Genomic DNA, 57671 nt, shown 5'->3' on the forward strand with positions numbered 1-57671 from the left:
CCGCCGACAGGGCGACCCGCTCGGGGCCGCCGAGGTTCAGTTCCTCACCGTCACGGGTGTTCAGGGCGGTGAGCTCGGCGCCGTCCGCACCGCGGACCTGGTAGCCGGTGGCGCCCTCGGGGGCGAGCGCCATCGCGGTGGCGACCGGCTCGTGGTGGTCGGGGCCCTCGGTGTGGAAGTCCAGTTCCCGCCAAGGGCCGAGGCCGTCGGGGCCTTCGAAGCGTACGGCGGTCTCGGAGGAGACGGCCTCGGGAGGCCGTGCGACGGCGATGAGGTCGAAGCGCCGTTCGGGGCGGACGAGTTCTCCTGTGGCGGTGGCCCGCTCCGCGAGCACCCGGGGTGCCTTCAGTCCGTCGGTGGTCTCCGCCGAGGCCGCCGAGGTGAACAGCGAGGGGGCGAGGGAACTCAGGCCCGCCACCGCCGTGGCGCTGGTCAGGAAGGTACGCCTGCGCATGCGTGTCCGATCTGTTCTAGGGGATGAGAGTGCCCCATGAGAGGGGCGTGAAGCGCGTGCTGTGGATAGACGCGGCTCGGCACCGGAACAGCCTGCCACAGGCATGTGACTTGCGACACGATAACCCCGGGTGTCGGACCCACTGCGACGCGTGTTCGGCCCGACCGAAAAGCCTCGAAGAACGGGAGACCGCTGACTGAGAGGTGTTCGAAGAGGGGCGCGGGCCGCCGATATCACGGTCGGGTCGTGCCCCCTCCGGCCTTATCGGTCCTCGGTACCAGGGGGTATGCGGAACCCCGAAGGCCACCACGTACGGGGGTGGTCTCTGGCAGAGTTGGTGATGACCTGAGGCCCCTGCGCTCTGCGGGGGCAGGCTGCCCAGGGTCGGGGGACCTGTGCGAACGGTGCGGACACCGGGGACGACGTCGGTCCGAACCCCTACCGGACCGGATGAGACCGGGCAGCCCACGGACTTCTGCTGCGGGGAGCGATATGACCGACCACGACCGCGAGGACGCGCGTCACCGGGAGTACGAGGGGCCGAAATGGATGGGCGGACGCACCGCCCCCGGCCTCGGCCCGGCTCTGGGCGGCCTGTTCGAGGGTCTCCCTGGAACCGGTCAGGGGCCCCGGGGACGGGACGCGATGGGAGACCCCTCCCATCGGGTCCTCCAGGAACCCCAGGGGGCGCCCATGAACCCCGTCCGCCCCGAACGGCACACGATGTACGAGGAGAGCCGCCCGGAACAGCACGTCTCCAGGCACCCGGAACACGACCACGGTGAAACGGCCGGCCACCCGTCGGGCACGACGACCCCCCGGACCGAACCGGCATCGCGTCCGTCGATGGAGGGGCGCCGCGTTCCGGCCGCCGAGGAGCGGGCCGAGGAGCTGCGGCCCAACGTCATCCCCTTCCGGGGCGGCGCCCAGCCTCCCCGTTCCACACCTCCCCGCCCGCAGTGGGACACGGGGGCGAGCACGGACCACGGTCAGGTGGACGAACCGCCGATGTCGGTCCGGCCGACGGTCCGGGACGGTGTCGAGCGCGCGCACGAGACGCTCGACCCTCTTCCGGAACCGCCGCACCAGGGGAGCCCCCGAAGTGACGAGGCCGTCGAAGCGGACCGCCCCCGACCGAGCCCCGAGACGCCCCGGAGCCCCTCCGACGACGTTCCGCGCGCCTCCGAAAGGGACTTCGACGAGACCGAACGCGCCGCCGTCTACCGCGCCATACGCGAACGCCGTGACGTCCACGCGGGCTTTCGCCCCGACCCCGTCCCGGCCGACGTGCTCACCCGTGTCCTGGAGGCCGCCCACCAGGCGCCCGGGGTCGGCCACACCCAGCCCTGGGACTTCCTGGTCATCGACGACCCGGAGCTGCGCGCCCGGGTGCGCGACCTCGCCGAGCGCGAGCGCGCCACCTACGACGACGCCCACCCCGACACCCGGGCCCACGCCCTCTCCGGCCTCAAGGTCGAGGCCATCGCCCAGAGTCCGACCAACATCGCGGTGACGGTCGACCCCACCCGGGGCGGTCGTACACCGGGGCGGCACTCCAAACCCGCCTCCTACTCCGCTGCGCTCGCGGTCGAGAACCTGTGGCTGGCGGCCCGCACCGAGGGGCTCGGCGTCGGTTGGGTCTCGCTCGTCGACGAACGAGAGGTCGCCGACGCCCTCGACCTCCCCTCCCACCTGGAGGTCGTCGCCTACCTCTGCGTCGGCTACGTTGAGGAATCACCGACGACCGACACCGAGGACGACGGACGGACCCGGGGACGCCCCTTGGCGTGGGTGGTGCACCGTGACCGTTACGGTCGTCGAGGTCTGCCCGGTCAGGAGCCCACGACCCTCCTGGAGGAGACCATCACCGCCATCGGAGCGCTCGACCACCGCGCCGTGGAGGAGGCCCGCGACCGGCAGGCCCGTATGACCAAGCCCCCGGGCTCCCTGGGGGTCCTGGAGGAGGTGTCGATCCGGCTCGCCGGGCTGGCCGGACAGTCCCCTCCGCCGATCCCCGAACCCGCGGCCGTCGCCGTCTTCGCCGGTGACCACGGCGTGCACGCCCAAGGTGTGACGCCTTGGCCGCAGGAGGTCACCGCGCAGATGGTCCGTAACTTCCTCGACGGGGGAGCCGTGGTCAACGCCTTCGCCGCCCAGGTGGGGGCCGAGGTGACAGTGGTGGACGTCGGCGTCATCGAGGACCTCGCCCCTCGACCGGGCCTGCTGTCCCGCAAGGTGGCGCGGGGCACCGCCGACCTCGCCCGCGGACCGGCCATGTCCCGGGAACAGGCGCTCCACGCTCTGGAGACCGGTATCGAGGTCGCCCGCGACCTGGTCTCGTCGGGCGCGCGCTGCCTGCTCACCGGTGACATGGGCATCGCCAACACCACCCCGTCCGCCGCGCTGATCTGTGCCTTCACCGGGGCCGACCCGGCTCTGGTCACCGGTCGCGGAACGGGGGTGGACGACGCCACCTACGGACGCAAGGTCGAGGTGGTCCGCCAGGCGTTGACGGTCGACCCGCCGGACCTCGACGACCCGATCGGCGTCCTGGCCTCCCTCGGTGGTCTGGAGCACGCGGCCCTGACCGGCTTCATCCTGGGCGGCGCCGCCCTGCGCGTCCCGGTGTTGCTGGACGGGGTGATCGCCGGCTCCGCCGCGGCCGCTGCGGCGGCGATCTCCCCGGAGTCCATGGCCGCCTGCTTCGCCGGGCACCGTTCCACAGAGCCCGGGCACGACGCCGTGCTCGAACACCTGGGGTTGCGTCCTCTGATCGACCTGGAGATGCGTCTGGGCGAGGGCTCGGGCGCCCTGCTGGCGTTGCCGCTGTTGCAGGCGGCCGCACGCGCCCTGCGCGACGTCGCCACCTTCGACACCGCCGGGGTCTCCACCGCCCCGTGAGGCCGAAGGGCCGCCGGAACCCGACCCCGACGGGAACGGCCTCCGGCGGCCCGGACCGGGCGCGTGAGACGCCCGGACGTGAGGACGGGCACGGTGTGAATCACCTCTCCCGTGCCCGCTCCTTGACCTCCACGTGACACCGTTTCGGCAAGGTAATTTGAACCAATCGCCGAACATCGCCGGCGGCGCGCCGAGGCAGGGCCCCGCGCGCGCACCCCGCCGCCGACGTCGGGGGCCGGCACGGACGACCATGAGGGGTGCGATCCGTGACCTATCTCCTGGGCCTGCGCATGCGGGACCGTGACGTGCTTGTCGTCGGCGGGGGCAGGGTCGCCCAGCGCCGTGTCCCCGTCCTCCTGGAGGCGGGGGCCCGGATCACCCTCATATCCCCCGAGGTCTCCCCGGCCCTGGAGGATCTGGCCGCCGCCGGGCGGATCACCTGGCTCCGCCGTGCCTGGCGGGCGGGGGACGTCTCGGGGCCCGAGGCTCCCGCCTTCTGGCTGGTGCACGCCGCCACCGACGACCCGGAGATCAACGCCGAGGTGTCCGAGGAGGCCGAAGGCGCCCGGGTCTGGTGCGTGCGCGCCGACGATCGGCACACCTCCTCCGCGTGGACACCGGCGGGAGGCTCCGCCAACGGCATCACCGTCGGTGTCCTGGCCTCGGGCGACCCGCGGCGCGCGGCGGGCCTGCGCGACGCCATCACCGAGGGCCTCGCCGACGGCACCCTGGACGCCCGCCGCGGCCGAGAGCGCCTGCGCGGGGTCGCGCTGGTCGGCGGCGGCCCCGGCGACCCGGGCCTCATCACCGTCAGGGGGCGGCAGTTGCTCGCCCAGGCCGACGTGGTGGTGGTCGACCGTCTGGCGCCCACCTCGCTCCTGGACGGACTGCCCTCCGATGTGGAGATCGTGGACGCCGCCAAGATCCCCTACGGCCGTTCCATGCCGCAGGAGGCCATCAACGAGGTGCTCGTCGAACGTGCGGGCCGGGGCCTCTTCGTCGTCCGTCTCAAGGGCGGGGACTCCTTCCTCTTCGGACGAGGGGGAGAGGAGGCCGCCGCCTGCGCCGCTGCGGGGATCCCGGTCACCGTGGTGCCCGGGGTGACCAGCGCCCTGGCCGCCCCCGCCGCCGCCGGGGTGCCCGCCACCCACAGGGGCGTCGCCCAGGACATCCACATCGTCTCCGCGCACGTGGCCCCCGACGACCCGCGTTCCACCGTCGACTGGGCCGGGCTGGCCCGGGCCCACGGTACGGTCGTCGCCCTCATGGGGGTGGAACGGATCGAGGCCGTCACCGAGGCGCTGATCGCGCACGGTCGGTCGGAGGACACCCCCGTCGCGGTGGTCCAGGAGGCGACCCTGCCGGGACAGCGAACGGTGACGGGTACGCTGGCGGACATCGCCGCAACGGTCCGATCGGCCGGCGTGCGGCCCCCCGCCGTGGTGATCATCGGAGAAGTGGTCAAAACGGCTCGGGATCTTGACATACTGCACACGGGTGCCCAGTACGAGCCGGAGCGACTGGCGACCGGGCGCGATCTTCCGTGACACCTTCGATCCAGGCGCGCGTTCGCCGCGCCGACGAGGGGATCTCAGCACCGATGAGGAGGGCATACCGATCATGACCCGGCCGTCGGCAGCATCGGACACCTCGGAATCCGATGCCCCGGACCGGTTCGAAGCCGGACCGGACGCCACCTCAGACCAGACCGGCCCGGGCCTCGGCCCCGCGGCCGACGACCTCGACGGAGAACGTCGAGGACCCACCGTCCCTCTACCCTCCGGGCAGGCCAAACACCGTGCCCCCACCGGCGAGGACAGCCGTTTCGAACAGGTTCTGGAGACTCTGCGCAAGCAGGTCCTGGACCTGGAGTTCGCCGACGGTCTGGACGGGGCCGAAGAGGGACGGGCCCTGAAGGCGGACGTCCTGGCCCAGCTCTCCGACTACGTCCTGCCCCGGGTACGACGCCCCGACATCCCCCTGCTCATCGCCGTGGCCGGTTCCACCGGTGCCGGCAAGTCCACGCTGGTCAACAGCCTGGTCGGTGAGCAGGTGACCACCACAGGCGTGCGCCGCCCCACCACCAACAGCCCCGTGCTGGCCTGTAACCCGGCCGACGTGGACTGGTTCAGCGAGGCCTCCTTCATCCCCTCCCTGCCTCGTGTGCGCCAGCAGGGTCTGGCCATGCCCGGCAAGGACGGCATGCTGGTCCTGGCCGCGACCGAGGCGATGCCTCAGGGCGTGGCCCTGCTGGACACCCCCGACGTCGACTCCGCCGTCTCCGCCCACCACGAGTTCGCGGCCAAGTTCCTGGACGCCGCCGACCTGTGGGTGTTCGTCACCACCAGCGGCCGTTACGCCGACGCCCGGGTGTGGGAGTTCCTCCAGGTGGCCCGGGACCGGGACACCTCCATGGCCGTGGTGCTCTCCCGGGTGCCGCGCAGGGGGCGTCGTCGTCTCCTCGACCACTTCGGCGCGATGCTGGAGGCCAACGGTCTCGGCCACGCCGCCAGGTTCGCGATCCCCGAGACCGACCAGATCCGGGGAGAGCGCTTCACCTCCAACGTCGCCGACCACATTCGCGAGTACCTCGCGGACGTGGCGGGCGAGGCCGAACAGCGCGACCGGGTGTCCCGTCGCACCTTCATCGGTGTCATCGACAGCTTCCGCACCCGTGTCCCCGAACTGGCCCGCCAGGTGGAACGGCAGATCGAGACGGGCCACGCCCTGGGGGCCGTCGTCGACGACGCCTACTCCGACGCCCAGGACCGTATCGACACCTCCCTGGGCGACGGGTCGCTCCTGCGCGGCTCCCTGCTGGCCCGCTGGCAGGAGGTCACCGCCGGAGGCGACCTCGCCAAGAGCATGCGTCCTCGGGGCAAGCGCTCTCGCAAGGGCCGTTCCGAACAGGCCGAACGCGGTCGTCGGGTCGGTGCCCTGGAGGACGCCGTGCGCGACTCCCTGGAGGCCCTTGTGGTCTCCGCCGCGGAACGCGCCGCCGAGCGGGTCGAACAGCGGTGGCGCAAGGTGCCCGGGGGCGACGCCCTGGTCGAGAAGGCCCTGGCCAACCCCGGCGGGATGGACCTCGCCCGCCAGATGCGCCAGGAGATCGGCGAGTGGCAGCGCGAGATCGCCGAGCTGACCGCCGCGGACGGCGCCACCAAACGCTCGGTGGCCCGTTTCGTCTCCTTCGACCACGACGTCGTCGCCCTGGTCATGATCATCGACCTGCTCGGCTACGAACAGACCCGTTCCGGAGGCGGAGCCCACGCGGCCGAGTCCTCCGGCCCCTCCCCACAACGCCTGCTCAAGGGCTTGTTCGGCGCGCAGTCACTGCGCAGTATCGGCGGATCGGCGCGGGAGAACCTGCGTCGACGTGTCCTCGGCCTGCTCGCGTACGAGCGGGTCCCCTTCGACACCGCCCTGTCCGGCGCGGACATCCCGTCCGACGACAGCGCCGTCCAGCTCTACCAGGCCACGTACAACCTTGAGATTGCACGATGACGACTCAATGGAACCCCGCGCAGGCGGGGGACACCGGTGGCGGGGAACCTCGCCCCACCGGTGAGGACACCGAACGCGAGAGTACGGCGGGTCCCGGGCCGTGGGTCGACGACCCCGCGCCCGAACCCACCGCGCCCCGCGTGCGTGAGCAGCAGAGCGGCCCCTGGCGTGGCTACACCATGCCGGTCCCCGAACATCCCGAGCACGCCGAGGAGCGGATCAGGGGCGTCGACGACCAGCCCGCGTACGACGGGATCACCGGATACCCGGACCCCTCCGGAGCCGGCGCGGCGCACGGAGCCCTCCAGAGCGGCACGGAGACGCGTCGTGGACCCGCCGCCTCGAAGGCCGAGCCCGAGGAGACGAGAGGCGAGGGCCGGCGTCGTTCCGGGCGGCACGCCCGCCTGACCGGAGAGGCGCGGCGCGCCCCGGTCGAGGGCGACCACGACGACCCCGAGAACCTCGCGGGCTGGGTCGGCAGCCTCACCGAGGCCGCCGACGACGCGCGTATCGCGGGCCGTCACACGGGGGCCTTCCCGGCGATCCGGCCCGAGTCCGAGATCGCCCCGGAAACCGAACCCTCCGAGGCCGAGGCCGAACCCGAAGAGACCGCGGCCGATCAGGGCCCCGATCGTCGAGGCGCTCGTCCCGCGCCCGGAGCGGGCGACCCCCGTTCCCAGGCCACCTGGGTCCCCGACCCGCAGAACGACGAGGACGACGGGGACGAGAGCGAGAAGGAGGAGGGCGAGGACACCGAGGGGTCGTCCGAAGAGGACCGCGTCCCGGAGGAGACCGAGGCGGTGGAGGGGTCGGACAAGCCCGAGCCCCTGCCCCGCAGGGTCCCCGGCCCCTCCGCGGTCTCGGGCGCCTTCCGCGCCATCGGACCCGACACCACGGTCCCCGAGCGCCCCGCCGAGGAGGAGGCGACCGAGAGGACCGAGGCGGTCGAGGAGGAGTACCGCTTCACCGACCACGACCGTCCCAGCACGGCCGGGGCCACCACCCGCTCGGAGCTCATCGGGCGGCTGGAGGCCCTGAGCACCCTCGTCGAACTGGGCGGGGACGACCTGCCCGAGGAGGCGACGGGCCGGGCCGGACAGCTCCTCGACCACGCGGGGGCGCGTCTGCGCCTGTCCGCCGAACACACGGTCGTGGCCCTGGCCGGTGGCACCGGGAGCGGTAAGTCCTCCCTGTTCAACGCGTTGTGCGGACTGGAGCTCTCCCAGATCGGGGTCACCCGACCCACCACCTCCAAGGCGCACGCCTGTGTGTGGGGACACGAGGGCGCCGACGCCCTGCTGAGCTGGTTGGGCGTGCCCACCCGCTACCGACACTCGCGCACCAGCGTCCTGGACACGGGCGACTCGGCGCTGACCGGCCTGGTCCTGCTCGACCTGCCCGACCACGACTCGGTGCGCAGCGTGCACACGGCCGAGGCCGATCGGCTGATCGGTTCGGTGGACCTGCTCGTGTGGGTGTTGGACCCGCAGAAGTACGCCGACGCGGCCGTCCACCACCGTTACCTGGCCAAGATGGCCGGGCACGGCGCGGTCACCGTCGCGGTCCTCAACCAGGTGGACAAGGTCGAACCCGAGGAGCTGGAGGAGCTGCTCACGGACCTGCGCCGTCTCCTGGAGACGGAGTCGGGGGTGCACCCTCGGGTGATCACCACCTCGACCCTCACCGGTCAGGGCATCGACGAACTGCGCGGGTTCCTGGGGGAGACGGTCGGAGAGCGACGCGCCCTCGTGGACCGTCTGGTCGCCGACCTGGACCAGGTCGTCGAGCCGTTCGAGGAGTTCCGGGGGACGGGGGAGATCCCCCGGACCGTCTCCGAGCGGGTGCGTTCCCGGGTCCAGGAGGGGCTCGCCGACGCCGCGGGTGTGGCGGCGGTGGCCGACGTGGTCGAGACCAACGAGGTCCGTCGTGGCAAACGTCGGGTCGGTTGGCCGGTGGCGCGGCGGGCCTCCAGCCTGCGCAAGGACCCGCTGGCCGCCGTCCAGCTGGACTTCCTGCGTCGGGCCGAGCCCGGCGTCGGCGGCCCGGTCGACGCCCACGAGGCCGAATTGGAGACGGCCCTGGGCGAGGCGGCGGACGAGATCTCGCGGGAGATGCCCTCGCTCTGGCGTCGGAGGATGCGCGCGGCGGCCCGTTCGGGGCTGTCCGAGCTGTCGGCGGAGCTGGGCGAGGCGGTCTCCGGCGCGGTCGGCGACCCGGATCGCAGCCCCTCATGGTGGCGTCCGGCCCGGGCGGTGCAGTACGCGCTGCTGACGGTGGCCGGTATCGGCCTTCTCTGGGCCCTGGTGTCGTCGGTGAGTCTGATCGGCGGTGGCATCACCGGACTGCGGATGTTCGACGATCCGCTCTTCATCGCCTACTCGGGCGCCGTGGTGGCGGCCGGCCTGGTGGTGGGATGGCTGACCGGCGTGGGCTGCGGGAACCTCGTCGAGGTGGCCGCGGTCCAGCGCCGTGAGGAGGTCGAACGGACCGCTTTGGAGCGGGTCCGGGAGATCGCCGCGCAGCGGGTCGTGGCCCCGATGGAGGAGGAACTGGAGCGCTATCGCGCCTTCCGGGAGGCCTACGAGGCGGCGGTGCCTCGGGATCGGCGGGCCGGCCGACGGCACGGGGCGCACGAGGAGTGAGGATCGAAACCGTCGTCCGAGGGTGATGTTTCGGGGACGACGGGTGATCGGGGGCGGATCGTCTAAGGGCGATTCGTCCCCGTTCGTATGTATTGGAGCGAATTCAGGCTGGTAGAAGGCAAATCGTGACTCTTGTCAACTCCCTTGGGACACAGGGTGAGGGCTACCGTGTCCCCAACCCACGAGTCACATACAATCGGCGATTAAGTTATTACCCAAAGTAATGTAAAGTGGGGAGGGTGTGCTTGCCGAGGCGCCGACCAGGGGGGTTGTTCGCCGGTTCCGGTGACCGAACGGTATCGCGGGGGAACGTGGGGCGAATCCGGTTCGTCGAAGGGAGAACCGTGAGAGGCGGTGGGCACATCAGAGTCCCAGAGGCCGAAGGGCAGAGGGCGGAACGAGGGGGGAGGACGGAACGGTGAGTATCTCGGAGAAGCCGATGGCGCCCGAGGGGAGCCCGCCGGGGGTCTGGCGGTCCTGGCCGGTCTTCCGACAGCCTCCGGGGCTGGTCGTCTACCTGGTCCTACTGGTGTTCGTCGCGTTGTTCCTGTTCGGGGTGGCCGCCGCGCAGACGGTGTTCACCGCCTACGACCTCACGCTCTTCGTCGCCCTCACACTGTGCGCCGTGGTGTGCGTGGAGGCGATCCGGCGCATCGGGATCCCCGAAGGCGTGAGCCGCGACCTGCTGGGCGCCTGGTGGCTACCGGCGATGCTCCTGCTGCCGCCGCTGTACTCGCTCCTGATCCCCGCGCCCGTCTTCCTCATCCTGCAACGCAGGAGCAGGCGGGCGCTCCTGCACCGCAGGGTCTTCAACGCCGCCTCGGTCGGCGTCTCCGGGTTCCTGGCCTCGGTGCTCTGGAACAGCGGGCAGAACGGACCGATCGCCGGGATCGGCGGCACCTCCTCCGCGCACGAGACCCTGACCACCGTCAACGGCGTCTTCCTGGCCCTGGCCTGCTGCGCCGTCTTCACGCTGCTCAACACCCTCCTGGTCTTCTTCGCGGCCCGGCTCAGCACCGGGGCCGGCAGTACGCCGAGCATGTGGGACCGTGAGGCGCTCCTGGTGGACTCCGTCGAATTATGTGTCGGCGTCACCGTCGCCATCCTCGCGCAGCTCTCCCTGTTCCTGCTGGTGATCGCCGTTCCCCCGGTGCTCCTGCTCCAGCGCAGCCTCGTCTACCAGCAGTTGCAGACCGCCGCCCGTACCGACCCCAAGACCGGGCTCCTCAACGCCCCCACCTGGGAACAGGAGGCGGCGGCGCAGATCGCTCGCGCGCGTTCCTCGTCCGGTCAGGCCGCCGTGCTCATCGTCGACATCGACCACTTCAAACGGGTCAACGACAACTACGGGCACCTCTTCGGCGACCAGGTCCTGCTGGGGGTGGCCACCACCATCTCCCAGCAGTTGCGCCAGTCCGACCTGCTCGGTCGCTTCGGGGGCGAGGAGTTCGTGGTCCTGCTGCCGGGCGCGGACACCACCGAGGCATGGCAGGCGGCGGAACGACTGCGCTCCCAGGTCGGCCGGATGGAGATCGCGGTGGACGACGTCCCCGTGTCGATCACCATCTCGATCGGTTTGGCGGTGGTCGGCGACCACGGCGACGATCTCGTCGAGCTGCTCACCGCGGCCGACCTCGCGCTCTACCGGGCCAAGGAGACCGGCCGCGACCGGGTCTGCCTGCCCGCGGGGCGGCCCGAGGTGAGCGGGAAGATCCCCGGCCCCCGGGAGGGGGAGACCCACCGGGCCGGCGGTTCGGCCGATCAACTCTGAGCGGTGGGTCGGGGAGGCGCGCGGGTTGTCCACAGGCTCCGACACCCGTGCTTGCGCCGTCACCGCCCGGTGACCGAACGTGAGTACATGCCTCGTGATCGGTACGAACCCTCCCCGGACCCCGACGACCTTCTCCGACCCACCGACGGCCCCGCCGCCTTCGACGGAGGGGGCGCCGGCCCCGGCCCTCGACCGCCGACCCTCGGCCCCCCACTGCGGCTGAACGACGCGAACGACCTCCTGGCGATCCTGCCCCGCCTGGTCCGCCGACCGCTCGTCGACGCGGTCGTCACCCTGGTCCTGGACCGGCACGAGGTCCTCGGGGTGCTGTACGGCCCCCTCGACCACCTGGAGCGGACCTCGGCGACCGAACACGGCGGTTCGAGCGCGGTGGAGATCGCCCTGCGCTCCTCGGCCGACTCGATCCTGGTGATCGCCTTCGGCCCGGCGGAACGGGTGGACCCCCACGTGACCTCGCTGCTCGTGGCGGCCGGGACGGCGGGCCTGGCGGTGCCGGAGGCGCTGCGGATCACCGACGGTCGTTACCTCTCCTACCTGTGCCGAGGAGCCGACTGCTGCCCGGAGGAAGGGCACCCCCTCGCCCCTCGACCCGCACCGATCCCCCTCCCGGGCCCGGAACCCGGGGAACCGGTACGGGACGCCCGGATCCGGGCCCTGCTCGAACCGGTCGAGGGCACGCCCCGCGCGACGGCGGAACGGGCCGCCGCGGCCGAGGAGGAACGCGCGCGGCGCGAGGACCCCCGGGCCGCGGGCCGTGTCCCCTCGGTGCTCAGGGCGGTCCGGAGGGAGCGGGAGGGGCGTGTCACCGACCCCGGCGCCCTGGCGGCGCTCGGGGTCCATCTGCTCGATCTCCGGGCTCGGGACGCGGTCTGGGCCGGGATCACCCCGGAGACGGCCCGGCTCCACCTCGGGTTGTGGTCCAGGGTCGCCCGCCACGTCCCCGAACGCCATCGGGCCGCCCCGGCGGCCCTGCTCGCGGTCGCGGCCTGGCAGCTGGACGACGAACCTCTGGCCAGGGCCGCCCTGCGGGTCGCCACCGAGGCCGCCCCCGGGTACGCGATGGCGGTGCTGATGGAACGGGCCTTGAGTTGGGGGTTGCCCGCCGACCGTTGGGCCGGATACGTGGCCGAACACGGGGGAGCCGAGGGCCTGACACGGGCGACCTTGGAGCGGGAACCCGAACCCGACGACCCACCGGAAGGGCGCCCATAGGGATGAATCGGACAGGAGGGGTCGCGAACCCCTGTGGGGCGGGGGAGGCCGCACGGAACTCGTGGCCCCGGCACATCTCCCGACGCCCTAGGCTGGAGGCATGCCGGAGTACATCTACACCATGCAAAACGTGCGCAAGGCGCATGGCGACAAGGTCGTCCTGGACAACGTTTCGGGTTCGTTCCTGCCCGGAGCCAAGATCGGTGTCGTGGGACCCAACGGTTCGGGTAAGTCGACGCTGCTGAAGATCATGGCCGGCATCGAGCAGCCGTCCAACGGCGAGGCGCGACTCATGCCGGGGTTCACGGTGGGCCTGCTCGCCCAGGAGCCGCACCTCGACGAGACCAAGACCGTCCTGGAGAACGTGCAGGACGGCGTCGCCGAGACCAAGGCGATGCTGGACCGCTTCAACGAGATCGCCGAGAAGATGGCGACGGACTACTCCGACGATCTTCTCGAGGAGATGGGCAAGCTCCAGGAGCAGCTCGACCACCGCAACGCCTGGGACCTGGACAGCCAGCTCGAGCAGGCGATGGACGCTCTGCGCTGCCCGCCCGGGGACGCCGACGTCACCCAGCTCTCCGGTGGTGAGAAGCGCCGGGTCGCCCTCTGCAAGATCCTGCTGGAGGCCCCCGACCTGCTGCTGCTCGACGAGCCCACCAACCACCTGGACGCCGAGAGCGTGAACTGGTTGGAACAGCACCTGGCCAAGTACCCCGGCACCATCATCGCCATCACCCACGACAGGTACTTCCTGGACCACGTGGCGACCTGGATCCTGGAGCTGGACCGGGGACAGTTCTACCCCTACGAGGGCAACTACAGCACCTACCTGGAGACCAAGCAGGCCCGCCTGAAGGTCGAAGGGCAGAAGGACGCCAAGAAGGCCAAGCGTCTCAAGGAGGAGTTGGAGTGGGTCCGCTCCAACGCCAAGGCCCGTCAGACCAAGAGCAAGTCCCGTCTCCAGCGCTACGAGGAGATGGCCGCCGAGGCCGACAAGACCCGCAAGCTGGACTTCGAGGAGATCCAGATCCCGCCGGGTCCGCGTCTGGGCAACACCGTGGTCGAGGTCAAGAACCTCACCAAGGGCTTCGACGACCGGGTGCTCATCGAGAACCTCAGCTTCTCGCTGCCGCCCAACGGCATCGTCGGTATCATCGGCCCCAACGGTGTCGGTAAGACCACGCTGTTCAAGATGATCGTGGGCGAGGAAACCCCCGACGAGGGCACCATCAACGTCGGTGACACCGTCCAGATCTCCTACGTCGACCAGTACCGGGGTCGTATCGACGACACCAAGAACGTCTGGGAGACCATCTCCGACGGCGAGAGCTTCATCGAGGTCGGCAAGGTCGAGATCCCGAGCCGCGCCTACGTCGCCGCCTTCGGCTTCAAGGGTTCGGACCAGCAGAAGTCCTCCGGGGTGCTCTCCGGTGGTGAGCGCAACCGCGTCAACCTGGCGCTCACGCTCAAGCAGGGCGGCAACCTGCTGCTCCTGGACGAGCCCACCAACGACCTGGACGTGGAGACCCTCGGGTCGCTGGAGAACGCCATCCTGGACTTCCCGGGCTGCGCCGTGATCACCTCCCACGACCGCTGGTTCCTGGACCGCGTCGCCACGCACATCCTCGCCTGGGAGGGTGGCGCCAACTGGTTCTGGTTCGAGGGCAACTTCGAGGCCTACGAGAAGAACAAGGTCGAGCGCCTGGGCCCGGACGCCGCGCGTCCGCACGCGGTCACCCACCGCAAGCTCACCCGCGACTAGACGCGGAACGCTCGTGTTCGGCCCCGCCCTCCGGCCTCGGAGGGCGGGGCCCTTTCGTGCCCGATGGTCGATCTATTCCCTCCGGAGGGCTCGACCTGACGGAACGGGGGACGTCGCATACCCTGGGGGCGATGACTTCCGCGCGTGATGACCACCAGAGCGCGGGCGACGAGCCCGTGCGGACGACCTTCTACGAGGCCGTGGGCGGGGAGGAGACCTTCACCCGCCTGGTACGCCGTTTCTACGAGCGTGTGGCCGAAGACCCCGTGTTGCGACCCATGTATCCGGAGGAGGACCTCGGCCCCGCCGAGGAACGGCTCCGGCTGTTCCTCATCCAGTACTGGGGAGGGCCGCGCACCTACAACGAGCTGCGCGGCCACCCGCGTCTGCGGATGCGGCACTTCCCCTTCCGCATCGGTGCCGTCGAGCGCGACCTGTGGCTGGAGCACATGCGCGCCGCGGTGGACTCCCTGGAGCTGCCCCAGAGCCTGGAGCGCCGTCTCTGGGAGTACATGGTCATGGCCGCGCACAGCATGGTCAACGTCCCGGAGGAGGCCACGCCTCCGGAGGTGGCCGAGCCGACCTCGGTGACGGTCGGACCCGACGGCGGTGTGCGCGCGGGCGGCTCGGACGACGGCGACGACGACGGCGAGGCCATCACCATCTCACTGAAGCGTTGAGCCGGGGCGGTTCCGCTCAGGAGTACTCGGCGAGCAGGGCGCGCTCGGTGTCGTTCAGACGCCGGGCGCTCTGCGTCGCCACGTCGAAACCGACCAGGACGGTCGAGGCCTTCAGGTACACGCGCTCGTCGTCGAGGATCTCGTAGGCCAGGGTGCAGCTGGCGTTGCGCACCTGTGTCACCCACAGTTCGACCCGCACCGGGTCGGTCCGGGGCAGCAGCGGGGCGACGTAGTCGGCCTCCTGGCGGGCCACCACCATGGCCCCGAAGCCATCGCCCCGCGCCACCGAGCCCAGGTTGAGGAACGAGACCCGGGCGTCCTCCAGGTAGGTGAGCATCCGCACGTTGTTGACGTGCTGCTGGGGGTCCAGGTCGGCGTAGCGCACCTGCGCGTGGTGCACGTACCGCTTGGTCTCGGCGGTGGTCTCGGTCGGGGTCACGTTGCGGGTCCTCTCCCTCGGGTCACCCCCGGAGGGGCTCCTGCGCTCGGGTGCGCCCGGCGGGGAACGTCGGGGCACGACCCCTCATTGTTCCAAAGAGGACCGGACGGGGCCCCGGGTGGTCCTGTGTCCTTGCTCTCCCACCCGGAGCCCGCGTCGATGGTCAGCCGACCGAGAGTCCCAGGTGGTGGGCGAGGAAGGCGAGCTGGTCGGCGCTCAGTTCCACGCTGCGGCTCACCGAACGGGAGCTGTGCCCCACCTCTCCCTCCCTGCGCAGCAGCACCGGGCTCTCCTCGATCGACGACGAGGTGGCGTGCTGGAGGGCCGCGCACAGCTTGCGCGCGTGCAGCGGGTCCACACGCGTGTCGTTGTCGAACACGGTGAAGAGGACGGCCGGGTAGCGGGTGCCCTCACGCACGTTGTGGTACGGGGAGTAGCCCAGCAACCAGCCCAGCTCCTCGGGCACGTCGGCGCTGCCGTACTCCACGCTCCACAGCTGTCCGAGCCCGAACCTCTCGTAGCGCACCATGTCCAGCAGGGGGGCCGAGCACACGGCGGCGGCGAACAGGTCCGGTCGCTGGGTGACCATGGTGCCCACGAGCAGGCCGCCGTTGCTGCCGCCCATGATCGCCAGGTGGTCGGTGTCGGTGACACCCGAGGAGATCAGGTGTTCGGCGGCCGCCGCGCAGTCGTCGAACACGTTCTGCTTCTTCCCGAGCATGCCGTCGCGGTGCCACTGCTCGCCCTCCTCCAGGCCGCCCCGCAGGTTGGCCACGGCGTAGACGCCGCCGGCCTCGACCCAGGACAGGATCGTCGCGGAGTAGGAGGGGGTCATCGGGATCTGGAAGCCGCCGTAGCCGTACAGGATGGTCGGCCGGGGGCCGTCCGCCGGAGCGACCGGGGAGACGACCAGCATCCGGACCGTGGTGCCGTCCTTGGAGGTGAAGGACACCTGCTCGGTGCGGACCTCGGGCAGGTCGACCTCGCCGGGGGCCTGGGCCCAACGCTCCACCGTGTCGGCGCGGGCGTCGTAGCGGTAGACCGAGGAGGGGTGGGTGTTGTCGGTGTAGCCGAACCACGCCTCGTGGCCGCCCTCGGGGCGGGCGGTCAGACCGGCCAGACTCCCCAACCCGGGCATGGGCAGGGTGCCCAGGAGCTCTCCGGAGGCCGGATCGTGGCGGGTGATCTCGCTGATCGCGTGCCGGCTCCAGACCGCGAGCAGCACGGGGGAGTCGAGCTCCTCGCCGTCGAGGAGGGCGTGTCCCTGGAGCACCGCCTCCTCGTCCTCGTGGATCAGGGTGGTCCAGTTCTCGTACCCGGGTGAGGCCGGGTCGACCACGCACAGACGTCCGCGCGGGGCGTCGCGGTCGGTGAGCAGGTACAGGCGACCGTCGCGGCCGACCCGGGCGCCGGTGTCGGCGTCGACGCCCTCCTGAACGGTGACCAGGCGGGGGCTCTCCAGAGGGCCCTCGTGCAGGTCGGCGACCCAGAGGTCGATGGCGGCGGAGGTGCCCTTGGCCGAGGACAGCACCAGCCAACGGCCGTCCGTGCTGATGGACAGGCCGTAGTACTCGGTCTTGTCCCGGCCCTCGCCGAAGACGATCGCGTCCTCCTCGGCGGGGGTTCCCAACCGGTGCAGGTAGACGCGGCGGTGGTAGCTCTCCTCGCCTTCGGGGACCAGGTCGGTGGACAGCCGGCGCACGTAGTAGAAGGCCGAGCCGTCCGGTAGCCAGGCCACCGGGCTGTACCGGGTGCGGTCGATGGGGGTGTCGACGAGCTCCCCCGAGTCCACGTCCATGAGGCGCAGGAGGGACTCCTCGTCGCCTCCCTCGGAGAGCTGGTAGGCCAGCAGACGGCCGTCGGGGGAGGGGCTCCAGGAGTCCAGGGTGGTCGTTCCGCTCGGGTCCAGGACCCCGGGGTCGATCAGGGTGCGCTCGGGGCCGTCGCCGTCTTGGACGGACAGTACGGAGTGCTCCTGGCCGGGGCCGAGACGGGTGCTGAAGCGGCGCTCGCCCCGCCATACCGGCACCCCCACGTTCCCGGCACCCATGAGTGAGCGGAGCCGTTCGGCGAAGGGATCGCGGGCGACGTGTTCGGAGCCGAGTCGGTGGTACAGGTCGTCCTGGGCGTCGGACCATTCCTTGGTGTCGGGGGAGTCGGCCTCCTCCAACCATCGGTAGGGGTCCCGGACCATGTGGCCGTGCAGGTTCTCTTGGATGTCCAGCCGTTGGGCCGGGGGATAGCGGAGTTCGCTCATACTTCGCACCCTATCCACCCATATCTCACCGTGTGTGTTCGGCGCGGCGGCAACGTGAAACCCGGCTTCTCGGCCGCACAATGGGTTCCAGAAAGCGACAACGAGCGGTTTTCTGGACGCCCGACGTAAATTGGGGTGGCGCCGGGACGGTTCCACCCAGCAAACTGAATGCGGGACGCAACTCGGCGGGAACCACCGGGAGGTCCGTGTGGCAAGGCGTAAGGAGACATCGGTCTTCGAACCGGTGCACAGGGAGGTTTCCCGGGCGGCCGAACGGCCGACCGGGAAGGAGACACGGCGGTCGACGACGACCGTCGGGGTGACGCGATGAGCGCCCGACGCAGCCGGGAGGGTGGTCCAGGCACCGCCCGCCGCCACGTGCTGCTGCTCAACGCCAGCTTCGAACCATTGACGACGCTTCCGCTACGCAGAGCGATCCTGCTCGTTCTGCGGGAGAAGGCGGAGGTCGTCCACGAGGACGGCACGGGGGCGATGCTGCATTCGGCCACCCGCTCCTACGACGTGCCGTCGGTGATCCGGCTCAGGCGCTACATCAGTGTTCCGTACAGCCGCAGGGTGCCCCTCACCCGAGTGGCGCTCATGCGCAGAGACAGGCACACCTGCGGTTACTGCGGTAAGAAGGCCGAGACGATCGACCACGTCATCCCTCGAAGCAGGGGCGGTGCCCACGTGTGGGAGAACGTCGTGGCGGCCTGCAAGCCCTGCAACCACCGCAAGGCGGACAAGTTCCTGGACGAGATCGGCTGGGAACTGCACATCACCCCCAAGGTGCCCAAGGGACCCCACTGGCGGTTGATCAACGGTGACCTGCACGGCGACCCCCAGTGGGAGCCGTACATGGCGCATCTGGCCGCCTGAGGCGGCCCGCGGGGTCGGGGGCACGCGTCCCACCCGGTCCCGTGAACGCCCTCGGAGACGGAGCCCTTCCCCGGCCCGGCTCCGGGGGCGTCGCCCTGCCGGGGACCTCGAGCGCGGATCTATCCTGAGCCCATGCCCAGATACGATTTCCGCTGCCGCGAGTGCGGCGAGACCTTCGAGCTCTCCCGGCCCATGGCCGACTCCGACGCCCCGGCGGACTGCCCGCGAGGGCACGACGACACGGTGCGCCTGCTGTCCACCGTCGCGGTGGGCGGACGCGCGTCCGCCCCCGCCGCCCCCACCGGTGGCGGGTGCTGCGGGGGCGGCTGCTGTTCCTGAACCGACCACGGTCCGGTGGGACCACGTCGGGTCCTCGGGCCCACGTCCCTCGGGCGTGGGCCCCGGGTCGGTCAGCGCTCGATCTGGGAGATGTCGCGGGCCGCGCCGGTGGAGGCCGAGGTGGCCATCGCGGCGTAGGCGCGCAGCGCGGCGGTCACCGGACGCTCGCGGTCGCGCGGCCGGAACCGGCCCAGCTCCTTGAGCAGACGCTCGCGTCGGGTGTCCAGCTCGTCCTCGGGGACCCGCAGCACGATGCCCCGGTTCGGGATGTCGATCTCGATGACGTCGCCGTCCTCGACCAGGGCGATGTCGCCCCCGGCCGCGGCCTCCGGGGAGGCGTGCCCGATGGACAACCCCGAGGTGCCGCCGGAGAAGCGGCCGTCGGTGATGAGCGCGCAGGCCTTGCCCAGACCGCGTCCCTTCAGGAAGCTCGTCGGGTACAGCATCTCCTGCATACCGGGGCCGCCCTTGGGGCCCTCGTAGCGGATGACGACCACGTCACCGGGGACGATCCGCTTGTTGAGGATGCCGTCGACCGCGTCCTCCTGGGATTCGAAGACCTTGGCGGGGCCGGAGAAGGTCCACAGTTCCTCCTCCACGCCGGCGGTCTTGACGATCGCGCCGTCCGGGGCGAGGTTGCCGAACAGCACGGCCAGCCCGCCGTCCTTGGTGTAGGCGTGCTCCACGGAGCGGATACAGCCCTTCTCGCGGTCGGTGTCCAGCGTGTCCCAGCGGACGCTCTGCGAGTAGGCCTTGGTGGTGCGGCGGCCTCCGGGGGCGGCGTGGAAGAGCTCCAGGGCCTCCTCGCTCACCGTCTCCGAGACGATGTCCCAGCGGTCGAGCACCTCGCCGATGGTCTCGCCGTGAACGGTGGGCAGTGAGGTGTCGAGCAGACCGCCTCGGGCCAGTTCGCCCAGGATGGCGGGGATGCCGCCGGCCCGGTGGACGTCCTCGATGTGGTACTTCTCGGTGTTCGGCGCGACCTTGCACAGGCAGGGGACCCGGCGCGAGATCTCGTCGATCTCGGGCAGCCCGAAGTCCACACCGGCCTCGGTGGCCGTGGCCAGCAGGTGCAGGATCGTGTTGGTGGAACCGCCCATCGCCACGTCCAGGGCCATCGCGTTGCCGAAGGCGGCGGGGGTGGCGATGGACAGGGGCAGCACCGAGGCGTCGTCGTCCTCGTAGTAACGCTTGGCGGCCTTCACGACCAGGCGACCGGCGTCCTCGTACAGGGCCCGGCGGGCGGTGTGGGTGGCCAGGACGGTGCCGTTGCCGGGCAGGGCCAGGCCCATCGCCTCGGTGAGGCAGTTCATCGAGTTGGCGGTGAACATGCCCGAGCAGGAACCGCAGGTCGGACAGGCGTTCTCCTCCATCTCGTCCAGCTCGGCCTGGGAGACGCTCTCGTCGGCGGCGGCGATCATGGGGTTGATCAGGTCGAGCTTGCGGACCGTGGTGGCGGTGCCGTTCACGACGGTGACCTTGCCGGCCTCCATCGGGCCGCCGGAGACGAACACGGTGGGGATGTTCAGCCGCATCGCGGCGAGCAGCATGCCCGGGGTGATCTTGTCGCAGTTGGACACGCACACCAGGGCGTCGGCGCAGTGGGCGTTGACCATGTACTCGACGGAGTCGGCGATGAGCTCGCGGCTGGGCAGCGAGTACAGCATGCCGCCGTGGCCCATGGCGATGCCGTCGTCGACGGCGATGGAGTTGAACTCGCGGGGGACCCCGCCCGCCTCGCGGATGGCGTCGGCGACGACCGCGGCGACCTCGCGCAGGTGCACGTGACCGGGGACGAACTCGGTGAAGCTGTTGGCCACGGCCACGATGGGCTTGCCGAAGTCCTCACGCTCTACACCGGTGGCGCGCATGAGGGCGCGTGCGCCTGCCATGTTCCTGCCGTGGGTGACCGTGCGTGAGCGTAGGGCCGGCATGGGTTGGGCTCCCCTCGTTACAGGTGTTTCCCCACGATGGTAGCCCCCCTCGCGGACAGCTTCGGTCTCGATCGGGGAGACGGCTGTTCCGTATTATGAGACATCGGGGGATGTTCGCCCTGGTTCGCCCTGGGGTGAGCGGACATGCGTCGGGCCCGGAGGCTCCGTGGTACGGGGGCTCCGGGCCCGAGGGCGGACAGGGGGTCGGGGTCAGTAACGGGGTGGCAGAGCCTTCTTCGCGGCCTGATAGATCTCCTCGATCTCGGTCTCACTGAGCCGGTCGCGGCCGGTGCGCAGCCACTTGCGGACCTTGGTCCCGGTGATGATGTCCACGCCCCGCAGCCGGTGGCTGTCCCAGGGCATGCCGGGCCCGTAGATGGCCAGAGAGGCCCGGACCTTGATGTCACGGCCGAGTTCCTCGCTGATGAGCTCCTCGGCCCGCTTGGCCTCCTCCAGGGCCTCGTCGATCCTCTCGTTCTTGCTGAACCGCCCGTGGTAGAGCTTCTCCAGCTTGTTGCGCAGGGGCAGGCGCTTGTCCCAGGATTCGGAGTCGATCGCGAAGGCGCCGCGTCGACCGACGATGAAGTGGTCGATCTGACCGTTGCCGCCGGGCACGGCGCGAGCGTGCAGGACCCGGTAGCCGAGCTGTTTCATGACCTTGAGCTGGGCCTCGGTGCGACGCTGTGCCGCCGAGGGCTTACGCCAGCGCGGGATCTCCGATTCCCTGCGCGAGCTCCACACCATGACCGAGACCAGTGTGATCAGTCCGAGGGTGACTCCGACCCGCCAGTCGCCGGTGAGCATGCCGCAGCCGCCCGCGACCAGGGCGGCCACGGTGCTCCGGATGATCCACCGACGCATGGCGTCGTTGGCCTTGAGGGCACCGTAGAGGGCCTTGGTGCTGGATTCCTTGCGCTGGTTGGGGAAGAAGAGGGCTTCGGGCGGGTCGGGATCCGAACCGCCGGACGATGGGCTACGACTGTTCACTCTGGTTGCCGATTCCACGTCGGACAGGGTAGTTCCATCCATAAGCGAGTCCTAGTGCATTGGATCTCACACTTTCCCTCCCTGGTACTCGTGGTCCTCCATGTGTTCGGATACCTCGGGCGGGGAAGGATTTCCTTTTCTCTGTCTCTCTAGAGAAGACCTACCTCATTCGCCGTGGTGCCCGTTGCCCTACCCCGTTAATCTCGATCGGCATGACACGGATTCACGACCTTCCCCTTCATCGGCTCGCGGCGTCGATCCGCAGTGGTGAACTGTCGCCTGTTGAGATCACTGAGCACTATCTGGACCGGATTCACCGTCTCGACGACCGTTACGGTGCCTATATTTCGGTCCTTGAGAAAAGTGCCCTGGAACAGGCCCGTAATGCCCGAAACCGGATCGTTCGCGACACGCCGGAGGAACTCCCCCCGCTTCTCGGGATCCCTCTGCCGATCAAGGACCTGGATCCCCTCGCGGGCGCCCGTGTCACCTTCGGCTCACGACTCCACGCCGATCTCGTCGCCCCGAACGACTCCGCCGTCGTCGGTCGACTGCGCGAAGCGGGGGCGGTCCTCCTCGGAAAGACCAACACCCCCGAATTCGGGTCGACCTGCTACACCGAGAACGACGTCGCCCCGCCCACGCGCAACCCCTGGGACACACGGCTCTCGCCCGGCGGCTCCAGCGGAGGGGCCGCGGCCGCGGTGGCGGCCGGACTCGCGCCCGTCGCCCACGCGAGCGACGGCGGGGGCTCCATCAGGATCCCGGCCTCCGTCTGCGGACTGTTCGGCCTCAAGCCCACCCGAGGCAGGATCTCCACCGGAGCCGACCGGGCCGAGCTGTTCGGACTCTCCACCTCGGGGCCCCTGACCCGCTCCGTCCTGGACGCGGCCCTGCTCCTGGACGTCATGGCGGACAGTGCCCCCGGAGACGTCTACCCGGCCCCGCCGACGGCCCCCGGTACGAGCTTCGCCGACCACGTCCTCCGCGAACCGGGACGGCTGCGGATCGGGCACTACGCCGACACCGGGACGGCGGGGATCCCCGTCCACGCCGAGGTCCTCGCCGCGCACGAAAGGACCCTGAGGATCCTGACCGACCTGGGGCACGAGGTGGAGGAGATCGAGACCCCCACCGACGCCCACTTCGGCGGCTCCTACGCCCGTGACTTCCAGTACCTGTGGGAGGCCGTCGCCTCGACCATCCCCGTGGACCCGGCCCGAGAGGGCGAGCTCACCGCCATCAACCGGTGGCTGCGCGAGCGCGCCCGCTCCACCGCCGCCCCCGACCTGGTCGCGGCCTGGGGCCGCCTGCAACGAGGGGCGCGCTCCATGCTCACGGCCCATGAGGTCTACGACGTGGTCCTCAGTCCCACGCTGGCGTCGCCCCCGGTCCCCGTCGGCCACTTCACCGGGGACGGCCCCGAGACGGAGTTCCGGCTGATGACCTGGTTCTCGCCCTTCACCTCGGTCTACAACGTGTCCGGGCAGCCGTCGGTGAGCGTCCCGCTGCACCACACCGAGGACGGCCTGCCGATCGGTTCGATGTTCACGGGGAGGATGGGCGGGGAGGGGACGCTGTTGTCCCTGTCCGCTCAGTTGGAACGGGCCCGACCGTGGGCCCACCGTGTCCCCGAGGGCTGGACGGACTGATCCGATCGCCTCCGTCCGTCGCGAGGGGGACGGCCGTCCCGTCGGACGCCGGCTCTTCCGGAACGTCCGCGGGAGGGGCGGTGGAGGCCCCCGTGCGGGGGAGGAAGAGGGTGAGCACCGCGGCGAGGAGGACCAGTGAGGCCGCGCCCACCGTCCCTCCCGCGATGCCGTTGGTGTCCACGAGGGCTCCGGTGAGCGGGCCGGCGACCGCGGCCCCGGTGCTCATGGCGGTGGACATCCAGCCGAACGCCTCCGCGCGACGGTGGGAGGGGGCGGTATCGCCGAGCCTTCCCATCATGGCGGCCAGGGTCGGGGCCAGGGCCAGCCCCGAGACGAACAGCAGCGGGGTGATCAGCAGCGGGGTGGGCAGGTGGGAGATCGGCGGGACGAAGGGGATGAGGACCGCCATGCCCAGCGCGGCGGCGAACGCCCGCAGAGTGAGCCGAGGGGCCCCCTTCAACATGCCGGAGACCGCACCGCCCACCAGCGAACCCAGGGCCCAGACCGAGGCCAGGACCATCACGTACTGGGGCGCGCCGAGCTCGTTGGCCCAGGCCACGATGACCAGGTCCATCCCGACCACACCGGAGATGATCAGCAGGCACATCGCGAACAGCAGACACAGGGCGGGATGGAACAGCAGGCTCCCGCGAGGGCCCTTGTCGCCCTTCTCCGCGACCTCTCCCTCCAGGGCCTCCTCGACCGGCGCGGGTCCGGTCACCCCGGCACGGCGCAACGCCCAGGCGAACCCCACCGCGCCCAACAGCCCCAGCACACCCAGCATCAGCAGGGCCTGGCGGGGACCGGCCATGGCGACCACGGCGGCGGTCAGGACCGGGGCGAAGACGAACAGGAGCTCCTGGGTGGTGGCCTCGGCCGCGTAGATGGCCTGGCGTTCGGGGCCTCGTGTCAGGCGTGGCCACAGGGCACGCACGATCTGGTTGGCGGGAGTGCCGAACAGCCCTGTTCCGAGGGCCAACGGCAATGAAAGCCACCACAGCGAGGCGGGCAACAGGGCCAGGGCGAACAGGCCCAGGGTGAACACCACACCGCACACCAGCACCAGCCGGTCGGAGCCGCCGCGGTCGGCCATCCGTCCGCGCAACGGTCCCACCAGCGCGATCCCCAGGGTGAAGGCGCCCGCGACCAGACCGGCGAGGGTGTAGGAACCGGTCCAACCCTCCACCAGGAAGGTGACCGCGATCATCAGTCCCGGCGTGTAGAACCTGGCGGTCAGGGACCACACGAGAAGGGACGTGACGTGGGGCACGGCGAAAAGGCGCCGGTAGTTGGCGAGCACGCTTTCGATTATGCAGTTCGTCCGTCTCGGGCGCGATGGGATATCGGACTCGTTCCGGAGAGCGCCCGAGGGCCTCGTCGACGGCTCGGGGGCGATCTTTCGACCCCACGCCGGGTCGGCCTCCGGTGTACGGAAGCCCAGGTGGGGCATGATCGTTCTCTGTGAAGGACGTTCAGCTTGCCAGGGTGGCCGAGCGGTACGGGGTCGCGACCGCATACGAGGACTGGCGGGGACGGCGGGTGTCCGTCTCCCCGGAGACGATCCGCCATGTCCTGGAGGCGTTGGGGGTGGATCCGTCCGACCCCGGGTCCTCCCCGGAGACGGGCCGCGGACCGCTCCCGCCCGCCGTCGTGGTCCGTGAGGGCAAGGCCCCGGACCCGGTGCTGCCGGAGGGGGTCCGCAGCACGGTGGAGACCGCCGACGGTTCCCTGCTGCCCTTCGACCCGGGCCTGCCACTGGGGACGCACACTCTGCGGGTGACCGACCGGGACGGAGAGCACACCGCCCCGCTGCTGGTCGTCCCCGATCGGATCGAACCCACCGCGCTCCGGGAGAACCCCCGGCTGTGGGGGTTGATGACCCAGCTCTACAGCGTGCGATCCCGGGCCTCCTGGGGGACCGGCGACCTGCGCGACCTGGCCGAACTCGCCGACTGGAGCGCCCGCGATCTGGGGGCCGACTTCACCATGATCAACCCCCTCCACGCCACCGAGCCCGTTCCCCCGATCGAGGCCTCGCCCTACCTCCCGGTCGGCCGGCGCTACACCAGCCCCCTCTACATCCGGGTCGAGGACGTGCCCGAGTACGCGCGCCTCGACCCGACCCGGCGCGAGAGCGTGCAGCGTCTGGCCCGCCCCCTGCGCGAACGCGGCAGGACCGCGGACCTGCTGGACCGTGACGCGGTCTGGGAGGCCAAGCGCGCCGCGCTGGAGGTGCTCTTCCAGGTGCCCAGGACCCCGGTACGGGAGGAGCGGCTCCGCTCCTACCTGGAACGGGAGGGCCGCCCCCTGGTCGAGTTCGCGACCTGGTCGGCGCTGGCGGAGGAGTACGGCCCCGACCACCGGACCTGGCCCGCCCACCTGCGCGACGTCGGCGCGCTCGCGGTGGGCGAGGAGGCGTTGCGACGGTGGCATCGGGTGGAGTTCCACCGTTGGCTCCAGTGGATCCTGGACGAACAGCTCGCCCACGCCCAGCGCAACGCCCTCGAAGGCGGGATGAGCGTGGGCATCGTGCACGACCTGGCCGTCGGGGTCCGGCCGGGCGGTTCCGACTCCTGGATGTACGGCGACGCCCTGGTCCGGGGCCTGCACGTGGGGGCACCGCCCGACGAGTTCAACCGGCTCGGGCAGGACTGGGGGCAGCCTCCGTGGCACCCCACCGAACTCGCCCGTACGGGCTACCGGCCGTTGCAGGAGATCCTCGCCCACAACCTGCGCCACGCGGGCGGGCTGAGGATGGACCACGTGATGGGTCTCTTCCGTCTCTGGTGCGTCCCCGAGGGCGCCTCCCCGGACCAGGGCACCTACCTGAGGTTCGACCACGAGGGCATGGTGGGGGCCCTGCTCCTGGCCGCGCGTCGGGCCGACGCGATCGTGATCGGCGAGGACCTGGGCACCGTCGAGCCGTGGGTGCGCGAGCACCTGTCCGACCGGGGCGTCTTCGGGACCTCGGTGCTCTGGTTCGAGAACGACGAGGACGGACGCCCGATCGCCCCCGGTCGGTGGCGTCGCGACTGTCTGGCCACGGTCGACACGCACGACCTCCCGCCGGTGGCCTCCCACCTGTCCGCCGAACACGTCGACCTGCGCGCCCGTCTGGGGTTGCTCGACCGTCCTCTGAAGGAGGAACTCGCCGACTCCGAGGAGCGGGTGGGTCGCTGGCGGGACCTCCTCGTCGAACTGGGCCTGTTGGACGCCGGTGTGGATCCTATGGCCGACCCCCCGGCGGTGGTCGCGGCGATGCACGCCTACCTGAAGGCCACCCCCGCGCGGATGCTGGGCGTCGCGCTCACCGACGTGGTGGGGGAGCGGCGCATGCAGAACCAACCCGGGACCTCCACGGAGTACCCGAACTGGCGGATCCCGCTCACCAGCGGCGAAGGGGAACCGGTCCTGGTGGACGAACTGTCCGCCGACCCGCGCATGGTGGGCCGCATCCGCAGGGCCCTGGGCCCCCTGGGTCTTTGGACCCGGGACTAGGAACACGACGGCGGCCCCGGGGAGGAACCCCGGGGCCGCCGTGACGGTCGACCGAACGGTCCGAGATCAGCCCTCGGCGCCGGCGGCGATGTCCGTGGCGCGGGCGCGCAGGGCGCGCTCCACCCCGGCCCGACCCTCGATCAGCAGACGACGCAGCGCCGGAGCGGGGGAGTTCTCGGCGATGTAGGCGTCGGTGCGCTCCAGGGTCGCCTCCTCCACCAGGTGGCTCGGGTAGGCGATCTCGGCGAAGGACTGCGCGAACTCACCGGTCCAGCTCTCCCAGGCCGGAGCGAGCCGGGCGAAGTACCGGTCCAGGAAGGGACGGTACAGGTCGGCCTGGAGCGGCTCGGTGAAGCCCACCAGCACCGAACGGAACTCGGCGTTGGCGAGGTCGCCGCCCACGATCCGCTCCCACGCGGCCTCCTTGGCCTCGGAGGTGGGGATCGCGGCCCGGGCGCCGGCGGCGTTGCGCTGACCGGCCGCGGTCGGGTCCGCCTTCAGCTCGGCGTCGATCTCGGCCTCGCCGGCCTCACCGGTGGAGACCAGACGGCGCAGCAGGGTCCAACGCAGGTCGGTGTCGACGGTCAGACCGTCCACGGTGATCGCGCCGTCGAGCAGACCGCGCAGCAGCGACAGGTCGGCCTCGGTCACGGCCACCGAGGCGAGCGCGTTGACGTAGGCCAGCTGGAGGTCGCCGCCGGGCTCGGCCGAGGACAGCAGCTCGCGCAGGCGGGAGCCCAGCTTCTCGAAGCCGATCGGGCGCCAGGCCGGGTCGGCGTAGTTGACGATCGCGCCCGCGGCCTGCCGCAGCAGGGTCTGGGCGACCATCACGTCGTCCACGCCGCTGATCCCGGAGATGACCAGCTCGACGTAGTCGCGGGCGGCCATCTCGCCGTCGCGCGTCATGTCCCAGGCGGCGCCGAAGGCCAGCGCGCGCGGCAGGGACTCGCGGATCTCGCCGACGCCCTCGACCACGGTGCGCAGGGAACGCTCGTCCAGACGGATCTTGGTGAAGGTGAGGTCGTCGTCGTTGATCAGCACCAGGTCCGGGCGGGCCTTGCCGACCAGCTCGGCGACCTCGGTGCGCTCACCGCTGACGTCCAGCTCCACACGCTCGCGGCGCACGATGCCGTTCTCGGTGCGGTCGTACAGGCCCACCGCGAGGCGGTGCGAACGCAGCGTCGGGTGCTCGGAGGCGGCCTCCTGGAGCACGGCGAACGAGGTGAAGTTCCCGTCCGCGTCCACCTCGAACTCCGGGCGCATCGTGTTGACGCCGGTGGTCTCCAGCCACTCACGGGACCAGCCGGAGAGGTCACGGCCGGAGGCGGCCTCCAGGTGCTTGAGGAGGTCCTTCAGCTCGGTGTTGCCGTAGGCGTTCTCCTTGAAGTAGGCGCGCACGCCCGCGAAGAACGCGTCCACGCCCACGTACGCCGCGAGCTGCTTGAGGACCGAGGCGCCCTTGGCGTAGGTGATGCCGTCGAAGTTGACCTCGACCGCCTGGATGTCGACCATGTCGGCGGCGATCGGGTGGGTCGAGGGCAGCTGGTCCTGGAGCAGGGCCCACGCCTTCTCGACGTTGGCGAAGGTCGTCCAGGCGTCGGTCCACTTGGTGGCGTTGGCCTGGCAGTAGACGCTGGCGTAGGTCGCGAAGGACTCGTTCAGCCACAGGTCGTCCCACCAGCGCATGGTGACCAGGTCGCCGAACCACATGTGCGCCATCTCGTGCAGGATGGTCTCGGCGCGACGCTCGTAGCGGGCGTCGGTGACACGGGAACGGAAGACGTAGTCCTCCAGGAAGGTCACCGCACCGGCGTTCTCCATGGCCCCGGCGTTGAACTCGGGCACGAAGAGCTGGTCGTACTTGCCGAACGCGTACCGCACGTCGAACAGGTCGTGGAAGAAGTCGAAGCCCTGCTTGGTGACCTCGAACAGGGCGTCGGAGTCCAGGTGCTCGGCGAGCGAGGCGCGGCAGTACAGGCCCAGCGGGATGCCGTCGTGCTCGTCGCGCACCACGTGGTAGGGGCCCGCGATCAGCGCGGTGATGTAGGTGGACATCACCGGGGTGGCCGGGAAGTGCCAGCGCACGCGCTCGTCGCCGGCGGCCTCGCGCTCCACGTCGGGGGCGCTGTTGGACACGACCTCCCACGACGGGGGCGCGTACACGGTCAGCTCGAAGGAGGCCTTCAGGTCGGGCTGGTCGAAGCACGTGAACATGCGGTGCGCGTCGGCCGTCTCGAACTGGCTGTACAGGTAGACCGAGTCGTCGACCGGGTCCACGAAGCGGTGGAGGCCCTCGCCGGTGCGCATGTAGGCGGCGTCGGCCACCACGGTCAGCTCGTTCTCGGCCGCCACGGAGGGAAGGGTGAGCCGCTCACCATCGAACAGCTCGGCGACGTCGAGCGCCTCGCCGTTGAGGGTCGCGCCGTGCATCTTGGGCGCGACCAGGTCGATGAAGGTCCGCGCCCCCGTCTCCGAGCTGGAGAAACGCACCGTGGTGGTGGACCGGAAGGTCTCGTCCCCGGTGGTCAGGTCCAGCTCCACGGCGTAGGAGTCGACGCTGAGGATCCGCGCCCGCCCCCGGGCCTCGTCCCGTGTGAGGTTCCCTGCCACGCAAAGCTCCCTTCACGGCCGCCGTCGTCGCCGGCCGGAATCGTTACCGACCACGGCGAGCCTGCCGACAAGGGTGGGCGTCGTCGGGCCGAAGGTCGTCTCAATCGGCTTCGATCCTGCCACGCGCGGGGGTGGAATGCGCAACCGATGTGCGTGGTTGGTGACCTACGCGGCGAAGTTTTCGGCCTTGGAGAACAGGAGTAGTCGATGACGCAGGACGACGGTGGGCGCGACCAGGGGACGATCCGGGCGGACATGTGGTTCGACCCGGCGTGCCCTTGGGCATGGATCACCTCCCGGTGGCTTCTGGAGGTGGAGAAGGTACGTCCGGTCCGGGTGGACTGGCACGTGATGAGCCTGGCGGTGCTCAACGAGGACCGCGACATCCCCGCGGACTATCGGGAGTTCCTCAAGACCGCCTGGGAGCCGGTGCGCGTGTGCATCGCGGCCGAACGGCGCTTCGGCCCCGAGGTCCTGGGGCGTCTGTACACCGCCATGGGCACCCGCTTCCACGACAAGGGGGAGCCCCGGACCATCGACACGGTGCGCGCGGCCCTGGCCGACGCGGAGCTGCCCGTCGACCTGGCCGACGCGGCGGGGTCCACCGAATACGATGAGGCCTTGCGCGCCTCGCACGGAGAGGCGATGGAACTGGTCGGAGAGGACGTCGGTACCCCCGTCGTCCAGGTCGAGGGCGTCTCGTTCTTCGGTCCGGTCGTCACTCCGATCCCGCGCGGCGAGGACGCCGGAAGGCTGTGGGACGGTGTGCGTCTGGTCGCCGGGACCGACGGGTTCTTCGAACTCAAGCGCACCCGCACCCGTGAGCCCGTCTTCGACTGATCCACCCGGGAGGGACCCCATGCCAGGGCCTGACGACGACCGCCGTGTCGATTTCCTCGACGACCTCGAGATCCTGCCCGACATCACCGGTGACGAACGCTCCGAAGGGTGGGGAGACTCCGACGAGGACTCCACCGCGCGGCTGATCGCCGACCGGCCCCCGCACTGGGGCTGAACGTCCCCCCGCCCCGGCGCCCGCGACCCGCGGACGTCGGGGCGATCTTCCTCGATGCCCTGGTCAAGGCCGAAGCGGCTCTGGGACAGTGGGCCCATGCGATCCCTCTACATCGACGGCACCTGGCGAGACTCCTCCTCCGACGAGGCCCTGGACGTGATCGATCCGGCGACCGAACAGGTCATCGATCGCGTCCCGGCCGGCACCACCGACGACGTCGACGCCGCGGTCGAGGCCGCGGCGGCCGCCTTCCCGGCCTGGGCGGCCCTCTCCTCCGGACAGCGCGTCACCCATCTGGCCAAGGCGCTGGAGCTGTTCTCCGCGCGTCTCGACGAGATCACCGCCCTGTTGACGCGGGACATGGGCGCCCCCGTCACCTTCTCCGGCAAGGTCCAGGCCGGGCTGCCCGCGTTGATGTTCCGCACCTACATCGACCTGGTCGAGGAGCACGGGGAGCGCTACTTCACGGGGGAGCGGGTCGGCAACTCCCTGCTGGTGCACGAGCCCGTCGGTGTGGTGGGCGCCATCACCCCGTGGAACTATCCGCTGCACCAGATCGTGCTCAAGGCCGTCCCGGCCCTGCTGGCGGGCAACACCGTGGTCCTCAAACCGAGCGAGATCGCCCCTCTGAGCGCCTACGCCCTGGCCGAGGTGTTCGACGGGGCGGGTCTGCCCCCCGGTGTGTTCAATCTGGTCAGCGGCGCCGGGCCCGTGGTCGGAGAGGCGATCGCCGCGCACCCGAAGGTCGACATGGTCTCCTTCACCGGCTCCACGCGGGCCGGGACGCGGGTCTCCGAGGTGGCCGCCGCGACGATCAAGCGGGTCGCCCTGGAACTGGGCGGGAAGTCGCCCGACGTCATCCTGCCCGGCGCCGACCTGACCCAGGCGATCAAGCGCGGGGTCGCCGACGTCATGCGCAACACCGGGCAGAGCTGTGACGCGCTCACCCGCACGCTGATCCACCGCGACTCCTACGAGGAGGCCGTGGAGCTGGCCGTCGCCGCCGCGGCCAAGTACGTCCCCGGGGATCCGACCGACGAGTCCACCCGGCTGGGACCGCTCGTCTCCGCGGCCCAGTTGGAGCGGGTCCGCGCCTACATCGACCTCGGTGTGGAGGAGGGGGCCCGTCTGGTGACCGGCGGCTCCGGCCCGGTCGAGGGCATGGAGCGCGGCTACTACGTCGCTCCGACCATCTTCGCCGACGTGCGCAACGACATGCGTATCGCGCGAGAGGAGATCTTCGGCCCCGTCATGTCCCTCATCCCCTACGACACCGTGGAGGAGGCCGTGCGGATCGCCAACGACACCGTCTACGGCCTCAGCGCCTCCGTGTGGTCGGCGGAACCGGAGCAGGGGATGGCCGTGGCCCGTGCCCTGAGGGCCGGTCAGGTCCGGCTCAACGGGGGTGCGCTGAACCCCCGCGCGCCCTTCGGCGGATACAAGCGTTCCGGCAACGGCCGCGAGTGGGGGCTGCCCGGCCTGGAGGAGTTCTGCGAGGTCAAGGCCGTGCAGACCTGATCCTGTGCTCGGTATCACCCGGGATCGGCTCATCGGCGAGGAATCGGCCCCGGTGACGGAGGCGTTGTGGGGTGTGGAAAGATTCCGACTGGTCATTCCCCGGTCGAACCCAAACGAGGTGTGAGTTGAGCAACAAGCCCGCGGTCTCCAAGGCAGGTCCCCTCGGCAAGGACGTCAAGGCCATCATCGTGTACAACCTGATCGCGATCCTCTCCGCGGTGGGTTTCGCCGCCCTGGGTCTGAGCGTCGCCGCGGCCGCGGCCGGTGCCTGATCAGGTCGACGCCGAGACGTACACCGCAGCGCTCTCACCGCGCCCCGCCCGCTCCCGGGCCGGGGCGCGGCGTCGTTCGCGCCCCGAAGGTGCCACACTGGTGAAGTGCGTGTTTACCTTGGATCAGATCATGCGGGCTTCGAGCTCAAAGAACACCTCGTCACCTGGCTGAAGGAGCGGGGCCACGAGGTCGTGGACGCCGGACCGGCCGTCTATGACGCGGTGGACGACTATCCTCCGTTCGTCCTACGCGCCGCCGAGGGCGTGGCGAAGGACCCGGGCTCCCTGGGCATCGTCATCGGAGGCTCCGGCAACGGCGAGCAGATCGCCGCGAACAAGGTCGAGGGCGTTCGTGCCGCCCTGGCCTGGAGCGAGGACACCGCCAAGCTGGCGCGCGAGCACAACGACGCCAACGTGCTCGGCATCGGCGGGCGGATGCACTCCCTGGAGGAGGCCACGCGTTTCGTGGAGCTCTTCCTGGCGACTCCGTACAGTGACGAAGAGCGGCACACCCGTCGTATCGCGATGCTCTCCACCTACGAGCGGACCGGAGAGCTTCCTCCGCTTCCGTAACATTCCCGTCCTGGTCGGGGTCGCGAGGCCTCTCCCGACATGAACGGAACAAGGCCCCCGTGCGTGTTGTACGGGGGCTTTGTCGTGCTTGAAAGTGGAATAGGTGACGAATCGGGCCTGAAGACCCTGGCGCGACCGGCCGTTGTAGGGGATCATGTCTCGCGGCCGTGTCCACCGAACGCCGGTGAACAGGGCTTCCGCGCGGGTTTAGGCGGAACCCAAACCCGGGGTTATGGGGTGGAACGGCACCTGTGGCACGTGCCACGCCGGTACTCCAAGCGCTACAGTTCGTGCACAGCGGCGGGCCATGGCCGTCCGCGGCGCAGCGATGCCGCCTCTTCACCGGCCACCATGTCCCCACACCGTCCGGCCCGCCGACACGGACAGGCCCCGACGCGACCCCGGCCGCACCGGTGCGCCTTACGACGACCAGGAGTGACCCCCGCCGGCGAGCGGGCGCGCCGAGCCAGAGGATCAATGAACCCCACACCGACCGCCAAGGCCACCCGTATGCTGCGCTCCGCCGCGCAGCGATTCATCGCGGTGCTCAAGCGCAAGGTGCTCTTCCGCTACCGGCTCGTCCTCATCACCCTCGTCGCCCTGGCGGTCGGGATCGGCGTGGGCTCCGTGTGGGGCCCGGCCGGCTGGTTCCCACCGAGCTCCACCATCCTCACCGTCCTGGCCGGCGGACTGCTCCTCAAACGCAAGAGCCTGGCCTTCCTGCTCGCCGTGGTCGCCGCGGTCCTGCTCTTCGTCGCCTCCCGCCTCGACGTCGGCCAGGTGGGCCCCGGCCTGTTGGTCACCATCGGGGTCACCGCCGTCCTGTCCTACCTGCTGTCCGGGGTGCGCGAACGCCTCGGCGTCCAAGGACTGAGCGGCGAGATGATGCTGCTGGACCTGCGCGACCGGCTCCGCCACCAGGGCAGGCTCCCCGAACTCCCCGAGGGCTGGGGACGCACCGCCGTCCTGCGCCAGGCCGGCGGCTCCTCCTTCGGCGGCGACTTCGTCGTGTCCATACTCCGCGGCAACCGGCTCGACATCGCGGTGGTGGACGTGTCGGGCAAGGGAGTGGACGCCGGCACCCGCGCCCTGATGCTGTCCGGTGCCTTCAGCGGACTGATCGGCGCGGTGCCCGCGCGGGACTTCCTCGCCCACTGCAACGACTACCTCATGCGCAACAGCGGCGGTGAGGGGTTCGTGACCGCCGTCCACCTGAGCGTGGACACCGACACCGGCGAGTACCAGGTCGCCTCCGCCGGACACCCGCCGGCCCTGCACTACGACGGTGGAGCGGGCTCCTGGAGCGCCACCGACGCCAAGGGCGTCGTCCTGGGGGTCATCCCCGAGATGACCTACGGCTTCGTCGAGGGCAGGCTCCGGCCCGGAGACGCCATCATGCTCTGCACCGACGGGCTCATCGAGACGCCGGGCGAGGACCTGGACGCCGGGATCGACCGTCTTCTGGGCACGGCCGACATCCTGGTCACCCAGGGGTTCGCCACCGGGGCCGGTGAGGTCGTCGACACACTCAGCAAGGACAAGAACGACGACTGCGCCCTCGTCGTCCTCTGGCGTTCCTGAGCCCGGAGGAAACCCTCACCACCCCTCCGACCGGCGCTTCCCCGCTTCGGAGGCCTCTCTCCGAGGCCGCCCCGACACCTCTCGGAGCGACCCGCCGATCCGGGCCGACCCCGCCTACGGGGACGGCGGTGAGCCGCGTCGGCCCTTCCTGCCGGTAGGGTCGACATGTTCCCCGACCCCGGTACGAGGTCGTTCGTACACGTCCCAGGATCGCCGTGCCCTCCCTCTCCGCCCCCTGGGCGCCGACTCCGCACGGTCCACCACACCAGTGACGAGGGGCCGGACCCGGGATCCCCGAGGTCCCGGACCTTTCCGGATTTTGCCGGCCCGACAGGCGTGTCCGTCGGGCTCTGGAGACGCAAGGGGGTGCTTCGCATGGACGGCGAGCGCGCTGAAGAACTCACCGATCTGGTCGAGAACAGCGACCTGACAGGGATCAGGCTCTGGTTGGCCGAACACAGACCCCACGAGATCGCGGACGAACTGGCCCGTATGCCGGGACGCGAGGCGATCATCCCCTTCCGGCTCCTGGACAAGGACCGGGAGCTGGAGGTGTTCGAGGAACTCGATCCGAGTCAGCAACAGAACATCCTCCTGGGGCTGCGCGGGACCGACTTCCACGACCTGCTGGAGGAGATGGAGCCCGACGACCGGGCCCGTCTCATCGGTGAGGCCCCGGCCAAGATCGCCACCCGGGCACTGGCCGGTCTGAGCCCCGCCGAACGCAAGATGACCGCCGCCCTCCTGGGCTACCCGGAGGACTCGGTCGGCCGGTACATGACCCCCGAGACGGTCATCCTGCACCGCGACCTCACCGTCGGGCGCGCGCTGGAGGTGGTACGGGCCCGAGGGGCCGACGCCGAGACGATCTACATCCTTCCGGTGGTCAGCGACGGCCGCCGCATGGTCGGCACCATCACCCTGAGCGACCTGGTCGTCAGTGACGACGACAGGATCCTCAAGGACCTGGTCGACGTGCTCGCGCCCCGGGTGCGCGCCAACGAACAGGTCGAGGACGCCGCCCGACTGATCCAGGAGGCCAACCTGGTCTCCCTGCCGGTGGTGGACTCCGAGGACCGCTTCGTCGGTCTGTTCACCTTCGACGACGCCCTGGAGGTCATCGAGGCCGCCGACTCCGAGGACATGGCCCGTCAGTCCGGTGCCAGCCCGGTCGGCGACCACTACGTCTCCGTCGGGGTGCTGCGTCTGGTCGGTGCCCGCTCGGTCTGGCTCATGCTGCTCATCGTCGCGGCCACGCTCACCATCAACGTGATGCAGGTGTACGAGGCCACCCTGGAGGAGGTCACGGCGCTGGCGATGTTCGTTCCGATGCTCATCGGAACCGGCGGAAACGTCGGGGCCCAGTCGGCGACGGCGATCGTGCGCGCCCTGGCCGTCGGCGAGGTGCGCGTCCGCGACCTGCCCGGGGTGATCTGGAAGGAGGGCCGGGTCGGGCTGCTGCTCGGATTCATGCTCGCGGGCATCGCCCTGGTGATCGGCTCCCTCCTGGTGGGGACCGACATCGCCGTGGTGGTCGCATGTTCGGTGATCGCGATCTGCACCTGGGCGGCCGTCATCGGCTCGTCGATGCCCCTGCTGGCCCGCAAGGTCGGCGTGGACCCGGCCGTGGTCTCCTCGCCGATGGTCGCGACCCTCGTGGACGCCACCGGTCTGCTCATCTACTTCTCGATCGCCCGGATGATTCTGGGTATCTAGGAAAGAGAGAGCCCAGAGGCGCTTTCGAGGCTTGTGTGATCTCCGTGTCTCCTCTCACCGCATGAACCGGGGGTGAAGCGGGTATCGCGTCAGAAGTCAGGACCGATCCAGGGGGGTTCCCATGTCCGGTACCGGAGAGGCGTTCGACCGGTTGAAGAAGGCCGTCGGAGACAACGCCGACAAGGTCGAAGGGGTCGTCGGAAAGGCCGCGGACGCCGCCAAGAAGGCCACCGGAGGCGCCCACGACGACAAGATCGACAAGGGGGCCGGAGCGGCCACCGAGTACCTGCGCAAGCGCGCCCAGGAGAACAAGAAGTCCTGACCGGGGAGGACCCGGCACACGGAGCGGAGGGGGAGATCCCCCTCCGCTCCGTGCTTCCGAGCACGATCGACGTCCTCGGAAGAAAGTGTGTATTCGCAGGTGAGGATAGGTTTCGAGAGGACTATCCTGATCGTGTGAGGCGAACCTTACCCAGGACCCCGGGGTGGTGAGGACGATCGACGACGCGCCCTGTAGGCTCACCGTCTGCCGAGGATGCTGCTGCGGCACCCGCAAGAAGGTCCCGGGCGTCGATCACGAGGCACAGCTGGCCCGCCTCGGCTCCATCGACGACCACGCCGCCCGCCGTGTCCCGATGCGCACCAGCAAGTGTCTGGGCATCTGCTTCCAGGCCGACGTGGTGGTGGTCCAACCCTCCGGAACGGGGCGAGCGGCCGGCGGACGCCCCGTCTGGCTCGGTCGGATCACCGACGACGAGCTGTTGGAGGCCATCGACGACTGGATCTTCGAGGGCGGCCCCGGACTCGCGCCCCTGCCCGAGGCGCTCGTCGACCACGTCACGTCCAAGGACGCGAAGAAGCCGAAGAAACCCAAGGGCGCCAAGCACTCCAAGGCCGAGAAGAAGAAGCGCAAGAAGGACAAGAAGCGCGAGAAGGAGAAGAAGGCCAAGGCCGGGAAACGCGAGAAGAAGGCGGGCAAGGGGGCAGGGGCCGCCTGAGACCGCGCCACGCCCCCGCCCGAGCGGGGACGCGCGCGAGTCCCTCAGCGGTCCTGGGAGGCGAACTGGGTCCGGTACAGGGCCGTGTACAGGCCCCCGGCCGACAAGAGCTCGTCGTGGGTACCGCGCTCCAGGATCCGACCGTCCTCCAGCACCAGGATCTGGTCGGCCTCACGCACCGTCGCCAGACGGTGGGCGATCACCAGCGAGGTGCGTCCCTGGAGGGCGACGGCCAGAGCCTCCTGGACCGCGGCCTCCGAACCCGAGTCCAGATGCGCGGTGGCCTCGTCCAGAACCACCACCGACGGGGCCTTCAACAGCAACCGGGCGATGGCCAGCCGCTGCTTCTCCCCGCCGGACAACCGGTAGCCGCGGTCGCCGACCATGGTGTCCAGACCGTTCGGCAGCTGCTCCAGGAGAGGACCCAACCGCGCCATCCGCAGCGCCTCCTCCATCTCGGCCTCGGTCGCCTCGGGCCGGGCGTAACGGAGGTTGGCGCCCACGGTGTCATGGAAGAGCTGTGTGTCCTGGGTGACCACGCCCACCGAGGCGCGCAGGGACTCCCCGGTCACCTCCTTCAGATCCAGGCCGCCCAGGCGCACCTCGCCCTCGTTCGGGTCGTACAGACGCGAGACCAGGTGGGTGAGGGTGGTCTTGCCCGCCCCGGAGGGGCCCACCAGCGCCACCATCCGGCCCGGCTCGGCTCGGAAGGACACCTCGCTCAGAACCTGGGTCTCCTCGGCCGCCTCCGTGTGCGGGGTGAGCTCGAGGGAGGCCACCGAGGACTCCGCGGCTCCCGGGTAGCGGAACGACACCTGGTCGAACTCGACGCTCAACGGGCCCTTCGGCAACGGCAGGGCGTTGGGGCTCTCCTTGATCCGCGGTTCCAGGTCCAGCACCTCGAAGACCCGGTCGAAGGAGACCAGGGCCGTCATGATCTCCACGTGCACGTTGGACAGGGTGGTGATCGGGCCGTACAGCCTGGCCAGCAGGGTGGTCAGCGCCACCAGGGTGCCGACCTCGAAGGCGTTCTCCACCGCGAGCACACCGCCCACGCCATAGACCATCGCCATGGCCAACGCCGTGATGGTGGCCAACAGAGTGAACAGTAGACCGCCGATCACCGCCTGACGGACCCCCAGGTCGCGCACGCGCGCGGCCTTCGTGGAGAAGTTCAGGGACTCCTCCTCAGGGCGACCGTACAGCTTGACCAGCATGGCGCCGCCGACGTTGAACCGCTCCGTCATCAGGGAGCTCATCGCCGCGTTGTTGTCCATCGCCTCGCGGGAGATGTTCGCGAGCCTGCGGCCCAGGAACTTCGCGGGCAGGACGAACAACGGCACCATGGCCAGCGCCAGTAGGGTCACCTCCCACGACAGCGCCAGCATGGTGATGAGCACCGCGACCACGCTGATCAGGTTGGACACCACCGACTGGAGGACCGAGGTGATGGCGCGCTGGGCGCCGACCACGTCCGTGTTCAGTCGGCTGATCAGGGAACCGGTCTGTGTTCGGGTGAAGAAGGAGATCGGCATCCGCTGCACGTGGGTGAACACCTGGGTGCGCAGCAGGTAGATGACCCCCTCGCCGATCCGTGAGGAGAGCCAGCGGCCGGTGAGGGTGATGACGCCCTCCATGAGCGCCAGGACCCCGGCGGCGATCGCCAGCCAGATCACCAACGAGGTGTTCCCGGGAAGGATGCCCTGGTCGATGATGGCCCGCAGGAGCAGGGGGTTGGCCACGACGATGCCCGCGCCCACAGCGGTCACCATCAGGAAGAGCAGGATGGAGCGCCAGTGCGGGGACGCGTAGGACATGACACGTCGGGTGATCCCCGGGGGGAGTTCCTGGCCTCGGGCGCTCCCGTCGTTGACCAGCGCCCTGTAGGAGGGCCTCCCTGACATCATCGGCAGCCTCGTTTCGTACATCGGTTCGCCACGCATGGGTCAACACCGGAGAGGGCGCGCGCCTTCCCAGGCGGGAGGCCGTGATGAGCCGAGGAACCCTGATGCCTAGAGGGAGTGCGCCAACCGTCCCAGAGCCGCGGTGGTGGAGCGGCCGGGGGTGAAGGGGAGCTCCCAGGCCTGGGCTCCGAGGGCCTCGGCGCCGCGGATCTTCGCCTGGGTGTAGCGATCGCCGGCGGTGAAGGCCAGGGCGGCGGGGGAGAGCGGACGCAGTAGATCGGCGTAGGCGGCCCAGTCGGCGACCGAGGGAGAGCCCTCGATGATGAAGGAGCCGCTCACACAGGAGAGGGCCGCGATGGTCTCGGCGCGTTCCTCGGCGGGGTTGATCGGGCGTCCGGGGCCCTTCCAGGCGCGCACTCGTTCGTCGGATTCGATCCCGACGACCAGGGGGAGTCCGCGTTCGGCGATGGAGGTCAGGAAGCGCACGTGGCCGACGTGCAGGACGTCGAAGACCCCCGTGACCACGACGGGGCCCTCCAGCGGCTCCGGTCGTCGGAACCAGATCGCTCTGAGCGGCAGGCCCGCCTCGTGCGTCCCGTCCGTGTCCGTCATCTGGCCCCCGTTTCACCGAACCCGAGAGGCGCCCGTGCCCGATCGGGCCGACGGGACCGCCCGAAAGGTCAACGTACCTCTTCGAGGTGGGTATTCCGCTTTCGGGGACGCGGGAACCGGAAGGGGCCGACGTTATTGTGACGCGCGCCACTTTGGATTGTATGGGTGGAGCGTGAGTCCCATCACGGAGACGAGTGCGTCGCGTGATCTTCGAAGGGGGCGGCCCTTCCCCATGCCCGTCCGGCCGGCTCTGAACGTGTGAGGGCCGATCGGGTGGGGTCGAGAACGGCCGGAAGCGGACATGGAGCCCCCGCGTCACACCCGCCCGCCGGTGCCCCGGTTGAGGTGGTGGAACGGGCCGGTTTTCGTGGGGGCGCGGCTCGTTTCGAGTGGTGTGGGGGTTCGGGGGTCGTCCCCCGGTTGAAGTGGTGGAACGGGCCGGTTTTCGTGGGGGCGCGGCTCGTTTCGAGTGGTGCGGGGGTTCGGGGGTCGTGCCCCGGTTGAGGTGGTGGAACGGGCCGGTTCCGGTAGGAACACAGCTCGTCTCGAGTGGTGCGGGGGTTCGGGGGTCGCCCCCCGGTTGAAATGGCGAAACGAGCCGGTTCCGGTAGGAACACAGCTCGCCTCGAGTGGTGCGGGGGTTCGGGGGTCGTCCCCCGGTTGAAATGGCGAAACGAGCCGGTTCCCGTAGGAACACAGCTCGCCTCGAGTGGAGCGGGCGACGAGAATCGAACTCGCATGACCAGCTTGGAAGGCTGGGGTTCTACCATTGAACTACGCCCGCATGGCGCCGGAGACTTCGAGTTTCCTCTAGACTCGTGGAGCCGATGGAGACAAGAGTACAGTCTCCAAGGCGTTGGTCGCACATCCGTTGTGGATTGGTGTGGCGGCGCCGGGTCACGGGGTGTGGCGCAGCTTGGTTAGCGCGCATGCTTTGGGAGCATGAGGCCGCGGGTTCGAATCCCGCCACCCCGACGAAACCGTCCTCGGTCGTCCGGCTCTCGGCCGGACGCCGTGGCCCCCTGTGTATCTGCCCTAGACTTGGTGCGATCAGCAGGAAACTGTAAGTCCCAGCCCGTCGCAGGGCACCCCAGTAGAACGTGTCATCACCGACCGGGGTGCGCGCGTGCATTCGCCGTTTGTGTGGTGCGCCTGCGGGCCGACGCGGACACCAGCCGGCAAACCTAGGAGTACCGCCCCGTGAAGACCGATGTCGAGGAGCTCAGCCCGACCCGGGTCAAGCTGACCATCGAGGTGCCCTTCGAGGAGCTCGAGCACGCTTTCGACGTGACCTACAAGTCGCTCGCCAAGCAGGTTCGGATCAAGGGCTTCCGCCCGGGCAAGGCGCCGGCGCGGCTGATCGACCGCTATGTCGGCCGCGGCGCGGTGATCAGTGAAGCGGTCAACCACGCCGTTCCGGAGCTCTACAACGAAGCCATCCAGAAGGAGGAGATCTTCGCGCTCGGCCAGCCCGACGTGGAGGTCACCAAGCTGGAGGACAACGAGGAGCTCGCCTTCACCGCCGAGGTCGACATCCGACCCAAGTTCGAGGTGAAGGACTACAAGGGCATCGAGGTGACGGTCGACAACGCCACCGTCACCGAGGAGCAGGTCGACGAGCAGATCGGCACCCTGCGCGAGCGTTTCTCGACCCTCGTGGGCGCCGACCGTCCCGTCGAGGACGGCGACCACCTGTCCATCGACCTGTCGGCCTCGATCGACGGTGAGAAGCTCGAGGACGTGGCCGTGAGCGGCTACTCCTACGAGGTGGGCACCAACACCATGCTGGAGGGCCTCGACGAGACCCTGCGCGGCATGGAGGCCGGTGGCGAGGCCACCTTCAAGACCACCCTGGTCGGTGGCGAGCACGGTGGCAAGGAGGCGGACGTCACCGTGACCGTGCAGTCGGTCAAGGTGAAGGAGCTGCCCGAGCTGGACGACGAGTTCGCCCAGCTGGCCTCGGAGTTCGACACCATCGACGAGCTGCGTGAGGACGTGCGCAAGCGCATGGCCGACGTGCGTCGCATGCAGCAGCTCTCCGCCGCCCGTGACAAGGCGCTGGAGAAGCTGATCGAGTCGGTGGACATCCCGCTGCCCGACGCGGTCGTCGACGAGGAGATCGACCGTCGTCGCCAGAGCCTGGAGCAGCAGCTCGCGCAGAGCGGTCTGACCAAGGAGGCCTACCTCGAGTCGCAGGAGAAGACCGAGGAGGAGTTCGAGGAGGAGCTGAAGACCGGCGCCAACTCGGCGGTCAAGGCCGGGTTCATCCTCGACCAGCTGGCCCTCCAGGAGGACCTGAGCGCCGACCAGGGCGAGCTCAGCCAGTACGTGTTCGAGCAGGCCCAGCGCATGGGTGTCAGCCCGGACCAGCTCGCCCAGCACCTGGTCGAGTCGAACCAGATCCGTGTGGCCTTCACCGAGGTCGTCCGCGGCAAGGCCATGGACGTGGTCCTGGCCGGCGCCAAGGTGACCGACGAGGACGGCAACGTCATCGAGCAGGAGGTCGTCGAGGCCTCTGACGAGGACGCCGTGGAGGAGGCCGCCAAGGCCGCCGCCGCTGCCGCCGCCGAGGTCTCCGAGGACGAGGCGAAGGACGACAAGGACGAGGACGCCGCCAAGGCCGACGACTCCAAGTAGTCGCGTTCGGCGGCGTCGGGTCGCCGTCGAGCCCTCTCACGGGCCCCATCGATCCACCGCGATCGATGGGGCCCGTGGTGTTCTCCTTTGTTCGCCCGCAGAGGAATATGTGTGTCTCGCAGGGGGTCCCACCCTGCGCTCAAAGCGAACAGGGACGTTATCCGGACGAGCCCGGCGCTCGTCGGCGTTAGTGTCGCTGTATCGCAACCGTTTCGATTCCGGAGCAGGTGACGAGAGTGCCGCCGACCTTTGATGAGTCCCCGCGATTCGACGCTCGTACGTCGGACCCGCAGCTTTCCCCTTTTATTGAGCAGACGCCTCAGCGCCTGTTGCGCCAGCGAATCGTGTTCCTCGGCCAGCAGGTCGACGACGACATCGCCAACCGCCTTGTCGGTGAACTTCTGCTGCTGTCCGCCGAGGACCGGCAGCGGGACATCACCATGTACATCAACTCGCCGGGTGGTTCCGTTACCGCGGGCATGGCGATCTATGACGTCATGCAGTACATCCCCAACGATGTGCGCACCGTGGGTATCGGTATGGCCGCGTCCATGGGGCAGATGCTCCTGTGCGCCGGTGCGCCCGGTAAGCGTTACGCGCTGCCGCACACCCGCGTCATGATGCACCAGCCCTCCGGTGGCATCGGAGGCACCGCCTCCGACATCCGGATCCTGGCCGACCAGCTGCTCTACGTGAAGAAGATGTTCATCGAGAAGATCTCCGAGCACACCGGGCAGACGGTCGAGCAGATCGAGAAGGACGCCGACCGTGACCGTTGGTTCACGGCCCAGGAGTCGCTGGAGTACGGCTTCATCGACGAGGTGCTCGAGGGCACCCTCGACGTGACCAGTGACCGTAACCAGAGCTGACCTGGCCCAGTCCATGGATCGGCGCAGTGCGTGGAAGGCGTGAAATGACCGAGTTCAACCCCAGTCTCATCGGCGGCGCGGCCTCGATGGCTCCCCAGAGCCGCTACGTCCTGCCGTCCTACGTGGAGCGTACGTCGTACGGCGTCAAGGAGATGAATCCGTACAACAAGCTCTTCGAAGAGCGGATCATCTTCGTCGGCGTCCAGATCGACGACACTTCGGCCAACGACCTGATGGCCCAGCTCATCACCCTTGAGCAGCTCGACTCCGAGCGGGACATCCAGATGTACATCAACTCGCCGGGCGGGTCCTTCACCTCCCTCATGGCGATCTACGACACGATGCAGTTCGTGCGCCCGGACATCCAGACGGTGTGCATCGGACAGGCCGCGTCGGCCGCGGCGATCCTGCTGGCGGGCGGCACCAAGGGCAAGCGCGGCGCGCTTCCCAACGCCCGCATGATGATCCACCAGCCGGCCACCGAGGGCATGCACGGTCAGGCGAGCGACATCGAGATCCAGGCCAACGAGATCACCCGGATCCGTCAGCAGCTGGAGACCACCCTCTCCCGGCACACGGGTCGCAGCCCCGAGCAGGTGTCCAAGGACATCGAGCGGGACAAGATCCTGACCGCGGAGGAGGCCGTCGAGTACGGCCTGATCGACTTCGTGCTGCCTTACCGCAAGGCCTCGTTGAAGTAGTAGGGCCCCGGCCGGAAGTCCTCTTCCCGGGAAAGTTCACATACGTGTGCAACGGTTCACGGAAGGGGAATTCCGGCCTCGGAAGTACGCGCCGGACCGGTTCGTGACCCGCCTGGTACGACCCGGTGGTGAAGCCGGTCCGGTTTTTCGCTTAGTCTGGCGGAGAGCGACACACAGATCGCCCCGTTCGTGACCGGTCGGTCGTGAGCGGGTGCACGGAAGTCGAGCTTCCGTCCGTTCGGCACCACAGGAGTGTCGTGAACGGGGCGGCCTTAGTTTTGAGGAGTGGCTGGGTGGCACGCATCGGCGACGGCGGGGACCTGCTGAAGTGCTCATTCTGCAACAAGAGCCAAAAGCAGGTGAAGAAGCTCATCGCCGGCCCCGGCGTGTACATCTGCGATGAGTGCATCGATCTGTGCAACGAGATCATCGAAGAGGAACTCGCCGACGCCACGGAACTCACGTGGGATTCGCTTCCCAAGCCTCGCGAGATCTTCGACTTCCTCGACTCGTACGTGATCGGTCAGGAACAGGCGAAGAAGGCCCTTTCGGTGGCGGTGTACAACCACTACAAGAGGGTCCGTTCGGAGAGCGATCGTCCCGGTGACGAGGACGTCGAGATCGCCAAGTCCAACATCCTCCTGCTGGGGCCGACCGGGTCGGGCAAGACCCTGCTCGCGCAGACCCTCGCCAGGATCCTGAACGTCCCCTTCGCGATCGCCGACGCCACGGCGCTGACCGAGGCGGGGTACGTGGGCGAGGACGTCGAGAACATCCTTCTGAAGCTGATCCAGGCCGCCGACTACGACGTCAAGAAGGCCGAGACCGGGATCATCTACATCGATGAGGTCGACAAGGTCGCCCGCAAGAGCGAGAACCCGTCGATCACCCGGGACGTGTCCGGCGAGGGCGTACAGCAGGCCCTGCTGAAGATCCTGGAGGGCACCACGGCGAGCGTGCCGCCGCAGGGCGGCCGTAAGCACCCGCATCAGGAGTTCATCCAGATCGACACCACCAACGTGCTGTTCATCTGTGGTGGTGCCTTCGCGGGGCTGGAGCAGATCATCGAGTCCCGCACGGGGCAGCAGGGCATGGGCTTCAACGCCGTCCTGCGTCCCAAGAGCGAGACGTCCGGGACCGCGCTGTTCGGCGAGGTCATGCCCGAGGACCTGCTCAAGTTCGGGATGATCCCGGAGTTCATCGGTCGACTGCCGGTGATCACCAGCGTGCACAACCTGGACAAGGCCGCGCTGATCCAGATCCTCACCGAGCCGCGCAACGCCCTGGTCAAGCAGTACCAGCGCCTGTTCGAGCTGGACAACGTGGAGCTGGAGTTCACCCAGGACGCGTTGGAGGCCATCGCCGAGCAGGGCATCATCCGCGGGACCGGAGCGCGCGGCCTGCGCGCCATCATCGAGGAGGTCCTGCTCTCGGTGATGTACGAGGTGCCCAGCCGGGAGGACGTCGCCCAGGTGATCATCACCCGGGAGTCGGTCGAGCAGCACGTCAACCCGACGATCGTGCCGCGCGCCCAGCTGGACGAGGACGGCCGCCAGGAGAAGTCCGCCTGACCCGCCGGTAAGAGACCCGAGGGGCGCCCCGCCGACCGGCGAGGCGCCCCTCTCGCGTCCGCTCAGGGGGTCAGGAGTCCTCCAGGACCGCCTCCATCCGGGCGATCTCGGTGTTCTGCTCGGCGATGAGGTCGTTGGCCATCCGCATGACGGTCTGGTCCTTGCCCTCGGACAGCACGTCCACGGCCATGGAGACGGCGCCCTCGTGGTGGGCGGTCATGAGCTCCACGAAGAGCTGGTCGAAGTCGTCTCCCTCGGCGTCGGCCAGGCGCTCCATGTCCTCGTCGGAGACCATGCCCTGCATCTCGTCGTGGTCGACCTCCAGATCGCACTCGGGGATGTCGTCGTCACCCGAGTGGTGGCTCCCGTCCCCCTCCAGGCCGCAGAAGTTCTGGTGGGCCGGGTTCTCCCGGGCGGGGCCGAAGACGTTCTCCTCCAGCCAGCTCTCCATGGCGGTGATCTCCGGGCCCTGGGCGGCGGCGATGCGGTCGGCTATGCGTTCGATGCCGTCGCGTTCGTAGCGTTCCTCGACCAGGTCGGTCATCTCCAGCGCCTGGGAGTGGTGTTCGATCATCATCACCAGGTAGGTGACGTCGGCCTCGTTGTGGCCCTGCTCCTCGGCCAGTGCGGCGATCTGATCGGCGGTGGCCGGGCTGGAGGACTCGCCCGGGGCGCCCGGGGCGATGACGTTGGCGGACTCCCGTCCGTCGTCGGAGTCGCCACAGGCGGAGACTCCGAGCAGTACGAGGGCGGTTCCGGCGGCGAGTGCCAGGCGGCGCACGAGGTCTCCTCCAGGGGTGGGGTGGGCGGGCCGGACGGACCGCCGGGTGTCGAAAGGGGAAAGCGACATCCTGCGGGTTTTCTACTCACTCGGTGGGGGTCCTGTCCAGTACGGAGTGCGGATCATCGTCCCGGGATGTCCGTTCTCTCGCGTGGGCGGCGGGTGATTCGGGGGAGGTAGGGCCCGAACACGGGGGCGACGTGGCGATTCGAGAGGGCCCTTTTCGGGGGGCGTGGGCCCTCTCATTAGCGCAATGTCTGAAATGAGCCTTCCGGGGGACCGGAAGGGGGAGTCGTGGAGTCGGAGAGGACTCCGGGACGAGCCCGCCGTGAGGTTCTCGGCATGGCCGGCTCGAGGTCTCAACGGTCGCCCGGGGGTTCCGGAACCTCGAGAGGGGCGGTGCGAGGAGCCGTCTTCGGGGAGGTCGGACGCCCGCCGGAAGAGGGGAGGGGTTCCCGCCCACCCGTGCCTTCGGGGCGCCGGGCGAGGACGCGCCTGGGAAAGAGGTGAGTGGTCGAAGCGCAGGTGAGCGCCTTTTCAGGCGCCATGTTCGACTGTTCTCGGACGACTCCGGAGCGTGTTAACAACCATATTTCTTTTATTGCCCTCTGTACATGTAGATGTTGAACTGTGTACGTTCTCCCTGTTTCGCTCCATTCGGAATCAGGAGTACGTATGGCGTCATCCCCCGTCCGCCCCCGTTCCCGGCGCACGCCGTTCCGCGGAGCCCGATCCACGACGATCCTCGCGGGCGCGACCGCCCTGATCGCGGCCCTCCTCGCCCCCACGACCGCGGTCGCGGACGAGACGCCCTTCGAAAGCGACGCCGAGACCAGCGCCAACGTCACCCATGTGACCAACGTCCCGAAGCCGGACGTCATGGACGACTACAACACGGACCTGGCCTTCACCGGCGACTACGCCATCGGCGGCAACTACAACGGCTTCGTCGTCTACGACATCTCCGAGCCCGAGGACCCGCGGATCGTCTCCGAGGTCCTGTGCCCCGGCGGACAGGGAGACGTGTCGGTCAGCGGCGACCTGCTGTACTTCTCCGTCGACTACCCGCGCGCCGGTGAGGAGTGCGGCGCTCCGGCCGTGCCCACCACCGACCCGAACGGCTTCGAGGGCATCCGGATCTTCGACATCTCCGACAAGAGCGCCCCGGAGTACGTCGCCGCCGTGGCCACCGACTGCGGTTCCCACACCAACACCCTGGTGCCGGGCAAGGACGGGGAGAACGACTACGTGTACGTCTCCTCGTACTCGCCGTCGGCGTCCTTCCCGAACTGTCAGCCGCCGCACGACAAGATCTCCATCATCGAGATCCCGATCGACGACCCGGCCTCGGCCGCCATCGTCGACGAGCCGGTGCTCTTCCCGGACGGCGGCAACCGCAGCACTACCGGCTGCCACGACATCACCGCCTACCCCGAGATCGACCTGGCCGCCGGGGCCTGCATGGGCGACGGAATCCTGATGGACATCTCCGACCCGGCCGCCCCCGTCGTCACCGACGTCGTCCAGGACACCAACTTCGCGTTCTGGCACTCGGCCACCTTCACCAACGACGCGAGCACGGTGATCTTCACCGACGAACTCGGCGGTGGCGGCGGAGCCATCTGCACGGAGGACTACGGCCCCGAGCGCGGCGCCAACGCCATCTACACGATCGACGGCACCGACGACGACCCCGAACTGGTCTTCGAGAGCTACTACAAGATCCCGCGCACGCAGACCGCTACCGAGAACTGCGTCGCGCACAACGGTTCCCTGATCCCCGTGCCGGGGCAGGACTTCTTCGTGCAGTCCTGGTACCAGGGCGGCGTATCGGTCATCGACTTCAACGACCCGAAGAACCCCCGCGAGATCGGCTACTTCGACCGTGAACCGATCGACGACGACCGGCTCGTCCTCGGCGGCTCCTGGTCGGCGTACTACTACAACGGCCACGTCTACTCCTCCGACATCACCCGAGGCCTCGACGTCCTGAAGCTCACCGACCCGCGCCTGCGCTCGGCCGAGCGCGTCACCTACGACGAGTTCAACCCGCAGTCCCAGCCGTCCTACCGACCGGGTCGCTGAGCCGCCCCCACGACCTCCTCCCGTCGTCCCCTCCGAGGACGGGAGGAGCGGGGCCGCGGCCTCGACCGCGGCCCCCGCGCATACCGTCCCGCTCTCTATGCGACCTACAGGAGAACAGAATGTCCGCAGCTCCCCCGGCAGGGAGAGGCCTCCGACGCTCGGCCGCGTTCGCGCTCACCGCGGCGGCGGCCCTGTTCACCGGCCTCCTCGGGCCGGCGTCGGCCTACGCAGACACCCCTCCCTCCGACAGCGTGACCAGCGATAACGTCGAGCACATCGCGAACGTCCCCAAGCCCGAGGCGGTCAACAGCACCAACTCGGACCTGGCCTTCACCGGCGACTACGTGATCGGTGGCAACTACGACGGTTTCGTCATCTACGACGTCTCCGAGCCGGAGGACCCGCGGATCGTCTCCGAGGTCCTGTGCCCCGGTGGTCAGGGCGACGTGTCGGTCAGTGGTGACCTGCTCTACTTCGCGGTCGACTATCCGCGCGCCGGCGAGGAGTGCGGCGCCCCCGAGACCCCGGTGACCGACCCGGACGGCTTCGAAGGCGTTCGGATCTTCGATATCTCCGACAAGACCTCCCCCGAGTACGTGGCCGCGGTCCGCACCGACTGCGGTTCGCACACCCTGACCCTCGTTCCGGGCGACGACGAGCGCGAGTACGTGTACGTCTCCTCCTACGCGCCCGCCGAGGAGTTCCCGAACTGCCAGCCGCCGCACGACAAGATCGCGATCATCGACGTGCCGCTGGACGACCCCGCGTCGGCCGCCATCGTCAACGAGCCGGTCCTCTTCCCGGACGGCGGCAACCACGACCAGGACGGTCTGCTGCGTCCCACCGAGGGGTGCCACGACATCACCGTCTACCCGTCCAAGGACCTGGCCGCGGGCGCCTGCATGGGCGACGGCATCCTGATGGACATCTCCGACCCCGTCGAGCCGATCGTGACCGAGGTCGTCCAGGACACCAACTTCGCGTTCTGGCACTCGGCCACCTTCACCAACGACGCGAGCGCGGTGATCTTCACCGATGAGCTCGGCGGCGGTGGGGCCCCGACCTGCACCGAGGAGATCGGTCCGGAGCGCGGCGCCAACGCCATCTACACGCTCGACGGTGAGGGCGCCGACTCCACCCTGGAGTTCGCCTCCTACTACAAGATCGACCGCCACCAGGGCGACCAGCAGGCCTGCGTCGCGCACAACGGTTCCCTGATCCCGGTCCCGGGCCAGAACTTCTTCGTGCAGTCCTGGTACCAGGGCGGGGTGTCGGTCATCGACTTCAACGACCCGACGAACCCCCGCGAGATCGGCTACTTCGACCCCGATGACCGGATCGACCCGGACATCCAGAACGGCAGCACCTGGTCGGCGTACTACTACAACGGCCACGTCTACTCCTCCGACATGCGTCGAGGACTGGACGTCCTGAAGCTGACCGACCCGCGTCTGCGTCCGGCCGAGCGCGTCACCTACGACGAGTTCAACCCGCAGACCCAACCGGTCTACCGGCCCGGCCGGTGATCGCCGTACCGAACCGGTAGGCGACCACCACGAACGGTGACGCCCAGGGGTGTCGCGCCCATCGTGCGCGGCACCCCGACGCGCCTCCACACCCTCCACCCACCTCTCGTCTCCGCCGCCATCCCCGTCCCGGACCGGGCCGCGGAGCATCCCCGCACAGGAAGAGAGATCCATGCGCACCCTCGCGCGCCGCGCGGCCGTGCCGTTCGCGGCCCTGGCCCTGCTGGTGGGCCTGACGAGCCCCACGTCGGCCTACGCCGACACCCCTCCCGTCGACGAGGTCTCCAGCGACAACGTCGAACTCGTCGCCAACGTCCCCAAGCCCGAGGCGGTGAGCAACACCAACTCGGACCTGGCCTTCACCGGCGACTACGCCATCGGCGGCAACTACGACGGTTTCGTCATCTACGACATCTCCGAACCCGAGGACCCGCGGATCGTCTCCGAAGTGGTCTGCCCCGGCGGACAGGGAGACGTGTCGGTCAGCGGCGACCTGCTCTACTTCGCGGTCGACTACCCGCGCGCCGGAGAGGACTGTGGCGCTCCGGCCGTGCCCACCACCGACCCGAACGGTTTCGAAGGCGTCCGGATCTTCGACATCTCCGACAAGAGCGCCCCGGAGTACGTGTCGGCCGTGGCCACCGACTGCGGCTCCCACACCCTGACCCTGGTCCCCGGTGACGACGAGCGCGAGTACGTGTACGTCTCCTCGTACTCGCCGTCGGCGTCCTTCCCGAACTGTCAGCCGCCGCACGACAAGATCTCCATCATCGAGGTCCCCCTCGAGGACCCCGCGTCCGCCGAGGTCGTCGACGCCCCGGTGCTCTTCCCGGACGGCGGGCACCGCACCACCACCGGCTGCCACGACATCACCGTCTACCCGGCCAAGGACCTCGCCGCGGGCGCCTGCATGGGCGACGGCATCCTGATGGACATCTCCGACCCGGCGGCCCCCGTCGTCACCGAGGTCGTCCAGGACACCAACTTCGCGTTCTGGCACTCGGCCACCTTCACCAATGACGCGAGCGCGGTGATCTTCACCGATGAGCTCGGCGGTGGCGGGGCCCCGACCTGCACCGAGGAGATCGGTCCGGAGCGCGGCGCCAACGCCATCTACAAGCTGGAGCGCGACGGTTCCCTGACCTTCCAGAGCTACTTCAAGATCGACCGCCACCAGGGCGACCAGGTGTGCGTGGCGCACAACGGTTCCCTGATCCCGGTCCCGGGCCAGAACTTCTTCGTGCAGTCCTGGTACCAGGGTGGCGTGTCGGTCATCGACTTCAACGACCCGACGAACCCCCGCGAGATCGGCTACTTCGACGCCGATTCCCGTGTCGACGGCGAGGTCCAGGACAACGACACCTGGTCGGCGTACTACTACAACGGCCACGTCTACTCCTCCGACATCGACCGGGGCCTCGACGTCCTGAAGCTCACCGAACCGCGTCTGCGTCCGGCCGAGCGCGTCACCTACGACGAGTTCAACCCGCAGACCCAACCGGTCTACCGACCCGGTCGCTGACCGGACCCACCGCCCCTCGGAACCTCCCGATCCGCGGTGACGAACGACGACGGCCCGGACGGCCTGGAACCGTCCGGGCCGTCGCCCTCACGTCGGACCATGAGAGATGGGCCGGTCGTGGGTGGTCAGGTGAAGAGGTCTTCGGGTGTGTCGGCCTCGATGGCCTTGGGGATCCATTGTTCGAGGGTGTGGAGGTCGGTGCAGGTTTCGATGCGTCGTTGGGTGTGGGGGGTGAGGGTGAGTCCTCGGGATTCGAGGATGGTGATGACGCTCCGGGCGGCCTCGTAGGCCCGCCCCTCTTCGCGGCCCTCTTCGCGTCCGATGCCGACGTATTTGCGGGCGAAGTCGCTCTGCCACTCGTAGGTGCCCACGCTCATCAAGCCCTCCAGTTCCTTCCGGGATACCTGTGGAACGGCCGGTCGTGGGTGGTCAGGTGAAGAGGTCTTCGGGTGTGTCGGCCTCGATGGCCTTGGGGATCCATTGTTCGAGGGTGTGGAGGTCGGTGCAGGTTTCGATGCGTTGGCGGGTGTGGGGGGTGAGGGTGAGTCCTCGGGATTCGAGGATGGTGATGACGCTCCGGGCCGCTTCGTAGGCTCGCCCCTCTTCGCGCCCCTCCTCGCGGCCCTCTTCCCGGCCGATGCCGACGTATTTGCGGGCGAAGTCGCTCTGCCACTCGTAGGTGCCCACGCTCATCAAGCCCTCCAGTTCCTTCCGGGCGGCCTCGTTGAGACCTGCCAGAACGTAGTCATAATAGAACGTCCGATTCTCTTCGGCCGTGGAATTCAGCGCCTCCACCATCGCCTTCAGCGCCTCCGGATCGTCGTCGCCGTGAGCACGGGCGGACAATACGGCCAGTTCCGGGAGGGCTCGTGCCCTCTCGACCCCTGTGACCTTGGGGGTCCTGCCCGGGCCGATGGTCAGGGGCGCCAGGTCGAAGCCCGGGTGGCCGGTCCGGATCGGTCGGGCGCACCACGCCGCGACGGCGTCGGTCGGACACAGGACCAGAAGCACCGTCGGGCACCTCAGTCGGACGTGGAGGGTGACCAGGTAGGCGGGCCAGCTGCGTCGTTTCCCCTGGTCGTGGCCGTGTTGGCGTTCGATCACCACGGCCATGACGTTCTCGGTGCCCTCGCGGAGCACCACGGCTCCGTCGCTGTTGAACTCCTTGGGGTCGCAGTTGGTCAGGACCGAACTGGTGTTGAGCGCCTCGGTGTGGCGTGGAACCTCGATGCCGAGGGATTCCAGCAGGGCCGGGGCCATGTCGGGTCGGTTCTGCACCAACCGGAGGGGGATCTCGTGCTCTCGTGTGGGCATACGGCTTCCTGGGGTCCGATGACGGTCGAGAACGCCCTCTAAGGGGTGCCGACCGACGGGAACGGGTGGAAACGAGCATGCCGGGCTCTTCGTCCGGGTGGTGGTGCTTTTCGAGATCCGGGGGGTATGTGACCCGGCCGGAACGTCGCTCGAGGTCAGAGCGGGGTGAAGAGGCGGTCGGTGGGCACGTCCAGCGCCTCGGCCATACGGCCGGTGAAGTAGACGGTGCCCATGGCCAGGATCCGATCGCCGAGCGAGGCGATGAGCTCGGGGGAGAGGTCCTCGGCGTCGATACGACCCCAGTGTTCGGGCAGCTCGTATTCGAAGCGCAGGTGGGCCTCGGGGAGGCGGACCGCGGTCACCGGAAGATCCCTCAACAGGTCCACCGCGCCGGGCACGTCCTTGTGGTCGGGCAGGCACAGCAGCACGTGGTCGACCCCGCCCCACAGGGAGCGGGCGCGGTCGAGGGCGATCCCGGCCCCGACCCGCTCGATAGCCGAGTCCACCAGCACGCGTGCGGTCGCGCTTCCGGGCACCGGGTGTTCGGAGAGTCGGGTGGGCAGGTGGAGGGTCTCCAGGACACGGTGCAGCCGCTCGGTGGGCAGGGGACCGCGGTCCAGGACCTCCAGCATGTGCTCGGCGGCGGCCACGCCGAGGACGCCCGAGGCGGCGGACAGGCCCGGCGGGCGCAGTTCGAGCGGGGGTTCGGTACCGGGAGCCTCGGGATCCACGACGTGGGGGAGGACCCGTCCTTCGGTCGCCTCGGCCAGGGCCCGCTCGACGACCGGGGTCACCTCGGCGCTCTGGGGAAGACTCACCAGGGCGCGGGTGCGTTCGCCGGCCACCCGGGTCTTCTCCCGCGCGATCTCGGGGACGGTGTAGCCGAGGAGCCCCACGTGCTCGGCGAAGACCTTCCCGAGAGCCACCACCTCGGGGCCGATCAGACGCAGCTCGTCACGGTGGCCGCCGATGCCCGCCTCCAGGACGCACACGTCGGCGCCGACCTCGCGGGCCTTGAGCAGACCGGCCATCAGGAACAGACCGCTCGGGGCGAGGTGGCCGCCGCTCTCCTCCACCGTGGGCAGACGGCGGCGGGCCACGTCCATCTCCGCCCCGAGGGCCTCCAGTTCGGCGTCGGTCACGGAGACACCGTCCACCCTGACCCGCTCCCGGTAGCCGCGGAAGCTCGGCCCGGTCACCAGAACGGTCCGCAGGCCCGCGGCGGCCAACGACGCCGCGGCCACGGTGGCCGTGCTCCCCTTGCCCTTGGAACCCACGACCCCCAGCACCGGTGTCCGTTCGGTATCCAGGTCCAGATCCCTGAGGAGGGCGGCGGCCCGGTCCAGGCTCCGGGTGCGTCCGGGGCGGCGCTGGGCCCATTCGGAGAAGAAGAAGGAGTCAGGGTTCGGCATATCCCAAGTATGGTCTCCACGACATCCGACCTCGCACGGCCGGTCCGGATCCGGACGCCGGGCGAGGCCGCGTACACTGGCGCGGGTGTACACCCCGACCATCGAGACGCCGTGAGCGGCGCGGGCGCCCATGAGCGCTACGCCGAGGTCACCGCGCAGATCCTCTCCCGCGCGCCCGAGACCGACATCGATCCCCGCCTGGACCGTGTCCGTACGCTTCTGGACCTGTTGGGCGACCCTCAGCGCAACTTCCGGGTCGTCCACATCACCGGGACCAACGGCAAGACGTCCACGGCGCGGATGATCGACGCCCTGGTGCGCGGTCGCGGTCTGCGCGTGGGCCGCTACACCAGCCCGCACCTGAGGACGGTGCGCGAACGCATCGTCGTCGACGGTGAGCCCATCTCCCAGGAGCGGTTCGTCGAGGCCTACGACGACATCCGTCCCTACATCGAGATGGCCGACTCGATGAACGACGCCCCGCTGTCGTTCTTCGAGATCCTCACCGTCATGGCCTACGCCGTCTTCGCCGACGCCCCCGTGGACGTCGCTGTGGTGGAGGTCGGCATGGGCGGGACGTGGGACGCCACCAACGTGGTGGACGGGGACGTCGCGGTGGTCACACCGATCGGTATCGACCACACCGAGTACCTGCCCGACACCCTGGACGGCATCGCGGAGGAGAAGTCGGGCATCATCAAGCCGGACTCGGTCACCGTGCTGGCGCAACAGCCCGTCCCCGCCGCCGAGGTCCTGGTCCGGCGCGCCGCCGAGGTCGGATCGACGGTGGCCCGCGAGGGGCTGGAGTTCGGGGTGGTCTCCCGTGAGGTGGCCGTCGGCGGTCAGCAGATCGCCGTCAAGGGCCTCACCGGGAACTACGAGAACCTCTTCCTCCCGCTGTTCGGAGAACACCAGGCCTCCAACGCCGCCGTGGCCATCGCCGCGGTGGAGGCCTTCTCCGCCTCCGAGGACGCCATCGGTCTCGATCCGGTGATCGTCGCCGAGGCGTTGGCCGGTCTGGAGTCGCCGGGGCGTATGGAGGTCGTACGTACCAGCCCGACCGTCATCGCCGACGCGGCGCACAACCCGGCCGGGATGATCGCCACGGCCGCCGCGGTCGAGGAGGCCTTCACCTTCTCCCGCCTGATCGGTGTGGTGGCCGTCATGGCCGACAAGGACGTCGAGGGGATCCTGGACCCCCTCGAACCGCTGCTCGACGAGATCGTCGTCACCCGTAACTCCTCTCCCCGCTCCCTCGACCCGGAGAACCTCGCCGCGCTCGCGGAGGGGATCTTCGGTGAGGATCGCGTGCATGTGGCCCCCCGACTCGACGACGCCATCGACCGGGCCGTGGGCCTGGCCGAGGAGGGCGGAGAGTTCGGCGGGGTCGGCGTGCTGGTCACCGGTTCCGTGGTGACCTCCGGCGACGCCGTGCACCTGATGCGCGGCTCCGGAGAGTAGAGGACGGGGAGACCCACCTACGAAGGGAAGACCGACGTGCGCACAGTCTGTGCCGTAGTCCTCGTGTTCGAGGCCATCGTGATCGGCCTGGCGATCCCCATCGCCATCCAGCTGGAGGGCGTCGACCCGGCCGTGGCCGGCGGCGTCTGGGGCGGTATGGCCGTGGCCGCCCTGCTCCTGGCCGGACTCCAGAAGCGGACCTGGGCGCACTACGCGGCCTGGGCGCTTCAGGCGGCCTTCCTCTTCACGTCCTTCATGATCAGCGGGGCGCTGCTGGTCGCGATCATCTTCGGGTCGCTGTGGGTCATCGGCGTGATCATGGGGCGTCGGGTCGACGAGATCCGGGCGGTCCACGCCGCGCACGCCGAGGCGGCCGAGGGCGAGGAGGGCGCGGTCACCGCGCCCGGTTCCCAAACGCGATAGTGTGACGCACGTCCGGGCGGGCGGGCCTCGGGTCCGCGACAGGCGGATCGTCTCCCTCCCACCCCCTGGTCCCGGACGCACACCCGTACATTCCACCGCGTGCGGCCACGCCGCGGGCCTCGTGCCCCCGTGCGCCGTGCGGGGGCAGTGAGGAGTTGAAACGCACGTGGAGCGCACTCTCGTTCTCATCAAGCCGGACGGTGTCCGCCGCAACATCATCGGCGAGGTCATCTCGCGCATCGAGCGCAAGGGCCTGAAGCTGGTCGCGATGGAGCTGCGCACGCTCGACACCGACACCGCGAAGACGCACTACGAGGAGCACGCCTCGCGTCCGTTCTTCGACTCGCTGGTGGAGTTCATCACCGGTGGTCCGCTGGTGGCCATGGTGGTCGAGGGCGACCGCTCCATCGAGGCCTTCCGCGCCCTGGCCGGCGCCACCGACCCGGTGACCGCGGCCCCGGGCACCATCCGCGGCGACTTCGCCCTGGAGGTCCAGCAGAACATCGTGCACGGTTCGGACTCCACCTACTCGGCCGAGCGTGAGATCAAGCTGTTCTTCCCGGACCTGTAGACCGTGGAAGATCGCCGGAGCCGGTGATCGGGGCGCTCGCGCCCGTGTCGAACATCGGCTCCGATCCCGTACGACGCGTCCCTTCGGGGGCGCGTTCGTCGTTTCCGCGACCTTCTCCACGGTGTCCGTCCGGTGGTGAGGCAACGATTCGGTGTGTTTGCGTAGCGGACTAAGTGCGGACCGTTACGATACGGAGGACTGGATACATACCGTGTCGGAACGGCTACCCGAGGTCGCTCCGCGCGCACACGCCCGCCACGGCGCCTCTGAGGACGTGACATGCCGAACAACCTTGCATTTCTCGGCCGGGACATGGCCGTCGACCTTGGTACCGCCAACACACTGGTGTACGTGCGCGGCCGCGGGATCGTCCTGAACGAGCCGTCAGTGGTCGCGCTCAACACCTCGACCGGCAAGATCGTGGCGGTGGGTATCGATGCCAAGCAGATGATCGGGCGCACACCCACCAACATCACCGCGATCCGCCCACTGAAGGACGGCGTCATCGCCGACTTCGAGGTCACCGAGCGGATGCTCCGCTACTTCATCCAGAAGATCCACCGGCGTCGGCACTTCGCCAAACCCCGGATCATCGTCGCGGTGCCCAGCGGCATCACCTCCGTCGAGCACCGCGCCGTCAAGGAGGCCGGCTACCAGGCCGGGGCCCGCCGGGTCTACATCATCGAGGAGCCCATGGCCGCCGCGATCGGCGCCGGGCTGCCCGTCCACGAACCCACCGGCAACATGGTCGTCGACATCGGCGGCGGCACCACCGAGGTGGCCGTCATCTCCATGGGCGGCATCGTCACCTCGCAGTCCATCCGGGTGGGCGGGGACGAACTCGACCAGGCGATCATGACCTTCATCAAGAAGGAGTACTCCCTGATGATCGGGGAGCGCACCGCCGAGGAGATCAAGGTGGCCATCGGATCCGCCTACCCCACGGGGGCGGAGGAGCTCCACGCCGAGGTGCGCGGCCGCGACCTCATCAGCGGTCTGCCCAAGACCATCGTCATGTCCGAATCGGACGTGCGCCAGGCCATCGAGGAGCCGGTCACCGCGAT

General features: G+C 69.6%; 45 protein-coding genes and 2 tRNA genes (2 of these 47 running past the window's edge). 33 read left to right on the forward strand and 14 right to left on the reverse strand.

All coding sequences use genetic code 11. The features are described 5' to 3' along the window. Positions 1–454: the 5' end (the start) of a peptidoglycan recognition protein family protein gene (locus D451_RS0105795; RefSeq protein ID WP_017533752.1), read on the reverse strand. The gene continues 665 nt to the left of window position 1, outside the view; 454 of the gene's 1119 nt are visible here — the first part of the coding sequence; the start codon lies at positions 452–454; its stop codon lies beyond the left edge, outside the window. A gap of 492 nt (positions 455–946) precedes the next feature. Between D451_RS0105795 and cobT the strand changes: the two genes are divergently transcribed. From cobT to D451_RS0105835, 8 genes are all read left to right on the forward strand, one after another. Next, a complete protein-coding gene (gene cobT / locus D451_RS0105800; protein ID WP_014911059.1) occupies positions 947–3355 on the forward strand; it encodes a nicotinate-nucleotide--dimethylbenzimidazole phosphoribosyltransferase in 2409 nt (802 codons plus the stop codon). 266 nt (positions 3356–3621) lie between these two features. Continuing rightward, complete coding sequence (cobA, locus tag D451_RS0105805) at positions 3622–4902, forward strand: uroporphyrinogen-III C-methyltransferase (RefSeq protein ID WP_014909720.1); 1281 nt, start codon at positions 3622–3624, stop codon at positions 4900–4902. A 73-nt stretch (positions 4903–4975) separates the two neighbouring features. Next, a complete protein-coding gene (locus D451_RS0105810) occupies positions 4976–6859 on the forward strand; it encodes a dynamin family protein (protein ID WP_017533754.1) in 1884 nt (627 codons plus the stop codon). Further along, positions 6856–9501, forward strand: a complete 2646-nt coding sequence (locus D451_RS0105815) for a YfjP family GTPase (protein WP_017533755.1) — start codon at positions 6856–6858, stop codon at positions 9499–9501. Before D451_RS0105810 ends, D451_RS0105815 begins: the two co-directional genes overlap by 4 nt. Before the next feature lie 418 nt (positions 9502–9919). Next, complete coding sequence (locus D451_RS0105820; protein WP_017533756.1) at positions 9920–11272, forward strand: GGDEF domain-containing protein; 1353 nt, start codon at positions 9920–9922, stop codon at positions 11270–11272. An 87-nt stretch (positions 11273–11359) separates the two neighbouring features. After that, a complete protein-coding gene (locus D451_RS0105825; protein ID WP_036567815.1) occupies positions 11360–12505 on the forward strand; it encodes a DUF4192 domain-containing protein in 1146 nt (381 codons plus the stop codon). 100 nt (positions 12506–12605) lie between these two features. Next, on the forward strand, positions 12606–14270 hold the full coding sequence (gene ettA, locus D451_RS0105830) for an energy-dependent translational throttle protein EttA (RefSeq protein ID WP_014911447.1): 1665 nt from the start codon (positions 12606–12608) through the stop codon (positions 14268–14270). Between the two features lie 131 nt (positions 14271–14401). Continuing rightward, positions 14402–14950, forward strand: coding sequence for a globin (locus D451_RS0105835; RefSeq protein WP_017533758.1), 549 nt, complete (start codon positions 14402–14404; stop codon positions 14948–14950). A 16-nt stretch (positions 14951–14966) separates the two neighbouring features. Here D451_RS0105835 and D451_RS0105840 read toward each other — a convergent pair whose 3' ends face one another. Beyond that, on the reverse strand, positions 14967–15389 hold the full coding sequence (locus D451_RS0105840; protein ID WP_017533759.1) for an acyl-CoA thioesterase: 423 nt from the start codon (positions 15387–15389) through the stop codon (positions 14967–14969). 163 nt (positions 15390–15552) lie between these two features. Continuing rightward, complete coding sequence (locus D451_RS0105845; RefSeq protein ID WP_017533760.1) at positions 15553–17646, reverse strand: prolyl oligopeptidase family serine peptidase; 2094 nt, start codon at positions 17644–17646, stop codon at positions 15553–15555. Between the two features lie 378 nt (positions 17647–18024). Between D451_RS0105845 and D451_RS0105850 the strand changes: the two genes are divergently transcribed. Both D451_RS0105850 and D451_RS0105855 read left to right on the forward strand, forming a co-directional pair. Then, the gene (locus D451_RS0105850; protein ID WP_014909715.1) at positions 18025–18525 is read left to right on the forward strand and encodes an HNH endonuclease; all 501 of its coding nucleotides are present in this window, start codon (positions 18025–18027) and stop codon (positions 18523–18525) included. Positions 18526–18657: 132 nt separating this feature from the next. After that, entirely contained in the window at positions 18658–18864 is a 207-nt protein-coding gene (locus D451_RS0105855) for an FmdB family zinc ribbon protein (protein WP_014909920.1), read from the forward strand. A gap of 71 nt (positions 18865–18935) precedes the next feature. Here D451_RS0105855 and ilvD read toward each other — a convergent pair whose 3' ends face one another. Together ilvD and D451_RS0105865 are read right to left on the reverse strand one after the other, a co-directional pair. Next, the gene (gene ilvD / locus D451_RS0105860; RefSeq protein ID WP_017533761.1) at positions 18936–20798 is read right to left on the reverse strand and encodes a dihydroxy-acid dehydratase; all 1863 of its coding nucleotides are present in this window, start codon (positions 20796–20798) and stop codon (positions 18936–18938) included. Between the two features lie 210 nt (positions 20799–21008). Next, the gene (locus D451_RS0105865; RefSeq protein ID WP_014911421.1) at positions 21009–21785 is read right to left on the reverse strand and encodes a nuclease-related domain-containing protein; all 777 of its coding nucleotides are present in this window, start codon (positions 21783–21785) and stop codon (positions 21009–21011) included. 212 nt (positions 21786–21997) lie between these two features. On the opposite strand from D451_RS0105865, the gene D451_RS0105870 reads away from it, so the two are divergent. Next, on the forward strand, positions 21998–23437 hold the full coding sequence (locus D451_RS0105870) for an amidase (protein ID WP_017533762.1): 1440 nt from the start codon (positions 21998–22000) through the stop codon (positions 23435–23437). On the opposite strand, the gene D451_RS0105875 is transcribed toward D451_RS0105870, so the two are convergent. Beyond that, the gene (locus tag D451_RS0105875) at positions 23334–24737 is read right to left on the reverse strand and encodes an MFS transporter (protein ID WP_017533763.1); all 1404 of its coding nucleotides are present in this window, start codon (positions 24735–24737) and stop codon (positions 23334–23336) included. The genes D451_RS0105870 and D451_RS0105875 overlap by 104 nt on opposite strands. A gap of 161 nt (positions 24738–24898) precedes the next feature. Between D451_RS0105875 and malQ the strand changes: the two genes are divergently transcribed. After that, positions 24899–26935 carry a 4-alpha-glucanotransferase gene (malQ, locus tag D451_RS0105880; RefSeq protein WP_026124855.1) on the forward strand — a complete coding sequence of 679 codons (2037 nt, stop codon included), beginning with the start codon at positions 24899–24901 and terminating at the stop codon, positions 26933–26935. Between the two features lie 66 nt (positions 26936–27001). Here malQ and pepN read toward each other — a convergent pair whose 3' ends face one another. Continuing rightward, positions 27002–29545 carry an aminopeptidase N gene (gene pepN, locus D451_RS0105885; RefSeq protein ID WP_014913567.1) on the reverse strand — a complete coding sequence of 848 codons (2544 nt, stop codon included), beginning with the start codon at positions 29543–29545 and terminating at the stop codon, positions 27002–27004. Between the two features lie 207 nt (positions 29546–29752). Here pepN and D451_RS0105890 point away from each other — a divergent pair, with 207 nt between their 5' ends. From D451_RS0105890 to D451_RS0105930, 9 genes are all read left to right on the forward strand, one after another. Next, on the forward strand, positions 29753–30385 hold the full coding sequence (locus tag D451_RS0105890) for a mycothiol-dependent nitroreductase Rv2466c family protein (protein ID WP_014908312.1): 633 nt from the start codon (positions 29753–29755) through the stop codon (positions 30383–30385). 19 nt (positions 30386–30404) lie between these two features. After that, a complete protein-coding gene (locus D451_RS28225) occupies positions 30405–30560 on the forward strand; it encodes a hypothetical protein (RefSeq protein ID WP_014911338.1) in 156 nt (51 codons plus the stop codon). Positions 30561–30656: 96 nt separating this feature from the next. Continuing rightward, positions 30657–32078: an aldehyde dehydrogenase family protein gene (locus D451_RS0105900; RefSeq protein ID WP_017533764.1), complete on the forward strand. Its 1422-nt coding sequence runs from the start codon at positions 30657–30659 to the stop codon at positions 32076–32078. Between the two features lie 125 nt (positions 32079–32203). Continuing rightward, a complete protein-coding gene (locus D451_RS28230; protein WP_014912823.1) occupies positions 32204–32350 on the forward strand; it encodes a hypothetical protein in 147 nt (48 codons plus the stop codon). Positions 32351–32455: 105 nt separating this feature from the next. Further along, the gene (locus D451_RS0105910; RefSeq protein ID WP_014909552.1) at positions 32456–32923 is read left to right on the forward strand and encodes a ribose-5-phosphate isomerase; all 468 of its coding nucleotides are present in this window, start codon (positions 32456–32458) and stop codon (positions 32921–32923) included. Positions 32924–33400: 477 nt separating this feature from the next. Next, positions 33401–34504: a PP2C family protein-serine/threonine phosphatase gene (locus D451_RS0105915; protein ID WP_014912092.1), complete on the forward strand. Its 1104-nt coding sequence runs from the start codon at positions 33401–33403 to the stop codon at positions 34502–34504. A 375-nt stretch (positions 34505–34879) separates the two neighbouring features. Then, positions 34880–36220 carry a magnesium transporter gene (mgtE, locus tag D451_RS0105920; RefSeq protein WP_036567792.1) on the forward strand — a complete coding sequence of 447 codons (1341 nt, stop codon included), beginning with the start codon at positions 34880–34882 and terminating at the stop codon, positions 36218–36220. Positions 36221–36341: 121 nt separating this feature from the next. Continuing rightward, positions 36342–36542 (forward strand): antitoxin, encoded by a 201-nt coding sequence (locus D451_RS0105925; RefSeq protein WP_014911582.1) that lies wholly within the window; start codon positions 36342–36344, stop codon positions 36540–36542. Positions 36543–36705: 163 nt separating this feature from the next. Then, the gene (locus tag D451_RS0105930) at positions 36706–37218 is read left to right on the forward strand and encodes a hypothetical protein (RefSeq protein ID WP_017533765.1); all 513 of its coding nucleotides are present in this window, start codon (positions 36706–36708) and stop codon (positions 37216–37218) included. Between the two features lie 44 nt (positions 37219–37262). On the opposite strand, the gene D451_RS0105935 is transcribed toward D451_RS0105930, so the two are convergent. From D451_RS0105935 to D451_RS0105945, 3 genes are all read right to left on the reverse strand, one after another. After that, positions 37263–39125, reverse strand: coding sequence for an ABC transporter ATP-binding protein (locus D451_RS0105935; RefSeq protein ID WP_026124856.1), 1863 nt, complete (start codon positions 39123–39125; stop codon positions 37263–37265). A 105-nt stretch (positions 39126–39230) separates the two neighbouring features. Continuing rightward, on the reverse strand, positions 39231–39734 hold the full coding sequence (locus D451_RS0105940) for an adenylyltransferase/cytidyltransferase family protein (protein WP_014913101.1): 504 nt from the start codon (positions 39732–39734) through the stop codon (positions 39231–39233). Between the two features lie 710 nt (positions 39735–40444). After that, positions 40445–40518, reverse strand: a tRNA-Gly gene (locus D451_RS0105945). A 116-nt stretch (positions 40519–40634) separates the two neighbouring features. Here D451_RS0105945 and D451_RS0105950 point away from each other — a divergent pair. The 5 genes from D451_RS0105950 (at position 40635) to clpX (ending at position 45512) form a co-directional block, all read left to right on the forward strand. Continuing rightward, positions 40635–40709: transfer RNA gene (locus D451_RS0105950), tRNA-Pro, on the forward strand. A gap of 225 nt (positions 40710–40934) precedes the next feature. After that, on the forward strand, positions 40935–42371 hold the full coding sequence (gene tig, locus D451_RS0105955) for a trigger factor (protein WP_017533767.1): 1437 nt from the start codon (positions 40935–40937) through the stop codon (positions 42369–42371). A 305-nt stretch (positions 42372–42676) separates the two neighbouring features. After that, positions 42677–43240, forward strand: a complete 564-nt coding sequence (locus tag D451_RS0105960; RefSeq protein WP_042284963.1) for a ClpP family protease — start codon at positions 42677–42679, stop codon at positions 43238–43240. Positions 43241–43284: 44 nt separating this feature from the next. Continuing rightward, positions 43285–43941, forward strand: a complete 657-nt coding sequence (locus D451_RS0105965) for an ATP-dependent Clp protease proteolytic subunit (protein WP_014909756.1) — start codon at positions 43285–43287, stop codon at positions 43939–43941. 293 nt (positions 43942–44234) lie between these two features. After that, positions 44235–45512 carry an ATP-dependent Clp protease ATP-binding subunit ClpX gene (clpX, locus tag D451_RS0105970; protein ID WP_014912902.1) on the forward strand — a complete coding sequence of 426 codons (1278 nt, stop codon included), beginning with the start codon at positions 44235–44237 and terminating at the stop codon, positions 45510–45512. 70 nt (positions 45513–45582) lie between these two features. Here clpX and D451_RS0105975 read toward each other — a convergent pair whose 3' ends face one another. Then, complete coding sequence (locus D451_RS0105975) at positions 45583–46293, reverse strand: DUF305 domain-containing protein (protein ID WP_017533768.1); 711 nt, start codon at positions 46291–46293, stop codon at positions 45583–45585. Positions 46294–46968: 675 nt separating this feature from the next. On the opposite strand from D451_RS0105975, the gene D451_RS0105980 reads away from it, so the two are divergent. The 3 genes from D451_RS0105980 to D451_RS0105990 all read left to right on the forward strand — a co-directional run bounded on the left by D451_RS0105980 (position 46969) and on the right by D451_RS0105990 (position 51426). Further along, positions 46969–48378: an LVIVD repeat-containing protein gene (locus tag D451_RS0105980; protein ID WP_017533769.1), complete on the forward strand. Its 1410-nt coding sequence runs from the start codon at positions 46969–46971 to the stop codon at positions 48376–48378. 119 nt (positions 48379–48497) lie between these two features. Beyond that, positions 48498–49904 (forward strand): LVIVD repeat-containing protein, encoded by a 1407-nt coding sequence (locus tag D451_RS0105985; protein ID WP_017533770.1) that lies wholly within the window; start codon positions 48498–48500, stop codon positions 49902–49904. Positions 49905–50076: 172 nt separating this feature from the next. Next, positions 50077–51426, forward strand: coding sequence for an LVIVD repeat-containing protein (locus D451_RS0105990; protein WP_017533771.1), 1350 nt, complete (start codon positions 50077–50079; stop codon positions 51424–51426). A 125-nt stretch (positions 51427–51551) separates the two neighbouring features. Here the strand turns inward: D451_RS0105990 and D451_RS0105995 are convergent, their stop codons facing one another. The 3 genes from D451_RS0105995 to D451_RS0106005 form a co-directional block, all read right to left on the reverse strand. Further along, positions 51552–51803 carry a hypothetical protein gene (locus D451_RS0105995; protein WP_017533772.1) on the reverse strand — a complete coding sequence of 84 codons (252 nt, stop codon included), beginning with the start codon at positions 51801–51803 and terminating at the stop codon, positions 51552–51554. 52 nt (positions 51804–51855) lie between these two features. Next, the gene (locus D451_RS0106000; protein WP_017533773.1) at positions 51856–52740 is read right to left on the reverse strand and encodes a hypothetical protein; all 885 of its coding nucleotides are present in this window, start codon (positions 52738–52740) and stop codon (positions 51856–51858) included. A 155-nt stretch (positions 52741–52895) separates the two neighbouring features. Then, positions 52896–54152 carry a folylpolyglutamate synthase/dihydrofolate synthase family protein gene (locus D451_RS0106005; RefSeq protein ID WP_017533774.1) on the reverse strand — a complete coding sequence of 419 codons (1257 nt, stop codon included), beginning with the start codon at positions 54150–54152 and terminating at the stop codon, positions 52896–52898. A gap of 111 nt (positions 54153–54263) precedes the next feature. Here D451_RS0106005 and D451_RS0106010 point away from each other — a divergent pair, with 111 nt between their 5' ends. From D451_RS0106010 to D451_RS0106025, 4 genes are all read left to right on the forward strand, one after another. After that, on the forward strand, positions 54264–55613 hold the full coding sequence (locus tag D451_RS0106010; protein ID WP_026124858.1) for a bifunctional folylpolyglutamate synthase/dihydrofolate synthase: 1350 nt from the start codon (positions 54264–54266) through the stop codon (positions 55611–55613). A 36-nt stretch (positions 55614–55649) separates the two neighbouring features. Next, entirely contained in the window at positions 55650–56036 is a 387-nt protein-coding gene (locus D451_RS0106015) for a DUF4233 domain-containing protein (RefSeq protein ID WP_026124859.1), read from the forward strand. A 166-nt stretch (positions 56037–56202) separates the two neighbouring features. Continuing rightward, positions 56203–56607 (forward strand): nucleoside-diphosphate kinase, encoded by a 405-nt coding sequence (gene ndk, locus D451_RS0106020; protein ID WP_014910389.1) that lies wholly within the window; start codon positions 56203–56205, stop codon positions 56605–56607. 279 nt (positions 56608–56886) lie between these two features. Next, positions 56887–57671 carry the 5' portion of a rod shape-determining protein gene (locus tag D451_RS0106025; RefSeq protein ID WP_014913012.1) on the forward strand. The gene runs 250 nt beyond the window's last position, so 785 of the gene's 1035 nt are visible here — the first part of the coding sequence; the start codon lies at positions 56887–56889; its stop codon lies beyond the right edge, outside the window.

Source organism: Nocardiopsis alba DSM 43377 (genome assembly GCF_000341225.1).
Lineage (GTDB): Bacteria > Actinomycetota > Actinomycetes > Streptosporangiales > Streptosporangiaceae > Nocardiopsis > Nocardiopsis alba.

What these genes read in the sequence shown, in the direction of transcription:
- ettA (WP_014911447.1), top strand. Translation starts at nt 12,606, where the DNA reads ATGCCGGAGTACATCTACACCATGCAAAACGTGCGCAAGGCGCATGGC.
- D451_RS0105925 (WP_014911582.1), top strand. Translation starts at nt 36,342, where the DNA reads ATGTCCGGTACCGGAGAGGCGTTCGACCGGTTGAAGAAGGCCGTCGGA.
- D451_RS0105845 (WP_017533760.1), bottom strand. Translation starts at nt 17,646, where the DNA reads ATGAGCGAACTCCGCTATCCCCCGGCCCAACGGCTGGACATCCAAGAG.
- mgtE (WP_036567792.1), top strand. Translation starts at nt 34,880, where the DNA reads ATGGACGGCGAGCGCGCTGAAGAACTCACCGATCTGGTCGAGAACAGC.
- D451_RS0105915 (WP_014912092.1), top strand. Translation starts at nt 33,401, where the DNA reads ATGAACCCCACACCGACCGCCAAGGCCACCCGTATGCTGCGCTCCGCC.
- D451_RS0105855 (WP_014909920.1), top strand. Translation starts at nt 18,658, where the DNA reads ATGCCCAGATACGATTTCCGCTGCCGCGAGTGCGGCGAGACCTTCGAG.
- D451_RS0105810 (WP_017533754.1), top strand. Translation starts at nt 4,976, where the DNA reads ATGACCCGGCCGTCGGCAGCATCGGACACCTCGGAATCCGATGCCCCG.
- D451_RS0105825 (WP_036567815.1), top strand. Translation starts at nt 11,360, where the DNA reads ATGCCTCGTGATCGGTACGAACCCTCCCCGGACCCCGACGACCTTCTC.
- ilvD (WP_017533761.1), bottom strand. Translation starts at nt 20,798, where the DNA reads ATGCCGGCCCTACGCTCACGCACGGTCACCCACGGCAGGAACATGGCA.
- D451_RS0105985 (WP_017533770.1), top strand. Translation starts at nt 48,498, where the DNA reads ATGTCCGCAGCTCCCCCGGCAGGGAGAGGCCTCCGACGCTCGGCCGCG.
- cobT (WP_014911059.1), top strand. Translation starts at nt 947, where the DNA reads ATGACCGACCACGACCGCGAGGACGCGCGTCACCGGGAGTACGAGGGG.
- D451_RS0105835 (WP_017533758.1), top strand. Translation starts at nt 14,402, where the DNA reads ATGACTTCCGCGCGTGATGACCACCAGAGCGCGGGCGACGAGCCCGTG.
- D451_RS0105870 (WP_017533762.1), top strand. Translation starts at nt 21,998, where the DNA reads ATGACACGGATTCACGACCTTCCCCTTCATCGGCTCGCGGCGTCGATC.
- D451_RS0105890 (WP_014908312.1), top strand. Translation starts at nt 29,753, where the DNA reads ATGACGCAGGACGACGGTGGGCGCGACCAGGGGACGATCCGGGCGGAC.
- D451_RS28225 (WP_014911338.1), top strand. Translation starts at nt 30,405, where the DNA reads ATGCCAGGGCCTGACGACGACCGCCGTGTCGATTTCCTCGACGACCTC.
- D451_RS0106005 (WP_017533774.1), bottom strand. Translation starts at nt 54,152, where the DNA reads ATGCCGAACCCTGACTCCTTCTTCTTCTCCGAATGGGCCCAGCGCCGC.
- D451_RS0105980 (WP_017533769.1), top strand. Translation starts at nt 46,969, where the DNA reads ATGGCGTCATCCCCCGTCCGCCCCCGTTCCCGGCGCACGCCGTTCCGC.
- D451_RS0105815 (WP_017533755.1), top strand. Translation starts at nt 6,856, where the DNA reads ATGACGACTCAATGGAACCCCGCGCAGGCGGGGGACACCGGTGGCGGG.
- D451_RS0105990 (WP_017533771.1), top strand. Translation starts at nt 50,077, where the DNA reads ATGCGCACCCTCGCGCGCCGCGCGGCCGTGCCGTTCGCGGCCCTGGCC.
- D451_RS0105995 (WP_017533772.1), bottom strand. Translation starts at nt 51,803, where the DNA reads ATGAGCGTGGGCACCTACGAGTGGCAGAGCGACTTCGCCCGCAAATAC.
- D451_RS0106000 (WP_017533773.1), bottom strand. Translation starts at nt 52,740, where the DNA reads ATGCCCACACGAGAGCACGAGATCCCCCTCCGGTTGGTGCAGAACCGA.
- D451_RS0105900 (WP_017533764.1), top strand. Translation starts at nt 30,657, where the DNA reads ATGCGATCCCTCTACATCGACGGCACCTGGCGAGACTCCTCCTCCGAC.
- D451_RS0105965 (WP_014909756.1), top strand. Translation starts at nt 43,285, where the DNA reads ATGACCGAGTTCAACCCCAGTCTCATCGGCGGCGCGGCCTCGATGGCT.
- D451_RS0105940 (WP_014913101.1), bottom strand. Translation starts at nt 39,734, where the DNA reads ATGACGGACACGGACGGGACGCACGAGGCGGGCCTGCCGCTCAGAGCG.
- D451_RS0105935 (WP_026124856.1), bottom strand. Translation starts at nt 39,125, where the DNA reads ATGATGTCAGGGAGGCCCTCCTACAGGGCGCTGGTCAACGACGGGAGC.